Below are 46,545 nucleotides of genomic sequence, written 5' to 3'. Positions count from 1 at the left end.
CCCCGTCATCACCCTCGACGCCCGACGACGCGACAGCGCCAAAAGCGCCCTCATCACCCTCGTCGAACACGCCCTCCTCGCCCGCCTCCGCTGAGTGCGCGTCCGCTGAGACGAAGCGGCCCACGGACCTCGGGGTCCGTGGGCCGCTTCGTGGTCCGGTCCTGTTCGGTCCGGTGCTGTTCGTCGGTCCGGTGCTATTCGGTGGGCTCCAGCCCGGACCTGATCAGGCCGTAGGTGTAGGCGTCCTCCAGGGCCAGCCAGGAGGCCGCGACCACGTTGTCGGCCACCCCGACGGTGGACCAGCTGGAGGTGCCGTCGGTGGACTCGATCAGCACGCGGGTCTGCGAGCCGGTGCCGTGCTGGCCCTCCAGGATGCGGACCTTGTAGTCCACCAGCTCCAGCGTGGCCAGCTGCGGGTAGATCCCCTCCAGCGCGGCGCGCAGCGCCTTGTCCAGCGCGTCCACCGGACCGTTGCCCTCACCGGTGGCGATCTTCCGTTCGCCCTTGGCCCAGAGCTTCACCGTCGCCTCGTTGCCCGGCTTGCCGTCCGGGCCCTGCTCGCTGATGGTCCGCCAGGACTCCAGGGTGTAGAAGCGGTCGCGGCTGCCGCGCACCTCGTCCCGGAGCAGCAGCTCGAAGGAGGCGTCGGCGGACTCGTAGGTGTAGCCGAGGTTCTCCTGCTCCTTGACCTTGGCGACCACCCGGCCGGCCAGGTCGCGGTCGGTGGAGAGGTCGTAGCCGAGCTCCTTGCCCTTGAGCTCCACCGAGGCCCGGCCGGCCATGTCGGAGACCAGCATCCGCATGGTGTTGCCGACCGTCTGCGGGTCGATGTGCTGGTACAGGTCCGGGTCGACCTTGATCGCGGAGGCGTGCAGGCCGGCCTTGTGGGCGAAGGCCGAGAAGCCGACGTACGGCTGGTGGGTGGAGGGGGTCAGGTTGACCACCTCGGCGATGGCGTGCGAGATCCGGGTCATCTCGGCGAGGCTGCCGGGCGGCAGCACCCGGCGGTCGTACTTGATCTCCAGCGCCCCGACCACCGGGAACAGGTTGGCGTTGCCGACCCGCTCGCCGTAGCCGTTGGCGGTGCACTGGACGTGGGTGGCGCCGGCGTCCACCGCGGCCAGGGTGTTGGCGACGGCGCAGCCGGTGTCGTCCTGGGCGTGGATGCCGAGCCGGGCGCCGGTCCGCGCCAGCACGTCCGCGACGATGTCCCGGACGCCGGCCGGGAGCATCCCGCCGTTGGTGTCGCAGAGCACGACGACGTCGGCGCCGGCCTCGTGCGCGGCGCGGACCACCGCGAGGGCGTACTCGCGGTTGGCCTTGTACCCGTCGAAGAAGTGCTCGCAGTCGATGAAGACCCGGCGGCCCTGGGCGCGCAGGTGGGCGACGCTGTCCCGGACCATCTCCAGGTTCTCGTCCAGCGTGGTGCGCAGCGCCAGCTCGACGTGCCGGTCGTGGGCCTTGGCGACCAGGGTGACGACCGGCGCGCCCGAGGTGACCAGGGCGGCCAGCTGCGGGTCCTCGGCGGCCTTCCCGTCGGCCCGCCGGGTGGCGCCGAAGGCGACCAGCTGGGCGTGCTTGAGGTCCAGCTCGGCGGCGGCGCGGGCGAAGAACTCGGTGTCCCGGGGGTTGGCTCCGGGCCAGCCACCCTCGATGAAGCCGACTCCGAAGTCGTCCAGGTGCCGGGCAATGGTCAGCTTGTCGGCCACCGTGAGGTTGATGCCCTCGCGCTGCGCGCCGTCGCGCAGGGTGGTGTCGAAGACGTGGAAGCTGTCGTCGGTGCGGCTGCTGGCCTCGGTCATGGCCGTGGAATCTCCGTTCGGGGAGGTCGTACTGCTTGCCGGGATGGCTGCGTCCGATCGCCGCCGGCTCCTGCCGGCGGACCACGCTCCACTGTCCAGCATCCCGCGCGCACCCGGTGTCTCTCGGCCCCTTGTGGGGGCTCCGGCCGGTCCGGGGTAAACAAAAAGACCCCTCGCGGGTGCGAGAGGTCTGCGCGCGGGTCTGGACGCTGGTGGTCGCTCCGCATCGGGTGGTGCGGAAGCGGTCACTGCGGACCGGCGCGCCTGCTGCTAATAATCAGCGAAAGCGAGGACACCCTCGCAGTCTCGCACATCATCCACACTCCGGCCCGGCCGTCTCGCGATCCGAAACGGCGCAGGCCGGAGGCGGTGTCGGGTCAGACGATCTTGTGCAGCCAGCCGTGGGTGTCGGGGGCCTGGCCGCCCTGGACGGCGAGCAGGGCCTTGCGCAGCTCCATGGTGACCGGGCCGGGCTCACCGGTGCCCACGGTCCAGTCGGCGCGGGCGGACTTGACCGAGCCGACCGGGGTGATGACGGCGGCGGTGCCGCAGGCGAAGACCTCGGTGAGGGTGCCGTCGGCGTTGCCCTGCTTCCACTCGTCGGTGGAGATCTTCCGCTCCTCGACGGCGTAGCCGAGGTCGGCGGCGAGCTGGAGCAGCGAGTCGCGGGTGATGCCGGGCAGCAGCGCGCCGGACAGCTCCGGGGTGACGATCCGGGCGTCCCTGCCCTCGCCGAAGACGAAGTACAGGTTCATGCCGCCCATCTCCTCGATCCACCGGTGCTCGGCGGCGTCGAGCCAGACGACCTGGTCGCAGCCCTTCTCGGCGGCCTGCGCCTGGGCGATCAGCGAGGCGGCGTAGTTGCCGGCGCACTTGGCGGCGCCGGTGCCGCCGGGCGCGGCCCGGACGTACTCCTCGGAGAGCCAGACCGAGACCGGCTTGATGCCGCCGGGGAAGTAGGCGCCGGCCGGCGAGGCGATGATCATGAAGAGGTAGGAGTTGGCCGGACGGACACCCAGGCCGACCTCGGTGGCGAACATGAAGGGGCGCAGGTAGAGGCTCTGCTCCGGCTGGTTCGGGACCCAGCCCTGCTCCTGCTGGACCAGCAGCTCGACCGCCTCGACGAAGGTCTCGACCGGCAGCTCCGGCATCGCCAGCCGGCGGGCCGAGGCCTGGAAGCGGGCCGCGTTGGCCTCCGGGCGGAAGGTCGCGATCGAGCCGTCGGCCTGGCGGTACGCCTTGAGGCCCTCGAAGATCGACTGGCCGTAGTGGAGCGTCATGTTCGCCGGGTCGACCTCCAGCGGCGCGTACGGCGCCAGCTGGGCGTCGTGCCAGCCCAGACCCTCGGTCCAGCGGATGGTCACCATGTGGTCGGTGAAGACGCGCCCGAAGCCTGGACTGGCCAGCCGGGCCTCGCGCTCCGCGTCGGACAGCGGGTGGGCGGAGGGCTTGAGGTCGAACGTGATGGGCGCCTGGGTGGGCGTGCTCATGGCTGTGTGTCCTTCACCGTGGGGTTTGTCCGGGCCGCCTCCGTCGGGTGAACGTTTCGGCGAACGAACGCACGACGGCACGGCCCACTGTCGATACTCGCATCCAGAGGGCCGTGCCGAACAGCCACAGGCTCCTTGGGGAGCCGCAAGCTGCGGTTATGTGATCCGGCCCGTCAGCCGGAACACCTTCAGTCGGATCCGGCCCGCTAGCCGGAACACCTTCAGTCGGTTCCGGCCCGCTAGCCGGAACACCTTCAGTCGGTTCCGGCCCGCTAGCCGGATACTCGCCCGGCGAGCGCGTCGCCGACCTGGGACGTCGTACGGGTCCCGGTGCGCTCGGCCAGGTCCGCGGCGACCGCGGCCTCGACCCGGGCGGCCTCGGCGGCCAGGCCCAGGTGGTCCAGCAGCATGGCGACCGACAGGACGGTGGCGGTCGGGTCGGCCTTGCCCTGGCCCGCGATGTCCGGCGCCGAGCCGTGCACGGGCTCGAACATCGACGGGAAGTCCCCGCTGGGGTTGATGTTGCCGCTGGCGGCCAGGCCGATGCCACCGGTGACGGCGGCGGCCAGGTCGGTCAGGATGTCGCCGAACAGGTTGTCGGTGACGATGACGTCGAACCGCTCGGGCTGGGTGACGAAGAAGATGGTCGCCGCGTCGACGTGCAGGTAGTCGGTGGTGACCTCGGGGAACTCCCGGCCGACCTGCTCGAAGATCCGGGTCCAGAGGTGGCCGGCGTGCACCAGCACGTTGTTCTTGTGGACCAGGGTGAGCTTCTTGCGCGGGCGGGCCTGGGCCCGGCGGTACGCGTCGCGGACCACGCGCTCGATGCCGAACGCGGTGTTCAGGCTGACCTCGGTGGCCACCTCCTGCGCGGTACCGGTGCGCAGCGTGCCGCCGTTGCCGACGTACGGGCCCTCGGTGCCCTCGCGGACGACCACGAAGTCGATGTCCGGCTCGCCGGCCAGCGGCGACTTCACGCCCGGGAAGAGCCGGCCGGGGCGCAGGTTGATGTGGTGGTCGAAGGCGAAGCGCAGCTTGAGCAGCAGCCCGCGCTCCAGCACGCCCGACGGCACGCTCGGGTCGCCGATGGCGCCGAGCAGGATCGCGTCGTGGCCCTTCAGCTCCTCCAGCACGCTGTCCGGCAGCGTCTCACCGGTGCGGTGGTAGCGCCGGGCGCCGAGGTCGTACTCGGTGGTCTCCAGCTTCACGTCGGCGGGCAGCGCGGCGATCAGGACCTTGAGGCCTTCGGCCACCACTTCCTGGCCGATGCCATCACCGGGGACAACTGCGAGACGAATGGTGCGAGACATGCTCGGACCCTACTCCGGTGTCCCAGAAGCTGACATCCTGTGTCCACTATCCGGACGCGAGGCGGATCCGGGCAGCACGATGTCGACCGGGAACGGGTACTCGGTGACGAGCCGGTCATGGAAGATCCCGGTCGGGACGTAGGCGCGCGTGGCCGGGTCCCTTTCGTACGTGTAGACGACAGGTCGGCCTTCGTCACTCTCGACCCGCCAGAAGTACCGGATGCCGGCGGCGGCGTATTTGCGCGGCTTGATCTCCCGGTCGCGTGCCTGGAACTCCTCGGAGACCACCTCGACGGCGAGCAGAACGTCCTCGCCGAGGCAGAAGGTCTGCTTCAGCCCCGTGTCGGAGCGCTCGTCGACCACCAGCAGGTCCGGCTCGGGCCGGTTCCGCTTGTTCAGCTTGACCGTCATCTCGCGCCAGACCTCCCACCCGTCGGGGGCGGCGTCCTCAAGGGCCCGTTCCAGCGCGCGGAGCATCCGCATGTGGAACTTGGTCCGCGGACTCACGAAGATCAGGCTCCCGTCGAGCAGTTCGGTGTGCGGCGGGAGATCCGGCAGCCGGTCGAGGTCCTCGGCGGTGTACCCGCCGACCGGGGGGCGAAGCCAGTCGGGGTACGGCGCGACGCTCATGGTTCCTCCCATACGGGCACCCTGGCGGCTGCTCCCAGGCTACTCGGCAGGTCCTGTCCGCACGCCACTCCGACGAGGGAGCGCGTGAGCCTCAATTCGCGCGGGGGGCACGCTTATGCTCGCGGGGATCCGGTCCGGAGATCCTCGGAGAACGGGGCACAGCAGCGTGGTCGAAACCGGCGGACGCCGAGGGCGGGAGGCGCTGGCCTGCGGGGGCGCGGCGGGGCTGGCCATGGGCGGGTACGCGGTGGCGGCGGCGCTGCGCGGGGCGTGGCCGGCCGGGGCCGCCGAGGTGGCGGTGCCGTTCCACGCCCGGCTCTGGGACCTGGTCCACGGACGGGGCGCCGGGGACCTGCTGTTCAACTGGAACAGCGGGTACGGGGCACCGTTCCTGGCCGACTTCTTCGCCTACCTGATGAACCCGTTCTCCTGGCTCGCCGTCCTGCTGCCGCGCGACCAGGGGCCGCTCGCGGTCTTCCTGACCACCCTGCTCAGCATCGGCCTCGGCACCGCGCTGATGGCCCACGTCCTCGGCCGGCTGTACCCAGGACCGCGCCGGCTGCGGGCCCTGGCCGCCGTCGGGTACGGGCTCTGCGCCTGGGTGCTGGGCGTCGGCGGGGCGGCGCCGATGTGGCTCTGGGGCCTGGTCTCGCTGCCGCTGCTCTGCCTGGCCGGGGACTGGTGTCTGCACGAGCGCCGCTGGGCGGCCGGCACCCTCTGCGTCGCGCTCGCCTGGGTGGGCAACCTCTACACCGCCGCGATGGCCACGATCATGGCCGGCCTGGTGCTGACGGTCCGGCTGCTGGCCGTCCGGCGGCCGTTCAGGACCGTGGTCCGGGTGACCGGGCGGGCCGTGACCATGGCCGCCACCGGGGTGCTGCTGGCCGGGCCGGTGCTGTTCGTCGCCGTCCGGGCCGCGCAGGCCGCCCAGCCGGAGTCCCCGGCGCGGCCGGTCGGGCCGTCCGGGCTCGGCGGGCACCTGGCGCAGCTGCTGCCCGGCACCCGCACCGGCCGGCCGCTGCCGGACGTCGCGATCGGCCTGCTGGGCCTGCTGCTGGTGGCCGGGCTGCCGTTCAACCGGCGGGTGCGGGCCCGGACCAGGCTCGTCTGGTCCGGGCTGCTGGCGCTGGTGGTGCTCAGCTTCGTCTGGACGCCCACCGTGCTGGTCTGGCACGGCCTGGCGATCCCGGCCGGCGGCCCGTACCGGGTGGCGTTCGTGCTCAGCGGTCTGCTGGTGATGGCCGGCTGGGTCTCACTGGCGCACCGGCCCGACCTGCTCACGCTGCTCGGCGGCGCCGCGCTGGTGGCGCTGGTGGCCGGTCTCGCGGCGGACCGGAAGTCCGTCCCGGCGTCCACCTGGGTGCTGCTCGCCGTGGGCGGCGCCGTCCTGCTCGCCGCGCTGTGGACGCTGGAGCACCGGCACACCGACCGGCGGGCGGGCGCCGTCGCGACGGCGGCCCTGGCCTGCGCGGTGCTCGGCGGCGCGGTCTGGTCGGCGTACGCGGCGCTGGGCGCCACCGCGCCGGGCACCGCCGCCGGGGCGCCCGTCCGGGCCGGGTACGCGGCGCTGCGGCAGGCCGCCGACTGGCCCGCCGGCCGCGGCGACCCCGGCCCGCACGCCTTCACCCCGAACGACCCGCTGCTGCTGGACGGCCAGGGCGGCGGCTACTCCAGCGGCTACCTGCCGACCGTCACCGCGCTGCTGCTGCACGACCTCGGCGCCGGGTGGACGGCCGGCGGCCGGCGGACCGACAGCGTCACCGACCCGGTCGGGCGGGCCCTGTTCGCGGTGCGGACGTACCTCGCCGACGGGCCGCCGCCGGACGGTTTCACGGTCGGCCGGGCCGCCGCCCCGCCGCTGGTCACCGTGGTCCCGGCGGACGCGGCGGCGGACACCTCCTCGGTCTGGTCCCGGCAGGAGTCGCTGCTCGGCAGCCGGGTGTGGGACGCCCCCGAGCCCGCCCCGGACGGCGGCCCGGTGCCGGCCCTGCACGGCACCAGCGGCTGGTCCGTCCCCGCCACCCCGGCGGGCACGGAGGGCACCGTCTTCACGGCGGGCTGTACGCCGGGCGGTACGGCGTACTTCCACGGGGTCTGGTTCAACGGCACGGTGAGCGGTCTCGGCACCACCTACCGCAGCGAGGGCGAGCAGCCCGCCACGGCCGTCCCGGTCCATCCGCTGGGGCCGGTGCCCGCCGACGGCCGGGTCCGGGTGGTGCTGCGGGCGGACGCCGTCACCCAGGTCCCGGCCCGGCCGATCGGCTGCCTGCGGCCCGGCGCCCTGGAGGCGGCGCTGGCGCGGATCGCCACGACCGGCGCCACCCGGGTGGCGGTCGGCGGGCACACCGTCACGGCCGCCCTGCCGCCGGGCAGCACGGGCACCGCGCTGCTCTCCGTCCCGGCCACCGAGGGCTGGACCTGCGCGGCCGGCGGCGGGCCGTACGCGCCGCCCCGGCCGGTGCTGGGCATGATCGGCGTCCCGCTCGGCGGCGGCGCCGACCGGATCGGCTGCGTCTTCCGTCCGCCCGGCCTCACCGAGGGGCTGACGGTCGCCTCGGCCGCCGCGGCGGTCACGGCGCTGGCCGCCGTCTTCGGCCGGCTCCGCCACCGCCCCACCCGGCCGCCCCGCCGGGTCCGCCGGGCGGCCGCGGCACCGCGCTGACGCCCCCGGGCTCAGGGCAGGGTGACGATCTCGCCCCGCCGGCCGTCCCGGTTGAAGTGGTGGAGCAGCAGCAGACGGGACGCGTCGCTGTCGGCCCGGCGGACCTCCAGGGCGCCGCCCGGCGGCACGGCGGACGCCACCGCGGCCGGTCCGCCGAGGCCGGCCCGGACCTCGACGGCCGGGTGCAGCACGTCGACGGCGAGGGTCGGGCGGGTGCCGCTCAGGCCGATGGCGGAGAAGGCCTCCTCCGGGTGGGGCCGACCGCCGGCGGGGCCGGTCCAGAGGCCGTAGCGGATGGTGCTGTGGTCCGCCGTCAGGCCGGGCAGGGCGCTCAGCCGCACCGGCAGCACCAGCGCGTCGCTGTCCAGCAGCGCGGTGTCGCTGTCGCCCCAGCGGGCGTTGAGCGGCTGGACGTCCAGTTCGGCGCCGGTCCTGGCGTCGAGCGCGCGGGCCACCAGGACGTCGCTGCCGGGCAGCCGGTCGGCCTTGACGATGACATCGGTCTCACCGTCCCCGTCGGTGTCCAGCGAGGCCCGGACGGCGAAGACGCCGACGGGGGTGGCGGCGGGCGCCCAGAGCTGGGCGCCCAGGTAGAGGGTGCCCTCGGCGAGCGGGTCGCCGCCGGCGGCCGGGGCGTCCGAGGCGGCGCCGGCCGCCCGCAGGTTGGCGGCCCGGTCGCCGGGGCGTTCGACGCAGATGTCCTCCGGGGCGCCCGCCCCGCCGGTGCCGTCCTGCGGCACGATGCCCGCGCCCGGCCCGACGGCGGCACCGCTGTCCGGCGGGCAGTCCACCCAGCGGGGGGCCTCCCCGCCGAGCGCGAAGCCGCTGACCAGGCCGGGCTGCTCCCCCGGCGCCGCGGTGCCGCCGAGGAGGACCAGCGCGCCCGAGGGGGTGGGCAGCACCGGCGCCGCCGCGCTCAGCTCGGAGACGGGGTGCGGGGCGGCGAGGACGGGCACCCGCAGCCCGGGCAGGGCACGGTCCGAGACGGGGGTGAGCAGCACCCGGCCGGAGAGCTCGCCCCGGTAGCTGCGGGCCCGGCCGCCCTGCAGGGTGTCGATGGTCGGGTCGGGGGTGCGGCCGAGCCGCCCGGGCACGACCAGGGTGACCCGGACCCGCGCGGTGCCCCCGGCGACCACCGCCACCTGGGCGGGCGCCACGTCGAACCGGGCGCCGGGGAGTTCGGTGGCGGCCGCGTAGCCGGTGCGGTAGACCACGGTCGTGTCGGACAGGTTCCGGACCTCGATCTCGCGGGTGGCGGAGAACGGCCCGCCGACGTCCACCGGGCCGAAGGAGACGCCGACGCCGCCCTCCGCCGCGCCCTCTCCGGCGGCGTAGGCGACGGCGGGGGTGCGGACGGCGCGGTCCACCTGGGCCCGTCCGGCGCCGGTGCGTTCGGGCCCGTAGACCGGGCCGCCGTGGTCGTCGCCGAGCCAGGTGTCCCCGGCGGTGTTCATCAGCGCGGCCTTGACCTGCTCGGCCGTCCAGTCCGGGTGGGCGGCGCGGACCAGCGCGGCGAGGCCGGCCACGTGCGGGGTGGCCATCGAGGTGCCGTCCTCGCGCTGGCCGCCGCTGCCGCTGCCGACCAGCGCGGACCAGATGGTCTCGCCGGGGGCGGCGAGGTCCGGCTTGACCACGCCGGGCACGCCGATGCCGCGCGAGGTGAAGTCGGTGAGGGTGTCGGTGCGCCACGGCTGGTCCTGGGAGACCGTGCCGTGCAGCCGGCCGCCCGGCTCGGCCAGCCGGACGTCGACCGGGCCGGCGGCCGCGCCCTGCCGCAGCCGTTCGCCGTCCTCACGGGCGAGCAGCGCGACCGGGACGCGGTCGTTGCCGGAGATCTCGGCGAGGTGGTCGTCGTCGGCGGCGAGCAGCGCGCCGATCGCTCCGGCGTCGGCGGCGTGGTCGGCGCGCGGGGCGGAGCCGCAGGCCCGTTCGGACTCGCGGGTGTGCCAGACGAGGACGGCGATCTTCCCTGCCAGCCGCTGCCGGTCGGCCTCGCCGAAGGCCGTGCAGCCGTCCGGCTGGTCGACGGGCAGGGCGAGTCGGCCGCTGACGTCGGCGGTGGACCAGCCCTGGTAGCGGGCGCTCCAGTGGGCCGGGACGACGGCGGCGAGCGGCTCCGGGGCGAGCACGGTGATGCCGTCGGCGTCGCTGTGCGGATCGACGGAGGCGGCGACGGTGACGGCCCGGGCGGCGGTGCCCGGGCTGCCGCCGATGCCGTAGACGTCCCCTTCGTTGCCCGCGGCCGCGACCACCACGGTGCCCAGTTCGGCGAGGCGGTCGGCGGCGACGGCGTCGGCGTCGTCGGTGGCGCCGAACCGGCTGCCGAGCGAGAGGTTGACGACGTCGAGGCGGTCGCCGAGGTCGCCGTCGCCGTCCGGGTCGGCGGCGATGTCGAGCGCCTGGGCGAGCTGGTCGGTGGAGCCTTCGCAGCCGAAGACCCGGAGCGCGTACAGCTGCGCGCCGGGCGCGGCGCCGGGGCCGACCTTGAAGTCCGCCGGGTCCAGGCCGGGCCGGTACGGGCCGCGGTAGGGCTGCCCGTCGGCGGTGACACCGAGACCGGCGGCGGTACCGGCGACATGGGTGCCGTGGCCGTGCCGGAGGCAGTCGATCGGGTTGTCGTCCGGGTGCGGGACGGGCTGGTAGTGCGGGGAGGACGGGTCCGGGTCGTAGTCGTCGCCGACCAGGTCGTGGCCGCCGACCACCTTGGCGTTGGGGAAGAGCCCGGCGGGCGCGGTCGTGGCGCCGTCCACCGACCGGAACGCCTCCTCGGTGCCGGGGCCGCCGAAGTCCGCGTGGGTGTAGTCGATGCCGCTGTCGATGATGCCGATCCGCACGCCCTGGCCGGTGTTGCCGTCGACCGCGTCGCCGGACGGACCGGCCCAGAGCCGCGGGGCGCCGGTGAGCGGGACGGAGTACGCGTTGTCCCGCTGCTTGCGCGTGATCGGGTGGACGGCCCGCACGCCCGGCAGCGTGCGCAGGGCGGGCAGCCGGTCGGCGGGCACGGTGACGGCGAGGCCGGTGAGCAGGGTACGGGTGCGGTAGAGCTCGCGGGCGGTGGGCACCGCGCCGCGGACGGCCCCGGCCAGCCCGTCGAGCGCGCCGGAGGCGGCGGTCCGCCGCTCGGCGCCGGCCCGGGCGGCCTCGCGGCGGATCTCCTCCGGGGCGCGCTGGGCCCGCCGGGCGTCGGCGGCGGCGCGCCGCCAGGCGGGACCGGCGGCCTCGGTGGCGAGTTCGAGCAGCACCGAGACCGGCTGCCCGGACGGCGGGTGGGCGGCCGCGGCCGCGCCGGGCGGCGGCCCCTGGGCCTCCGCCTGCCCGGCCGCCGGGGCGGCGGCGGTGAGCACGACCGGCCCGGCCAGCAGCGCCAGGGCGAGGCCGATCCTGGTGAGCGGACGGTGGACGGGTGGCTGACGCACAGGACCCTCTCCCCCGGTAAGGGGGGCTGATCCGCACACCGTGTCGCTGACGCCCGCCGGTGCGGACGTCGATCACCCTTCCGGGGGCCCCAAATTAGGATGATCGCGCCGGGGAATGCGAGCAACTTCCCTCGAACGGCGGCCACTTGCACCCTACCGGGTGATGCGGCGTCAGCCCGTCCGAGGTAATCGGCCGATTATCACCGACTCCGCCGAAAGGCCCTGCCGGCGCCCGACCGGGGGATCCGGCAGGCGGCACCCGACCGGCGGATCCGGTCAGAGGTGCCCGGTCACGCCGCCGTTGTCGCGACGGTCCAGCGCGCGCTGGAGGGCGGCGGCGGCGAAGGGGTTGCGCTCGGCCGCACGGCGGCGGCGCGGGGCGCGGGCGGCCGTGGCGGCGGGGGCGGGAGTGGTGTGACGGTCTGCGGCGGGGGGCATACCGGGCTCCTTGATGCGATGCGCACAGGCGGGCGCAGAGGGTGGGGAGGGTGGTACGCGGAGCAGGGATCGCCTGCCCGTCGGGCGTACGGGCGCACACGGGCCGCGCACCCTGGCTACAGGGGCGGCACACCGTCTGGCCCTTTCACGGTACGGCCCCGACCGGGCCGTGTCTGCACGAATACTTGGATTTCCTAGTATCTGAGACGGGCGTCACCCGGAGCGCCCACGCCGCCGGACGCGGCAGGGCCCGGACCGCCGGGGAGGCGGTCCGGGCCCTGCGGGGCGACGGGAATCAGGCGCCCAGGTCGACCGAGCGGGCGAAGCGGGCCCCGATCTCGGCGGCGATCGCGGACAGCACCTCCTGCGGGATCTGGGTGTCCACCGTGATGGAGGCGAGCGCGCCGCTGCCGTCCCGGGCGACCTGCATGCCGGCGATGTTGATGCCGGCGTCGCCGAGGTGGCGGCCGAGGACGCCGACCACGCCGGGGCGGTCCTCGTACTTGAAGAACGCCATGTGGTCGGTGAGCGCCACATCGACGTCGAAGGCGTCCACGCCGACGATCTTCTGGGTCTGCTTCGGGCCGGCCAGGGTGCCGGAGATGGCGATCTCGGTGCCGTCGGCCAGGGTGCCCCGGACGGTGATCACATTGCGGTGCTCAAGGCTCTCGCTGGAGGTGGTCAGGCGTACCTCGACACCGCGCTCCTGGGCGAACAGGGGAGCGTTGACGTAGGACACCGTCTCCGCCACCACGTCCTCGAACACGCCCTTCAGGGCGGACAGTTCGAGCACCTTGACGTCGTGCTGGGTGATCTCGCCACGGACCTCGACGTCGAGGCGGACGGCCACCTCGCCGGCCAGCGCGGTGAAGATCCGGCCCAGCTTCTCGGCCAGCGGCAGACCCGGACGGACGTCCTCGGCGATCACGCCGCCCTGGACGTTGACCGCGTCCGGGACCAGCTCGCCGGCCAGCGCCAGACGGACGGACCTGGCGACCGCGATACCGGCCTTCTCCTGCGCCTCGTCGGTGGAGGCGCCCAGGTGCGGGGTGGCGACCACGTTGTCGAAGGCGAACAGCGGCGAGTCGGTGCACGGCTCCTTGGCGTAGACGTCCAGGCCGGCGCCGGCCACCCGGCCGTCGCGCAGGGCGTCGGCCAGCGCCGCCTCGTCCACGATGCCGCCGCGGGCGGCGTTGACGATGCGCACGGTCGGCTTGACCTTGTGCAGCGCCTCGTCGCCGATCAGGCCGATGGTCTCGGGGGTCTTCGGGAGGTGGACGGTGATGAAGTCCGAGATCTCCAGCAGCTCCTCCAGCGTGACGAGCTTGACGCCCATCTGCGCGGCGCGGGCGGCCTGGATGTAGGGGTCGTACGCGACGATCTTCATGCCGAACGCGGACATCCGCTGGGCGACCAGCACGCCGATCCGGCCGAGGCCGACGACACCGAGGACCTTCTCGCTCAGCTCGACGCCGGTGTACTTGTTGCGCTTCCACTCGCCCTGCTTGAGCGCGGCGTTGGCCGGCGCGATGTTGCGGGCGACCGAGATCAGCAGGCCGCAGGCCAGCTCGGCGGCGGTGACGATGTTGGAGGTCGGCGCGTTGACGACCATCACGCCGGCCTTGGTGGCGGCGGAGACGTCCACGTTGTCGAGGCCGACGCCGGCCCGGGCGACCACCTTCAGCTTGCGGGCGGCGGCCAGCGCCTCCGCGTCCACCTTGGTGGCGGAGCGGATCAGGATGGCGTCCACATCGGCGATCGCGGTCAGCAGTTCGGTGCGGTCGGCGCCGTTGCAGTGACGGATCTCGAAGTCGGGGCCGAGGGCGTCGACGGTGGCGGGCGACAGCTCTTCGGCGATCAGAACGACGGCAGATTTCACAGTGGTCGCAGTGCTCACGACAGTGTTGTCCTTAACTGTCCGGTTCTCCCCGGCACGTAGGTGGCGTGACCGTCGGGGGGAAGGTGGCATGCCGCGTAGGTAGACGCACGACGCTGTGGGCCTGACGCGCACTCGGAAGTGTATCGACGGGCTGGGTGCGAGGCTGCTCCCGTCCGGCGAAATCACCCGGACGAGAGCAGCCTACTTGTACAAGGGGGTTACAAAATGAGGCGTGGCCCCGGAAGGGCTCAGGCCTCTTCCTTGACCCAGCTCATCAGCTTGCGCAGCTTCTTGCCGGTGGTCTCCAGCAGGTGGTCCTCGTCGGCCTTCTTGTACTCGTTGTACTTGGGCAGACCGGCCTTGTACTCGGCGATCCAGGTGTTGGCGAAGGTGCCGTCCTGGATCTCGGCGAGGACCTTCCGCATCTCGGCCTTGGTGGCGTCGGTGATGATGCGGGGGCCGGTGACGTAGTCGCCCCACTCGGCGGTCTCGGAGACCGACCAGCGCATCTTCTCCAGCCCGCCCTCGTACATCAGGTCGACGATGAGCTTCAGCTCGTGCAGGCACTCGAAGTAGGCGATCTCCGGCTGGTAGCCGGCCTCGACCAGGGTCTCGAAACCGGCCTTCACCAGGGCGGCGGTGCCACCGCAGAGGACGGCCTGCTCACCGAACAGGTCGGTCTCGGTCTCCTCGGTGAAGGTGGTCTTGATGACGCCGGCCTTGGTGGCACCGATGCCCTTGGCGTAGGACAGCGCCAGGTCGAGGGCCTTGCCGGAGGCGTCCTGCTCGACCGCGACGATCGCGGGGACGCCGCGGCCCTCCTCGTACTGGCGGCGGACCAGGTGGCCCGGGCCCTTCGGGGCGACCATGCAGACGTCGACATCGGCCGGGGGCTTGATGAAGCCGTAGCGGATGTTCAGGCCGTGGCCGAAGAACAGCGCGTCGCCGGCCTTCAGGTTCGGCGCGATGGACTCGGCGTAGACGTCGGCCTGGATCGGGTCCGGCACCAGGATCATGATGACGTCGGCCTCGGCCGCCGCCTCGGCCGGGGTGACGACGCGCAGGCCGGCCTCCTCCGCCTTGGCGCGGGACTTGGAGTCCGCCTTCAGGCCGACCCGGACGTCCGCACCCGAGTCGCGCAGGGACAGCGCGTGGGCGTGGCCCTGGCTGCCGTAGCCGATGACCGCGACCTTGCGGCCCTGGATGATGGACAGGTCGGCGTCGTCTTCGTAGAACAGCTCGGCCACGGGGGCACATCTCCTTGCGTGATGGTCTTGCCGGGTACTGCGGTTCCTACCGTACGTGGACCCGGCGGGGGTGTGGGGCAGTGCTTCAGGGGGTGAGACAGCGCGTGGCGCGTCCCGGGGAGGGACGGCGGTGGGCGCTCAGGCGCTGCGGTCGAGAGCGCGCAGCGAACGGTCGGTGATCGAGCGGGCGCCCCGCCCGATGGCGACCAGGCCGGACTGGACCAGCTCCTTGATGCCGTACGGCTCCAGCATCCGGAGCATGGCCTCCAGCTTGTCCGAGCTGCCGGTGGCCTCGACGGTCACCGCGTCGGGGGACACGTCGACCGTCTTGGCGCGGAACAGCTGGACGATCTCGACGATCTGCGACCGGGTCTCGTTGTCGGCCCGGACCTTCACCAGGACCAGTTCCCGCTGGATCGCAGCGGACTGGTCGAGTTCGACGATCTTTATCACGTTCACGAGCTTGTTGAGCTGCTTGGTGACCTGTTCCAGCGGGAGGTCCTCGACGTTGACCACGATGGTCATCCGGGAGATGTCCGGGTGCTCGGTCGGGCCGACGGCGAGGGAGTCGATGTTGAAGCCCCGACGGGAGAACAGGGCGGCGATGCGGGCGAGCACGCCGGGCTTGTTCTCGACCAGGACGGAGAGGGTGTGCTTGGACATGTGTCTCTGTTTCCTAGGTCGTTAGGAGGGGCCCGGCGCAGCCGGTCGTGGGAGGGGTGGCGGTGGGCAACGGACGGGCCTCAGTCGAGGTCGTCGCCGAAGTCGGGCCGGACGCCCTTGGCGAACTGGATCTCGTCGTTGCTGGTGCCGGCCGCGACCATCGGCCAGACCATGGCGTCCTGGTGGACGATGAAGTCGATGACCACCGGGCGGTCGTTGATCTCCATCGCCTGCTTGATCACCGCGTCCAGGTCCTCCGGGCGCTCGCAGCGCAGGCCGACGCAGCCCATCGCCTCGGAGAGCAGCACGAAGTCGGGGATCCGGGTGCCCTGTGCCGGCGGCTCGATGCCGTCGTGCTCGGGGCCGGAGTGCAGCACGGTGTTGGAGTAGCGCTGGTTGTAGAAGAGGGTCTGCCACTGCCGGACCATGCCCAGCGAGCCGTTGTTGATGACCGCGACCTTGATCGGGATGTCGTTCAGCGCGCAGGTGACCAGCTCCTGGTTGGTCATCTGGAAGCAGCCGTCGCCGTCGATCGCCCAGACCGCGACGTCCGGACGGCCCGCCTTGGCGCCCATCGCGGCCGGCACGGCGTAGCCCATGGTGCCCGCGCCGCCCGAGTTCAGCCAGGTGGCCGGCTTCTCGAACTGGATGAACTGCGAGCTCCACATCTGGTGCTGGCCGACGCCCGCCGCGTAGATCGCGTCCGGGCCGACCAGCCGGCCGATCCGCTCGATCACCTGCTGCGGGGACAACTGCCCGCCCGGGGCCGCCTCGTAGCCCAGCGGGTAGGTCTTCTTCCACTCGTTGAGCTTGACCCACCAGTCCGTGTAGTCGCCCTTGTGGCCGGCGTCGAACTCGGCCTGGACGGCGACGATCAGATCGGCCAGCACCTCGCGGGCGTCGCCGACGATCGGCACGTCGGCCGGGCGGTTCTTGCCGATCTCGGCCGGGTCGATGTCGGCGTGGACGACCTTGGCGTACGGGGCGAAGCTGTCCAGCTTGCCGGTGACGCGGTCGTCGAAGCGGGCGCCGAGGGTGAACAGCAGGTCGGCCTTCTGCAGCGCGGTGACCGCCGGGACGGAGCCGTGCATGCCGGGCATGCCCAGGTGCTGCGGGTGGCTGTCGGGGAAGGCGCCGAGCGCCATCAGGGTGGTGACGACCGGTGCGCCGGTCAGCTCGGCGAGGATCCGCAGCTCGGCCGTGGCGTGCGCCTTGAGCACGCCGCCGCCGACGTACAGCACCGGGCGCTTGGCGCTCACCAGCATCTTCGCGGCCTCGCGGATCTGCTTGGCGTGCGGCTTGGTGACCGGGCGGTAGCCCGGCAGCGAGGTCTCGGGCGGCCAGCGGAAGGTGGTGGTGGCCTGCAGCGCGTCCTTGGCGATGTCGACCAGGACCGGGCCGGGGCGGCCGGTGGCGGCGATGTGGAACGCCTCGGCGATCACCCGGGGGATCTCGGCGGGGTCGGTGACCAGGAAGTTGTGCTTGGTGATCGGCATGGTGATGCCGCAGATGTCCGCCTCCTGGAAGGCGTCGGTGCCGATCGCCTTGGAGGAGACCTGGCCGGTGATCGCGACCATCGCCACCGAGTCCATGTAGGCGTCGGCGATCGGGGTCACCAGGTTGGTGGCGCCCGGGCCCGAGGTGGCCATGCAGACGCCCACCTTGCCGGTGGCCTGGGCGTACCCGGTGGCGGCGTGGCCGGCGCCCTGCTCGTGGCGGACCAGGATGTGGCGCACCTTGGCCGAGTCCATCAGCGGGTCGTACGCGGGAAGGATGGCCCCGCCCGGGATGCCGAAGACGGTGTCCGCGCCCACGGCCTCCAGCGAGCGGATGAGCGACTGGGCGCCGGTCATGGTCTCGACGACGTGCTGGGGAGCGGGAGCGTGGGCGGCCGGGGTGTCCCCGCGGCGGGGGGATGCGGCGTGCTCAGTCATCTGCCTGTCTCTTCTCGGTTCTTCGCCGGCCCGGGTGGTTGCGGGCCCCGCGGTGTCGAGGGTGGGGTCCCGGTTCCGGGCCGATCGCCGGCTCTGCCTCAATCGTCCGACTTTTCCCTTTTTATCGGGACTGCCGGGCGGCTGGGGCCAGGGGTCTTGCGGTGGTGGAACAGCGTCAGTGCAACAAAAAACCCCTCGTGCCCGGGCAGGCATGCGAGGGGTGGCGCGTCGGTCTGTCACAAGCAGGGCGTGTGAGCCCGCTCAGCCGACGCGCCCGCCAAGTACGAGAATTCGGGTGCGCATGGCAACGACCTTCCTCCCGAGCGGGGCCGACTGTCAAGCAGGTGGGATGACAGTCTCGCCATGCGGACCGTGCCCCGGACCGGCCGCGGTCTGGTGTTCGGGCAGGTCGGAGCCGCTGTGGTGATGTACGACACGCCCCGGACCGCCCTCCCCCCGGCCACTCGTACGGGTGTCCGTGATCAGGTACGCGCGCCGTGCCGAGAGCGAGCCGAGCGGTCTCGGCAGCGGGTAGACCCGGCGGGCCAGCGCCCGCCGCAGCCGGGCCTCCTCCAGCGGCGGGGTGAAGGCCGAACCCTGGCCCCGCCGGCAGCCCAGCTCCTGCAGCGCGGTCACCTGGCGGGGCAGGTCCACCCCCTCGGCGGCGGTCACCAGGCCGAGGTCGCGGCCGAGCCGCAGCGCGTGTCCGGCCAGCGTCCGGCCGAGCCCGGGCTCCGCCACCTCCTGGACGAGGGTGCGGTCCAGCTTGAGGCCGTCGAAGGGCAGCCGGGCCAGTGCCCCGAGCGAGCCGTCGCCGGTGCCGAAGCCGGCCAGCGCGGTGGAGACGCCGAGCCGGCGCAGGGCGGCGAGCCGGCGGCCGAGGTCGTCGGCCAGCGAGTCCGGGCCCATCCGGGCCACCTCGACCACCAGTTGGCCGGCCGGCAGCCCGCTGTCGCGCAGCGCCGCGGCCACCGCCTCGTACATGCCGGGCGAGCAGAGCCGCTCGGCGGAGAGCCGGACCGAGACCGGCACCGGGACGGGCGCCGAACGCACCCTGGCCGGCAGTCCGCGCCGCGCCGCCGCGGCCGCCACCGCCTCGTGGACCAGCCAGCGGGAGAACCGGCCGGCCGCTTCGCCGTGGTCGGCGGAGCGCAGGAACTCGGCGGGGGTGAGCAGCAGCCCCTGCGCCGAGCGCCAGCGGACCTGCGCCTCGACGGTGGTGACGGCGCCGCTGACCAGGTCGACCACCGGCTGGTGCAGCAGCGTGAACCCGCCCTCCCGGACGGCGATCCGCAGCCGCTCCTCCAGGTCGGTACGGCGCTCCAGGTCGGCGCGCATGGCCGGGTTGTAGAGCACCACCCGGCCCTTGCCCTCGGACTTGGCCCGGTACATCGCGAGGTCGGCGTTGCGCATCAGCTCGTCGGCGGCCGCCCTGGGGTCGACGGCCTGGCCGCGCTCGGGGGTGCCGAAGGCGATGCCGATGCTGGCGGCGACGCCGAGTTCGGCGCCGCCGATCCAGTACGGCTCGGAGAGCGCCGTCCGCAGCCGCTCGGCGAGTTCCTGCACCTGGAGCCGGCCGAGCGGGCCGCAGACCAGCGCGGCGAACTCGTCCCCGCCGAACCGGGCGACGGTGTCCCCGCAGCGCACCGCGCCCTGGAGCCGCCGGGCGGCCTGCACCAGCAGTTCGTCGCCGACCTGGTGGCCGGCGCTGTCGTTGACCGCCTTGAAGCCGTCCAGGTCGAGGAAGAGCACCGCGATCCCGGCGCCGCCCGAGCCCTGCGGGCCGCGGGCGCCGAGCGCGGCCCGCAGCCGCTGGGCGAAGAGCGCCCGGTTGGGCAGGTCGGTGAGCGGGTCGTGGAACGCGTTGTGCTGCAACTGGGCCTGCAGTATCACCCGTTCGGTGACGTCCCGGCTGTTGAGGATCAGGCCGTCGCGGTAGCGGTTGACGGTCGACTCGACGTGCAGCCACTCGCCGGCGCCCGCGCTGATCCGGCACTCCACCCGGGCGGACGGCTCGGCGGCGCCCGGGGAGCGGTGGGCCGCGAGCCGGACCCGGGCCAGGAAGCGGCGGACCTCCAGCAGCACCCGGTCCACGTCCTCCGGGTGGACCAGGTCGAGCAGGTTCCCGCCGACCAGCTCCCCCGGGTCCCGCCCGTAGACGCCGAGCGCGGCCGGGGAGACGTAGGAGAGCACACCGTTCGCGCCGGCGATCATGATGACGTCGCTGGAGCCCTGCACCAGGGAGCGGAAGTGCGCCTCCTTGTGGGCGAGTTCCTGCGCCAGCGAGAGGTTGTCCAGCAGCATCACGCCCTGCCGCAGGATCAGCGCCAGGCCGACGGTGCAGGCGGCCGCCGCCACCACCCGGTCCAACGGCCGCCCGCCGAGGGCGTTGTAGAGGATCCCGGCGGTGCAGACCGCGGCCGCCGCGTACGGGGTGAGCGCGCTGAACGTGGTGGCCACCCGGCGGCGCGGCAGGCCGCCCGCCGAGGGGTGCTCGCGCATCGGACGGCTCCAGCGCGGCGACCACGGCGCCCAGGCCAGCAGCAGGCTGCCGGCGAACCAGCCGGCGTCCAGCAGCTCGCCCGAGTGGTAGCTGTTGCGCAGCTCGGGCGAGGTGAACAGGGCGTCGCAGAGCACCGTGACGGCCAGGCCCACCATCGCGGTGTGCACCGCGGCCCGGTTGCCGTCGCGGCCGCCGAACCGCAGTCCGACCACCAGGCTGACCAGCAGGATGTCCAGCACCGGGTAGGCCAGGTTGAGGGCGAGGCGCAGCGGGGAGCCGTCCTCCCCGGCGGCGATCCGCCCGAGCGCCAGGCTCCAGCTGAGGGTGAACAGCGAGCCGGCCACCAGCCAGCCGTCCAGCAGCAGGCAGAGCCAGCCGGCGGCGTTGCGCGGACGCTGGGCGAGCACCAGCACGCCGGTGATGGCGAGCGGGGCGAACAGCAGGAAGGCGTACTCGGCGGGCGACTCCTGCGGCGGCCGGGTACGGTCCACCAGCTCGTACCAGCCCCAGGTGCCGTTGCCGAACGAGACCATGAGCGAGGAGAGTCCGAACAGCAGCCAGGCCGGGCGGGCGTGCCCGCCGACCGTGCAGCCGTACGCGAGACAGGACAGCGCGGCCGCGAGGGCCGCCGCCGCCAGCCCGAAGTCACCCATGAAGACCGCGAGTTGGCTGGATCCCCAGCCGAGGGACGCGCCCAGCGTGTAGGCCAGGCAGAGCACGGCGAGGACGACGCCGGGCAATCGCCGGCTGGACAGCAGCCGGCAGACCGGGCCGCGCCGGTCGGTCGCGGACATGTCGGCGTCCGGTGCGCCCGGCCGTCCGGCTCCGGGCAGCACCGCATCGGTGGAGCTCACTCGGCCTCTCCCCCTCCGGCCCGGGGCCTGGCGCCCCGGCCACGGGCCACCGGCCGCGCACCTGGTGGCCGTACGCGGTGACCTGGCGCCCCGTCAGGGCGGTGGCCCAGGGGGTGGACTGCCTTCCGGTCGCCGCACCGCACCGATGTTCCCGATCGGGACCCTACACCACTTCGGTCACTCAATGACACGCACACTCAACTTAGAGTAATGGCCGGGGGGTAGGGAAATGCACCCGATTCCGCCGGATCGGCCCGGTTGGCGGCGGCGCGCGGGAGGGGGCACACGCGGCGCGCACGGGAGCACGCGGCAGCGCCCGGCGATCATCGGGCCGGGCCAGGCCGGTGCCCCGACGGCGCCGGGCGGTGCGTGGATCAGCGGCCGGCCGGGACCGGCTCGTCCGGAAAGAGCCGCAACCGGTGCGCCAGCGCGGCGGCCTCGCCCCGGCCGGCCACCGCCAGCTTGCCGAGGATGTTGGAGACGTGCACGCTCGCGGTCTTCGGCGAGATGTACAGAACCTCGGCGATCTGCCGGTTGGTGCGGCCCTGCGCGAGCAATCGGAGCACGTCCCGCTCACGGGGGGTGAGGCCGAAGGAGTCACCGGGGAGCGGTGTCTTCGCCCGCCCCGCCGGGCACGTGGTGAGGGCCAGTCCGGCCCGGTCGGCCAGACCGGCGATCTCCGCCAGCAGGGGCCGGTCGGACCGGGCCCCGGCCAGCTCCCGTGCCTCGCGCAGGAGTTCGGCGGCGGCCTCACGGCGCCCGGCCAGCACCTCGGCCTCGCCGGCCCGCAGCAGCGCGAGCGCCAGCGGGTACGGCAGGCCGGTCGGCCGCAGCGCCTCGACGGCGGCCGCCCAGTGCGCCGGGGTGTCGGCCCCCTCGGCACGGGCCAGTTCGCCCTCCAGCAGCCTGGCCCAGCCGTGGTGCAGCGGCGCCTTGGGGACCAGCCCGGCCGCGGTGGCGGCGATCAGGGCCAGCACCCGCGCACGGTCCGGGCCGGCCTCCGGCAGGCCCCGGGTGTCCGCCTCCACCCCTGCCCCGTCCACCAGCAGCGGCAGGAGGTCCGACTCGTAGCCGCGCGGCAGTTCGCCCTCCAGCACGGCGAGAAGTTCGGCCCTGGCCTCCATCGGGCGCCCGCTCCGCGCGGCGATCCGCACCGCCAGCTGGCTGATCGGCACGGAGTGCTGGACCTGGCCGATCCGGTTGGCCGTCCTGGCCTGCGCCAGCATCTCCGCCGCCTCGGCCAGGTCGCCGCGGAGCATGGCGAGTTCACCGCGCATCCGGTCCAGGAACTCGGCATGGGTGCCGGTCGGGCTGGTCAGGTCGCCGTCGGCGAGCACCCGGGTGACCTCCTCGATCCGCCCGAGGTCCATCAGCGCCTCGGCGAGGTTGCCGGTCAGGATGGTGCCGATGTTGCGCACCAGCCCGTTGCCGTCCGCGTACTCCAGCCCCTCCCGGGCCACCGCCACCGCCTCCTCCGCCCGGCCCAGCCCGCGCAGCATGCTGGCCAGGTTGTTGAGGCCGCGCAGCAGCACGTCCGGCACACCGAGCGGCCGGGTGGCCTCCACCGCGGCGGTCAGCTCGGCGAGGGCGGTCTCCGGGTCGGCGCCGAGGTCGTTGCGCAGATAGCCGAGCGTCATCCTGGCGTGCTGCTCGACGGCGTGCGCGCCGACCTCACCGGCGATCAGGACGGCCCGCTCGGCGAGTTCGACCTGCTCGTGCCCGGGGTTCTTGAGCATCGCGGCGCCGGCGCCGAGCGCGAACACCTCGGCCTGCACGGCGGACGGCGGCAGGTGCTCGACCAGCCGGTGCGCGTGGGCGATCTCCTCCTCGTCGCCGGAGCGGCGCAGATGGCCGAGCATCCGGGCCCGGTTGATCCGGAACCAGGCCGCCCGGGCCGGGTTCTCCCGCTCGTCGACCATCTTGAGCGCCCGCCGGGCGAAGCTCAGCCCGCGTTCGCGGTCCCCGCTGCGGCGGGCCGCGACCACCGCCTCGGCCAGCACGTCGATCAACTGGAGCCGGTCGCAGCCCGGGTCGTGGGCGCCGGCCGCGCAGGCGCACGGCGGGTAGGTCTCGGCCCAGTCGTAGGGGCGCAGGGTGTGTGCCAGCACCTCCTCGGAGACGTGGTCCCACAGCTCCAGGGCACGCTCCAGCATGCCCAGCTGCTCGGCGAAGGCGTTGCGCCGGCGGGCCTCCCGGGCGGCGTCCAGGGCGGTCGGCAGGGCGCGGGCCGGATCGTGCGCGTGGTACCAGTAGTTGGCCAGCCGGGCCGGGCGGACGTCCGCGCCGACCAGCTGCGGCTGTTCCTCCAGGACGGTCGCGAAGCGGCGGTTGATCCGGTGCCGCTCGCCGGGCAGCAGGTCGTCCGAGACCGCCTCGCGGACCAGCGCGTGCCGGAAGCGGTAGCCGTCCCCGTCCGGGTCGGGGCGCAGGATGCTGGCGCCGACGGCGGTCCGCAGCGACTCGATCAGCGCCTCCTCGTCCTCCAGGACGGCGGCGAGCAGCGCGTGTTCGACCGTCGAGCCGCCCTCGGCGGCGATCCGCAGGACGCGCTGGGTCTCCTCGTCCAGCGCCTCGACCCGGACCAGCAGGATGTCCCGCAGCGAGTCGGTGAGCCCGGCCCGGCAGCCGTCGTGGAGGGCGGTGGCGAGCTCCTCGACGAAGAAGGGGTTGCCCTCGGAGCGGCGGTGGATGCGGTCGACGAGCTGCCGGTCGGGGACGGCGGTGCCGAGGATGCCGGCCAGCTGCGCGGCCACCTCCCCCGGCCCGAACCGCTCCAGCTCCAGACGCTGGACGGTGCGCAGCCGTTCGAGCTCGGCGAGGAAGGGCCGCAACGGGTGGCGGCGGTGCAGGTCGTCGGTGCGGTAGGTGGCGATCAGCAGGACCCGGACCCGGTGCAGGGTGCGGACCAGGTAGGCGAACAGCTCCCGGGTGGAGCGGTCGGACCAGTGCAGGTCCTCGACGGCGAGGACGAGGGTACGGTCCGTGCCGAGCCGTTCGAACAGCCTCGCGGTGTGCTCGAACAGCCGGGCCCGGCCGTACTCGTCGTTCGGTTCGCCGTCGGCCTCGCCGAACTCGGGCAGCAGGCGGGCGAGATGGCCCTCGCTGCCGGCCGCGGCGGCCTCCAGTTCGGGTCCGAGGCCGCGGTGCAGCCGGCGCAGCGCGGTGGCCAGCGGCGCGTACGGCAGGCCCTCGGCGCCGACCTCCAGGCAGCCGCCGACGGTGGTCACCACTCCCCCGGTGCCGCAGGCCCGCGCCAGGAACTCCTCCAGCAGCCGGGTCTTGCCCACGCCGGCCTCGCCGCCGATCAGCACCGCCTGCGGGTGCCCCGACCCGGCCCGTCGCAGCGCGTCCGTCAGTGCGGTGATCTCGGTGCCGCGGCCGACGAAGACGGGACTCACCGATATCTGCTGCATGGAGGCGAGCATGCCACAGGCCGCCTGACCGGGCCGAGCGGTTATCCCGCCCTCCGGACGCCCGGAAGGGGAGGCGCCGTCCTGCGGCACCTCCCCTTCCCGGCTCGCCTCGGCACCGCCCCGGTGCCGGTCCGTCAGCACTCGCGCAGGCGCGTGGCGCGCCGCTCGGCACGGGTGGCGACCGGCCGGCTCTGGGCCCGCCGGGCGTTCCGCGCCTCGCGGACCAGCCGCTGCCGGTCGGCGCGGGCGTGGAGCTCGCGCACCTGCTGCTGGATGAGCTCGTACTCGATCACGGTGGTTCCCCTCGTGGTTGCTTCTCGGTCCGATCGATCCGCTCGATCTGGAATGAGCCTCCTCCGCAAGGGGGGTGTGCCGCATCGGCAGCCTGCCGCATCTTCCGGCCCGCCCGGGCCTTAGCCGGACCGGCCGGGGAACGGCGAAGGCCCGGATCCACCCCGGTAAGGGGGCGGATCCGGGCCTCGGTGCTCAGCCGGCCGCGCTCGGCGGGCCTGGGCGGGCCTTAGCGCGGGCCTTAGGAGCCTCGGCCGCCGCTTAGGCAGCGCCCGGCCGCTCCAGACTGCGCCTACTGTCCTTCCACGGCAAGCCGCTCCAGACTGCGCCTACTGTCCTTCCACGGCAAGCCGCTCCAGGATCAGATCCTTGACGCGCGCCGCGTCGGCCTGGCCCCGGGTGGCCTTCATGACCGCGCCGACCAGGGCGCCGACCGCGGCGACCTTGCCGTCACGGATCTTGGCGGCGATCGCCTCGTTCTCGGCGATGGCCTGGTCGACGGCGGCACCGAGCGCGGAGTCGTCCGAGACGACGGCCAGGCCGCGCTTCGCCACGACCTCGTCCGGCTCGCCCTCGCCGGCCAGCACGGCCTCGATGACCTGGCGGGCCAGCTTGTCGTTCAGCTTGCCCTCGGCGACCAGCGCGGCGACCCGGGCGACCTGCGCCGGGGTGATCGGCTGCTCGCTCAGGTCGGTGCCGGTCTCGTTGGCGCGACGGGCCAGCTCGCCCATCCACCACTTGCGGGCCTGGTCGGCCGGGGCGCCCGCGGCGATGGTCTCCAGGATCGGCTCGACCGCACCGGCGTTCAGCACCGACTGCATGTCCTTGTCGGACAGGCCCCACTCGGCCTGCAGCCGGGCCCGGCGCACCCGCGGCAGCTCCGGCAGCCCGGCCCGCAGCTCCTCCACCCACGCGCGGGAGGGCGCGATCGGGACGAGGTCCGGCTCGGGGAAGTAGCGGTAGTCCTCGGCGTTGTCCTTGATCCGGCCGGAGGTGGTGCTGCCGTCCTCCTCGTGGAAGTGCCGGGTCTCCTGGATGATGGTGCCGCCGTCGATGAGCACGGTGGCGTGCCGCTGGATCTCGAACCGGGCGGCCCGCTCGACGCTGCGCAGCGAGTTGACGTTCTTGGTCTCCGAGCGGGTGCCGAAGGTCTCGGTGCCGTTGGGGCGGAGCGACAGGTTGACGTCGCAGCGCATCTGGCCCTTGTCCATCCGGGCCTCGGAGACGCCCAGCGCCTTGATCAGCTCGCGCAGTTCGGCGACGTACGCCTTGGCGACCTCGGGGGCCCGCTCGCCGGCGCCCTCGATCGGCTTGGTGACGATCTCGATCAGCGGGATGCCGGCCCGGTTGTAGTCCAGCAGCGAGTGCGTGGCGCCGTGGATCCGGCCGGTGGCGCCGCCCACGTGGCTGGACTTGCCGGTGTCCTCCTCCATGTGGGCGCGCTCGATCTCCACCCGGAAGGTCGAGCCGTCCTCCAGCTGCACGTCGAGGTAGCCGTTGAAGGCGATCGGCTCGTCGTACTGCGAGGTCTGGAAGTTCTTCGGCATGTCCGGGTAGAAGTAGTTCTTCCGCGCGAACCGGCACCACTCGGCGATCTCGCAGTTCAGCGCCAGACCGATCTTCACGGCCGACTCCACGCCGATCGCGTTGACCACCGGCAGCGAGCCCGGCAGGCCCAGACAGGTCGGGCAGACCTGGCTGTTCGGCTCGGCGCCCAGCTCGGTCGAGCAACCGCAGAACATCTTGGTCTTGGTGCCCAGCTCGACGTGGACCTCAAGGCCCATCACCGGGTCGTACGACGCGAGAGCGTCCTCGTAGGAGACCAGGTTCTTGACGCTCACAGCGTCCCCTTCGCTAAAAGTCTTTGGGAGGTACGGGCCCGGCCGCCGCTCGCGCGGGGCCGGGCCGGGGCGCTCAGCCCAGCAGCACGTCGTCGTCGCCCAGGCGGCGCAGTTCGCGCACCAGCAGGGCGGTGCCGGTGACCAGGGCCGCGGCGCCGACCAGGGCGTTGATCAGCTTCAGGGTGTCGTGCTCGCCGCGGGCCTTCTTGACGTCCTTGACGATCGACACCGCGCCGAAGGCGCTGGTACCGATGGACAGCCACAGACCCGGCTTCGAGTGCTTGAAGCCCTTCGCCTTCTCGATCTTGCTCACAGTGCCGGTGCCTCCTCCAGCAGGGTGTGCCCCCACTTGTCGTTGAGTGCGGCCTCGACGGCGCCGCCCACGCGGTACAGGCGGTCGTCCGCCATCGCGGGTGCGATGATCTGCAGGCCGACCGGGAGATTGTCCTCCGGGGCCAGTCCGCAGGGCAGCGACATGGCCGCGTTGCCCGCGAGGTTCGACGGAATCGTGCAGAGGTCGGCCAGGTACATCGCCATCGGGTCGTCGGCGCGCTCGCCGATCGGGAAGGCGGTGGTCGGGGTGGTCGGGGAGACCAGCACGTCCACGCCCGCGAAGGCGGCGTCGAAGTCGCGCGAGATGAGCGTGCGGACCTTCTGGGCCGAACCGTAGTAGGCGTCGTAGTAGCCCGAGGAGAGGGCGTAGGTGCCGAGGATGATGCGGCGCTTCACCTCGGGGCCGAAGCCGGCCTCACGGGTGAGGGCGGTGACGTCCTCGGCGGAGCGGGTGCCGTCGTCGCCGACCCGCAGGCCGTAGCGCATCGCGTCGAAGCGGGCCAGGTTGGACGAGGCCTCGCTGGGCGCGATCAGGTAGTACGCGGGCAGCGCGAGGGTGAAGGACGGGCAGGAGACCTCGACGACCTCGGCGCCCAGCTCGCGCAGCAGCTCCACGGACTCGTTGAAGCGCTGCATCACGCCGGCCTGGTAGCCCTCGCCGGCGAACTCCTTGACCACGCCGATCCGCATGCCGCGGATGTCGCGCCGCTTGGCGGCCTCGACCACGGCCGGGACCGGCGCGTCGATCGAGGTGGAGTCCAGCGGGTCGTGGCCGGCGATGGCCTCGTGCAGCAGCGCCGCGTCCAGCACGGTCCGGGCGCACGGGCCGCCCTGGTCCAGCGAGGACGAGAAGGCGACCAGGCCGTAGCGGGAGACCGAGCCGTAGGTGGGCTTGACGCCGACGGTGCCGGTGACGGCGCCGGGCTGGCGGATCGAGCCGCCGGTGTCGGTGCCGATCGCCAGCGGGGCCTCGTAGGCGGCCAGCGCGGCGGCCGAGCCGCCGCCGGAGCCGCCGGGGATGCGGCTGAGGTCCCACGGGTTGCCGGTCACGCCGTAGGCGGAGTTCTCGGTGGAGGAGCCCATCGCGAACTCGTCCATGTTGGTCTTGCCGAGAATCACCACGCCGGCGTCCTTGAGACGCGAGGTCAGGGTGGCGTCGTACGGCGGGATCCAGCCTTCGAGGATCTTGGAGCCGCAGGTGGTCGGGACACCCTTGGTGGTGAAGACGTCCTTCAGCGCGAGCGGGACGCCGGCCAGCGGGCCCAGCTCCTCGCCCCTGGCGCGCTTCTCGTCGACGGCGCGGGCGGCGCCGAGCGCGCCCTCGGTGTCGACGTGGAGGAAGGCGTTGACCTTCTGGTCGACGGCCTCGATGCGGTCCAGGTGGGCCTGGGCGACCTCGACGGCGGAGACCTCGCCCTTGGCGATGGCGGCGGCCGTGTCGGCGGCCGTCCACTTGGTGATGCCCATGGCAGCTGCTCCAGTGGCAGAGGGACCCTCCTCGCCGGAGGCGGGCGAGGAGGGATGGATCAGGTCAGTCATGGGTGGTTCAGTCCTCCCCGAGGATCTGCGGCACACGGAAACGCTGCTCCTCGGCGGCCGGGGCGCCGGCCAGCGCCTGGTCCGGGGTGAGCGACGGCCGCACCTCGTCCGCGCGCATGACGTTCGTCAGCGGCAGCGGGTGGGAGGTCGGCGGGACGTCCTGTCCGGCGACCTCGGAAACGCGGGCGACCGCGCCGATGATCACGTCGAGCTGCTCGGCGAAGTGGTCCAGCTCTTCGGCCTGCAACTCAAGACGCGACAGCCGAGCGAGGTGGGCGACCTCCTCGCGCGTGATGCCAGGCATGCAGCGATCCTCAGGGGTGAGTTCTGGTGAGGCCCGGCGATGCGGTCAGGCGGTGCCGGGCCCGGGCGGGGGCAGCCGGCTCGGCGGCCCCGTCCTCTTGGTCTTTGGCCCCCATCCTATGGGGCCCGACCCGGCCACCGGCCAACGAGTGAGCGCGCGGACCGGTCACAGCGGCCGCGGGCGGGACTACTGCGGCCTGGTCGGGGCCCAGTTGGGGACGCCTGGGGCCTGGATCTCCATCTGCGCGGCCTGCACCGCCTGGATCACCGGCGGCAGGACGGGCGGCAGCACGGGCGGCAGGACCGGCTGCATGCCCGGGGGCAGCTGCGTGGCCGCGGACATCCGCTCCACCGGCGGCGCGCCGGTCCGGTGCACCCGCAGCCAGGCGGTGGCCTGCTCGGCCGGCAGCGCCGCCGAGACCAGCCAGCCCTGGACGGCGTCCACCCCCATGAGGTGCAGCCGTTCCCAGGTCTCGTCGTCCTCGACGCCCTCGGCGACCACGGTCAGCCCGAGCGAGTGGGCCAGCTCCACCGAGCAGCGGACCACGGCCGCGTCGTGGTCGTCCGCGACCATCCGGGAGACGAAGGAGCGGTCGATCTTCAGCTCGCCGACCGGGAGGCTGCGCAGCCGCACCAGTGAGGAGTGGCCGGTGCCGAAGTCGTCCAGGGACATCCCGACGCCGTAGCCGCGCAGTTCGGCCAGGGTGTCGGCGGCCCGGCGCGAGTCGTCCAGCAGCAGCCGTTCGGTGATCTCCAGCTGGAGCGCGTGGGCGGGCACCTGGTGGCGGACCAGGTGCCCGGCGACCCGCTGGGCGAAGCCGGGGTTGAGCACGTCGCGCGGTGAGACGTTCACCGCCACCTGCACCTGGAGGCCCTGCTCGCGCCAGTGGGCGAGCTGGCCGACGGCCGCCTCCAGCACGTAGTCGGTCAGCCGGGGCATCAGACCGCTGGACTCGGCGAGCCCGACGAACTCGTCCGGCGAGACCTTGCCCTGGCCGGGGCGCTCCCAGCGCAGCAGCGCCTCCAGTCCGACCACCCGGCCGTCGAAGGCCACCTTCGGCTGGTAGTGCAGCTGCACCTCGCCGGTCTCCAGGGCCCGCCGCAGATCGCCGAGCAGGCCGATCCGGTAGGGCGTGTCGGCGTCCTGGGCCTCGTCGTACTGCTCGACGCAGCTGTGGCCGCGCTGGGCGTGGGCCATCGCCACATCGGCGCGGCGCAGCAGCGATTCGGCGTCCTGGGCGTGCTGCGGGTAGACGCAGACGCCCGCGCTGGCCTCCAGGACGAGCAGCAGCCCGTCCAGCCGGATCGGCGCCGCCAGCTCGGCGATCAGCGCCTTGGCGACCCGTTCCAGGGTGTTCGGGCAGCCGATGCCGGGCAGCAGGACGGCGAACTCGTCGCCGCCCATCCGGGCCACCAGCGGGCGGCCGCGCCGGTAGCGCGGGGGCAGCCCGGCGAAGACGTCGTCGATCGATCCCCTGGTCGCGCTGCCCGGCGGGCCGCCGGAGCGCAGCGCACGGTGCAGCCGGCGGGCGATGTGCACCAGCAGCCGGTCGCCGGCGGTATGGCCGAGGGTGTCGTTGAGCGACCGGAACCGGTCGAGGTCGAGCAGGATGAGACCGACGCTGTAGCCCTCGTCGTGCTCGGCGATGGCCTCCTGGGCTGCCAGCAGCAGGGCCTGTCGGTTGGGCAGGTCGGTCAGCGGGTCGGTGAGCTGGTCCCGGGCCCGGTCCCGGGCGATCCGCCAGGCCGCGACCAGGACGGCCAGGGGCACCGCGAACAGCGGTAACAGCTCGGGCTCGTACCGGTAGACCAGGACGGCCAGCGGGATGAGCGGTGCGGCGCCGGCCAGCAGTACGCCGAGCAGCAGGACCGCACCTGCCACCCCCTGCGGCGGGCGTGTGGGCGCACCGCCGGTCGTACGATCCATAAGCCTTGTCCTCCGTCGGGACCGCCCCGTCAGGCCGCCTTAACGGTGAAGCACCGTACCGGCGCCGGCAGCTGCCGGGCATGGAGCGACCCCGCGGAGAACCGGCTCAGCCGGTGCCCCCACCCCTGCTGACACTCTGTTGCGCTCAAGGGTATTCCCGGGCCCACCCGGTGGGCAGACTTTCGGACAACCGGAAAAGCGCCACCGCGCTCCGGTGCCGCACGGTGACACAATGCCCGCCTTCACCGTGCGGCACCTGATGACGGTGCATCAGGACGATAACAAGACAAATCCCGGGCTTCCGCGCGCGGGTCAGCCCTCGACGGGCTCCTCCGCCGCGGGCTCCTGTCCGGCGGCCTCCGCGCCGAGGTCCGCAGCGAGGTCGGCAGCGAGGTCGGCCGCGCCGCCGGCCGTGACGTCCGCCGCAGGCTCCGCCGCGGCCTTCGCGGCGCGCTTCTTCGCGGGCGCCTTCTTCACCGGCTCCTCGACCACGGGCTCCGGCGGCAGGCCCAGGTGGACCCGGGCCGCGGCGGAACCCTGCTCCAGCAGGACGGCGAAACCCGCGTCGTCGAGGACCGGCAGCCCGAGCTGGACCGCCTTGTCGTACTTGGACCCGGGATTGTCCCCGGCGACCACGAAGTGGGTCTTCTTCGAGACCGACCCGGTCACCTTCGCGCCGCGCGAGGTCAGTGCCTCCTTGGCGCCGTCCCGGGTGTGGCCGGTCAGCGTGCCGGTGACGACGACGGTCAGGCCCTCCAGCGGGCGCTCGGCCTCCTCCTCGGGGGCCTCCTCGGTGAAGCGGACGCCGGCCTCGCGCCACTTCTCCACGATCTCCCGGTGCCAGTCCACCTGGTACCACTCGATGATCGACCGCGCGGTGCCCGTGCCGACGCCGTCGGTCGCGGCCAGCCGCTCCTCGCCCGCCGCGAAGATCGCGTCCAGGTCGCGGAACTCCCGGGCCAGGTCCTGGGCCGCGACCGGGCCCACGTGCCGGATCGAGAGGCCGTTGAGGAAGCGCCAGAGCGGGCGGTCCTTGGCCTTCTCGATGTTGTCGAGCATCAGCCCGGTGTTCTTCTTCGGCGCCCCGGTGGTGGTGGCGAAGAAGAACACCTCCTTCTCCTCACCGGTCTCGTCGTCGAGCTTGGGCATGCCGGTCTTCTGGTCGCGCACCAGCACCTTGATCGGCAGCAGTTGCTCCACCGTCAGGCCGAAGATGTCGCCCTCGTTCCCCACCGGCGCCCCGACCGGCGCCAGCGGCTGGGTCAGCGCGGTGGCCGCGACGTAGCCCAGGCCCTCGATGTCCAGCGCCGAGCGCCCGCCGAGGAAGGCGATCCGCTCGCGGATCTGGGCCGGGCAGAACTGGGCGTTGGGGCAGCGCAGGTCGATGTCCCCCTCGGCCATCGGCCGCAGCTCCTCGCCGCACTCGGGGCAGTGCGAGGGCATCACGAACGGCACCTCGTCGCCGTCCCGCAGGTCGTAGACCGGGCCGAGAATCTCCGGGATGACGTCGCCGGCCTTGCGCAGCACCACGGTGTCGCCCAGCAGGACGTCCTTGGCCTTCACCACGTCCTGGTTGTGCAGCGTCGCGTACTGGACCATCGAGCCGGCCACCTTGACCGGCTCGGCCAGCACCGCGTACGGGGTGGCCCGGCCGGTGCGCCCGATGCCGATCTTGATCTCGGCCAGCTTGCCGGTGACCTCCTCCGGCGGGTACTTCCAGGCGATGGCCCAGCGCGGGGACTTGGAGGTGGAGCCGAGCCGGCCCTGCAGGGCGATCTCGTCCACCTTGACGACCACACCGTCGATCTCGTGCTCGACCGAGTGCCGCTGCTCGCCGAAGTGCTTGATGAAGGCGCGGACCTCCGCCAGCGTGCCGACCACCTTGTTGTGCCGGGCGGTGGGCAGGCCCCAGTCGTGCAGCAGCTGGTAGGCGTGCGACTGGTTGTCGATGTCGAAGCCGACCCGGGCGCCGATGCCGTGCACCACCATGTGCAGCGGGCGGGCGGCGGTGATCAGCGGGTCCTTCTGGCGGAGCGAGCCGGCGGCGGCGTTCCGCGGGTTCATGAAGAGCCGGATCATCGCCCGGGGGCGCTTGCCCTCCTTGGCGCGCTCCTCGTTCTCCAGCCGGCGGCGCTCGTTCTCCTCCGCGAAGGAGGCGTTGAGCGCCTCGAACGCGTCGGTCGGGAAGTACACCTCGCCGCGGATCTCCACCAGCTCGGGGATGTCGTCGCCCTTGAGCCGGTGCGGGATCTCCTTGATGGTGCGGACGTTGGCGGTGATGTCCTCGCCGACCCGGCCGTCGCCGCGGGTCGCCGCCTGCACCAACTGGCCGTTCTCGTAGGTGAGGTTGACGGCCAGGCCGTCGACCTTGAGCTCGCAGAGGTAGTGGTAGTCGATGCCGGCCAGCTCGGCGGCGACGCGTTCGGCCCAGGCGGCCAGCTCGTCGTCGTCCATCGCGTTGTCCAGGCTGAGCAGCCGCTCCCGGTGCTCGACCGGGGCGAACAGCACGGTGGGCGCGCCGCCGACCCGCTGGGTCGGGGAGTCCGGCGTCACCAGCGCCGGGTGCTCGGCCTCCAGCGCCTCCAACGCCCGCATCAGGGCGTCGAAGTCGGCGTCGCTGATGATCGGCGCGTCCTGCTCGTAGTAGCGGGCGCGGTGGTCCTCGATCTCGGCCGCCAGCTCGGCGTGCCGTCTGCGGACCTCCGCCGGGATCTCCTCCCAGCCCTCGACAGCCACCACCGCAAGCCCTCCTACGTTCTCATTCCGGGTTGTCCACCAGGCTCTGGGCCGCCCGCACGCTCAGTGACAGCGCCTTGCGCGCACCGGCCGGGGAGGCCCCGGCCAGTCCGCAGGTGGGTGTCACCAGCACGCGCCGGCCCAGCAGCTCCGGGGCGAACCCGAGCCTGCGCCACAACGTCCTGACACCCTGGACCATACCGGCCGGGTCGGACACTGCCGTTGATTGAGAAACGGGCAGGTCAACGGCGGGCACCAGACCCGCGAGGATCATCGTGCCGGCCTCGACCGCCTCGCCGAGATCGTCGTCCGCCCGGTCGGTGAGAAGCGTGAAGTCCAGCGAGATCCCGGCCACTCCGGCCCGGCGCAGCAGCGGGATCGGTACCCGCGGCGCGCAGCAGTGCACCACCACGGGGGCGTCGAGGCCCCGGATCACCTCGCGCAGCACCTCCTCGGCGACCTGGCGGTCGACCGAGCGCAGCCGCTGGAAGCCGCTGGCGGTCTTCACGTCGCCGGCCAGCACGGCGGGCAGCGAGGGCTCGTCGAGCTGGAGCACGACCTCCGCCCCCGGGATGCGCTTGCGGACGTCGGCGAGATGGCGGCGCAGGCCCTCGGTGAGCGAGCCGGCGATGTCGCGGCAGGCGCCGGGGTCGGCGAGCGCCTTCTCGCCGTGCCTGAGCTCGATCGCGGCGGCCAGCGTCCACGGCCCGACGGCCTGGACCTTGAGCGCGCCCTGGTAGCCCTGGGTGAACTCCTCCAGCGCGTCCAGGTCCTCGCCGAGCCAGGAGTGGGCGCGCCGGGTGTCGCGGCCGGGGCGGTCGGTGAACCGCCAGCCGCTCGGCTCGGTCTGCGCGAACAGCTCGACCAGCAGGCCGGCTCCGCGTCCGATCATGTCGGCGCCGGGGCCGCGGGCCGGCAGTTCGGGGAGGAACGGCAGCTGTTCCAGCGCCCCGGTGGAGGTCTTGGCGGCCTCCCGCGCGTCGGTGCCGGGCAGCGATCCGACGCCGGTGGCGGCGCCGCGCAGGTCGGGGAAGGAGTGTCCGTTGCTCACCCCGGAAGCGTACGAGATCCGGAGCGCCGACGGCCCCGGCACCGAGCGCTGGGCTCGGTACCGGGGCCGCTCAGGAGAAACGCCAGGCTCAGTACGCCTGGTGTCAGTACGCCTGGTAGCCGAACAGGTCGACCACGATGTGCGCCGGGGCGCCGCTGGAGTTGCGGATCGTGATCCTGCCGTCCTTTACCGGGACCACGACCTGGTTGGCGATGGTCTCGCCGGCCTCGAAGTTGACGTTCGAGGTGTCCGGCAGCGTGTCACCGTGCGGGTACACGGTGAGGAAGCCGGCCTGCTGGGGTTCGGTCACCGTGACGTTCAGGGTGACCGCGGCGACGTTCGGGATGTCGAACGGGATGTCCACGGTCTCGCCGGCGAGGACCGGTGCGGCCGGACGGTCACCCATCTCGTAGTAGGTGTGCTCACGGGTGTCCAGGACCCGGACCGGTCCGGCCTGCCGGTAGGAGACCTTGCCCTCGTCGCTGTAGTAGCCGGCGAGGTCGGCGACCACGTGCGTGGTGCCGCCGGAGGCGTTGTGGAAGGAGACCTTGCCGTCCTTGACCGGCACCGTCACCAGGTTGGCGATGGTGCGGCCGGCCACCCAGTTGAGGTTCGAGGTGTCCGGCAGCGTGTCGCCGTGCGGGTAGACGGTCAGGAAGCCGGCCTGCTGGGGCTCCGTCACCGTGACGTTCAGCGTCACCGCGGTGACACCACTCGCCGGGATGCCACCGACGCCCGCGACCTGGAGGTCCACCGTGCCGTCGGCCGGGACGGCCTGCTTCTGCGGCACACCGACCGCCTCGCGAGTGTCCAGCAGCCGGGTCGGGCCCTGCGCGTGGAACAGCGAGCCCTTGGCACTGTGGTAGCCGGCCAGGTCGGCGATCACCTGCACGGTGCCGCCGGAGGAGTTGCGGAAGGAGACCTTGCCGTCTTTGACCGGCACCGTCACCAGGTTCGGGATCGTGCTCCCCGCCGCCCAGTTGAGGTTCGAGGCGTTCGGCAGTTCGTCGCCGTGCGGGTAGACGGTCAGGAAGCCGGCCTGCTGGGTCTCCGTCACGGTCACGTTCATGGTCACGGCGGTGAGACCCTCGGCCGGGATGCCGGCCATGCCCGCGACCTGGAGGTCCACCGTGCCACCGGCCGGGACGGCCTGCTTCTGCGGCACACCGACCGCCTCGCGAGTGTCCAGCAGACGCGTCGGACCGGCCGGCGTGAACGCGGAGCCGATGTCCAGGTGCTCGTACGCGCCGCGGTCGCGGTAGCCCTTGCCCGTCCCGGTGTTGGGCACCGTCGGGTCGTCGACGGGCGCCCAGCCACCTCGGTCGGTCGCCAGTATGCCGGGGGCGGTCTCGTCGGCCGAGTCGATCGTGTGGTCGATCGGCGCGTTCGGCCCCTTCGGGACGTAGGTCGGGGCGACGAAGTCGTGGACGCCCTGGCCGCCGCTGCCCGCGGTGAAGCCGGCCTGGCTGGTGTAGGCGACACCGGCCCAGTTGTAGGCGGCGGCGCCACTGATCGGGTCGACGACGTTGTAGTCGACCTTGGTACCGGCCGTGGCGCTCTGGGCGACGGTGATCCCCGTGGCCCTGCCGGGCGTTCCGCACGCCTTGGTCCGGTAGTCCGCCGTGTTCACCACGTTGTTCTCGACGACCGCACCGCCCGAGGAGCCGTCCAGCACGATGCCGGCGAAGCAGGACGAGTAGACGGTGTTGCTCACCACGGTGGTGCTCGGGGCGTCCTTGACCAGGATGCCGGTCATGTCGTTGACGTTGTTGGCCCGGACCACGTTGGTGGTCAGGACCGTCCCGGTGGACCCGCCGTCGACCTGGAACACCGGGCCCGGCAGGTAGTCGAAGTCACCGCGACCGTAGACGACCCGGTCGGAGCCGTTGGTGATCCGGACGCCGCCGCCCCAGGCCGAGACGTTGGTGAAGGAGACGTCGTGTCCGCCGTCGACCACCACGGCCGGCCGTTGGTAGGCGCCGAGGCTCAGGTTCTCGAACCTGAGGTGATCGGCTCCCCGGACCACGAGGGCGCTGTCCGGGTGGTTCGGGGCTCCACCGGTGAGGTTGGCGGGGCCACCGGGCGAGTACTGATGGGCCGGGCCGCGGAAGGTGATCGGGGCATCGGCCGTACCGGAACGGGTCACGATCACCGCGGTGTCGTTGTAGGCGCCGGCGGCGATCTCGACCGTCTGCCCGGGCTGGACGACCGCGGCCGCCGCGGCCACGTGGCAGAACGGGGCGGCCTGGGTGCCGCTGCCGCCGTCGGTGCAGTTGGCACCGGCGGCGTTGTTGACGTAGAGCGTGCCGGCCGCAGCGGACGCGCCGACCGTTCCGACGGCCGGCAGGCCTATCGAGCCGATCAGCACCGCGCCCACAGCCAGTGCTGTGCGAGTTCTGGAAATTGGAGGCCCCCCTGGGCGAAAAGCCGGACGATCCGGCGGGACAGCCCTCAGGACGCCTGATCCGCCGGAGGGCGAACGGATGATTCCACAGGGGGTTCCGCGACGCCACCGATAAATGGGGGGCGGGAACAGGAAGTCGGACCGGCCGACTCCCTGCTCCCGGGCATGGTGCCCGGCCCTAGCGGCCCTAGCGGCCCGGGCGGACGGTGATCTCGGTGATCTCGGCGTCGCGCGGCAGGTCGATGGCGGTGAGCAGGGCCTTGACCACGGACTCGGGGGCGATCCAGCGGTCGCCGTCGTACTCCTTGCCCTCCTGCTGGTGCACCTTGACCTGCATCGCGGTGGCGACCCGGCCGGGGAAGACCGAGGTGACCCGGACGCCGTGCTCGTGCTCCTCCAGCCGCAGCGAGTCGGCGAGCGCGCGCAGCCCGTGCTTGCTGGCCGCGTACGCCCCCCACTCGGCACTGGCCCGCAGCCCCGCACCGGAGTTGACGAAGACCACATGGCCCTTGGCCAGCCGGACCGAGGGCAGCAGCAGCCGGGTCAGCTCGGCGGGGGCGACCAGGTTGACGGCGAGGGTGTCCTGCCAGGCCTTGACCGGCAGGTCGCCGATCTGGCCCAGCTCGACGACGCCGGCGATGTGCAGCAGGGAGTCCAGCCGGACCGGCAGCTCCTGGTGGCCGAGGGCCCAGGAGAGCTTGGCCGGGTCACCGAGGTCACCGACCAGCGTCCGGGCCCCGGGGAAGCGCTCCCGCAGTTCGGCGGCCCGGCGGGCGTCGCGGGTCAGCAGCCAGAGGTCGTCCCCGCGTTCGGCGAGGCGCTCGGCGACGACGGCGCCGATGCCGGAGCCCGCGCCGGTGATCAGATGGGTAGCCATGTCCCCGATCCTCTCAGGCGCCGGTCTTGAGCTGCTCGAAGACCTCGGCCGGGGTCCCGGCGAAGCCGATCAGGTCGCCGAGCGGCCGGGGCAGGAAGCCCTCGGCGTCCATCCGCTCCAGCTGGGTGCGCAGGCCCGCGTAGAAGCCCTCGGTGTCCAGGACGACGACCGGCTTGTCGTGCAGCGCGTGCTTCTTGAGCTCCAGCACCTCGGTGACCTCGTCCAGCGTGCCGAGGCCGCCGACCAGGACGACGACCGCGTCCGCGCGCGTCAGCAGCTGGGCCTTGCGCTCGGCGAGGTCGCGGGTCATCACCAGCTCGTCGGCGCCCTGGTAGACCTTGTCGGCCAGCAGGTCGACCGAGACCCCGACCAGCCGGCCCCCGGCGGCCTTCACCCCGTCGGCGAGCAGCCCCATCAGGCCGGTGTGGGAGCCGCCCCAGACCAGCGTGTGGCCCCCCTCCCCGAGCAGCCGGGCGAACTCGGCGGCGGGGTCGGTGTAACGGTCGTCCAGGGAGTACGCGGAGCAGAAAACACAGATATTCATAGTGCGTCCGGTCTATCACGAGCCTGGTGCTCGGCTCAGCCGCTTATCCGGACGGCCTGGCGGCTCGCTCATCGGACAGTGTGTTCACCGATCAAGTGACGACCGTCGTGTGTGCGGACGCTCGGTGCGGCGTCTTCCCGGAGCGCGTCCAGCATCCGCACCGCGTACACCTCGGCCATGCGACCGGACACTTCGGCCGGCGTGAGCCAGTCGACCTCGATCGACTCGTCCGAGAGCTGTTCGCTCCCGCCCTCGGGGCGGCAACGAAAGACCAGGGCGACGATCCCCCGGTTCATATTCTTGTAGACGCCGGTCAGCCGCTCCACACCGACCTTGATCCCGGTCTCCTCGTAGATCTCGCGCCGCACGCCGTCCTCGATGGCCTCCGTCAGCTCCAGAACGCCGCCCGGAGGCTCCCAGGTCCCGTTGTCGGCCCGGCGAATCGCCAGCACCCGGCCGTCCCTTCGCACCACCGCCCCGGCAACGGACACCGAGTGGAGCTGCGTTGACTGGGACTTCCCGGCGCTGTTACTCATGTGCAGGAGAATAGGAGCCCTGAAGGACTATGGCGAGTGATGACGTGGCCTCGTCGGCCAAGGCGAAGTACCTGCAGATCGCGGACGACCTCGCCGCGCAGATCAAGTCAGGGGGCCTCGCGCCCGGGGCGGCCGTGCCCAGTGAAGCCGGGCTCATGCAACGGTACGGAGTCGCGTCCGGCACGGTCCGCAAGGCCGTCGCCGAACTCCGGACGGCCCAGCTGATCGAGACGCATCACGGTCGCGGCTCCTTCGTCCGCTCGCGTCCGCCGGTTCAGCGCCAGTCCTCGGACCGGTTCCGCCGCGCCCACCGCAATGCCGGCAAGGCCGCCTACCTCGCCGAGGCGGAGGCGACCGGCGGCGTCCCGTCCGTGACGGTGCTGTTCGTCGGCCCCGCAGAGGCACCCTTGGAGATCGCCGAGCGGCTGAGCCTCCCTGCGGGGACCCAAGTGCTGACACGCAAGCGCCGGTACTTCCGTGACGGTGTGCCGACCGAAGAAGCCATGTCGTACCTGCCGTGGGACGTGGTCAAGGACATCCCGGAAGTCTTCGCCGAGAACCCCGGCGGCGGCGGCATCTACGCCCGCCTCGAAGAACACGGCCATGTTCTCGCCGAGTTCACCGAGTCCGTACGGGCCCGGCTGGCGACCAAGCCCGAGACCGCGGCACTGGCGCTGAGCCCCGGTTCGCCGGTAATCCATCTCGTTCGGAACGCGATCACCACGGACGGCCGCGTGGTAGAGGTGTGCGACACCATTATGGCCGCTGACCAGTTTGTTCTGGACTATCGCTTCGCGGCCCGCGACTGACGCACGATCAACTCCTCCAGCCCGCCACAGGATTCTTCTTGTGGCGGGTTGACTCATGTACAGGAGTAGGGCACTCTTCTACTCGTCACTCCTGCACATAAGTACAGGATGGTGCACCATCTAGAGGAGATAGCCGTCATGGCCACATTTCCCACGTCGTGCGCGCCGCTGGAGGCTCGCGCGCCTCTCGACACCGGATTGACGCCGGTTCTGACGACAGATGAAGTGCTGCTGCCCTACCGGCCCGAGTCCGCGAGCCAGGCCCGAAAGCTGGTCCGGCGCAAGCTGACGGAGTTGGGGCTGTCCCACCTCATCGACTCGGCCGAGTTGGTCGCCAGCGAACTGGTCACCAACGCGGCGAAGACGGGCTGCGGTCTCCACATAACGGTCACCATCCAGCGAGTCGCAGACGCAACCGTGCGGATCTCGGTCCGCGACGGCTCGCGATCCCTACCGGTGCTGATCCGCGCTTCCGACGACGACGAAGGCCACCGTGGCCTCAGCCTCGTCCACCAGCTGACGGCCGGCCGGTGGGGAGTCACCGTCGAACCGTTCGGAAAAGTCGTCCACGCCGACATCACGCAGTGAGTGGATCACCTGCGGCACAGCACTCCGGCGACCTCGCAGCCGCCTCGGACAACCACAGCCAGGCCCCCGAGCCCGGCGAGACGCGGGCCTCTCGACTTCGGGACCGTCTACGCCGTGTCGGCGGCGGCGAGGGGCAGCACGCGGGCAAGAAGGACCCGGGTGCGGCCAAGCCGTCCGCCGACGGGGCGCGGCCGACGCCCGAGCCGAAGCACAAGAAGGACGACGGCAAGAAGTGACGAACCCCGCGCACCAACCGGAGCAGGCCGCCGTACGCGGCCTGCTCCGGGCCATCGGAGAAGAACTCGGCGGCCCTGTCCCCTCCGAGTGGAAGGCCGCGATCAAGGCGGTTCCACGTCACCGGTTCCTGCCGGAGAGAATCTGGCTGGAGACCGGTACAGGAACCTACAGACCGTGCGACCTCCAGGCCGACCCGAACCGCTGGTTCGGGTCGGCCTACTCCAACGTTCCTGTTGTCACCCAGATCAACGACGGCAGGGAGCCTGACGACCCGGCCGACCTCTGGCCGTCCTCCTCGGCCTCGGCGCCCTCGATCGTGGTCAGGATGCTGCGCGACCTCGAGTTGCGGCCTGGGATGAACGTCCTGGAGATCGGCACCGGCACCGGCTGGAACGCGGCACTCCTGGTCCACCGCCTCGGTGCCGGATACGTGGCCTCGGTCGAGGTGGACCCAGAGGTCGCCATGCAGGCCTGGGCCTCGCTGAACGCGGCGGGCCTGAATGTGGAGCTGGTCTGCGGGGACGGCGCACAAGGCTGGAGTGTGCGACAACCGTACGACCGGATCATCTCGACCTGCTCGGTCCGGAGGGTGCCGCAGGCATGGATCGAGCAGACCGAGCCAGGCAGCATCATCCTCACCCCGTGGGACAACCCCATGCTCTGCTGGGGACTGCTCAAGCTCACCGTCGGACGTGACCGAACGCACGGGCGCTTCAGCCCGCACTCGGCGTTCATGCTGATGCGGAACCAGCGCCAGGATCTGCGGATCTTCCGCGACGTCGTCCACGATGACCATCAGCCTGACGAGTCCCACACCACCCTGGCTCCATCACAGGTGACCGGAGACCACTGGGAGGCCCGCTTCGCCCTCGGCCTCAAGCTCGGCGATGTCTGGACCGCGTGGGACCACGAACCCGACATCGACGGGGTCGCCACCCGTCTGTGGGTGGCGACCCCGGATACCCGATCGTGGGCGGCGGTGGACCACGACGGCGGGCAGAGCAACCGATTCACCGTCTGGCAGCACGGCCCGCGCCGGCTCTGGGACGAAATCGAGGCAGCCTACCGATGGTGGGAACAGCACGGCCGGCCGCAGCCCGAGCGCTTCGGGCTGACGATCATCGGAGCCGAGCAATGGGTCTGGCTTGACCAACCGACCGGGCTGATCCGGACGCTGCCATAGAGCGGGCGGGCCGGGCGGAGCCCGCCGGCCCGCCCGAAGCATTGCCTTACGCGCGGACGGCCGGGCGTTCGGTGGTGGCGATGGTGGCGGAGCCGACCACCCGGGTGCCGTCGTACAGCACCACGGCCTGGCCGGGGGCGATGCCGCGCACCGCGCTGTCCAGCCGGACCCGCAGCTCCCCGTCCACCACGGCGGCGGTGACCGGCACTTCCTCGCCGTGGGCGCGCAGCTGGGCGGTGTACCGGCCCTCGGCCGCCGCCTCGGTGCCGCACCAGCGCGGGCGGATCGCGGTCAGCGCCGTCACGTCCAGGCCCTCCAGCGGGCCGACCGTGACGGTGTTGTTCACCGGGGAGATGTCCAGGACGTAGCGCGGCTTGCCGTCGGCGGCCGGGCGGCCGATCCGCAGGCCCTTGCGCTGGCCGATGGTGAAGCCGTAGGCGCCGTCGTGCTCGCCGAGCTTGGTGCCGTCCGCGTCGAGGATGTCGCCGGTGGCGGTGCCGAGGTGCCTGGCCAGGAAGCCCTGGGTGTCGCCGTCGGCGATGAAGCAGATGTCGTGGCTGTCCGGCTTCTTGGCGACGGCCAGGCCCCGGCGCTCGGCCTCGGCCCGGATGACGTCCTTGGTGGTGTCGCCGAGCGGGAAGAGCGAGTGGGCGAGCTGGTCGGCGTCGAGCACACCGAGCACGTACGACTGGTCCTTGGCGGCGTCGACCGCGCGGTGCAGCTCGCGGCGGCCGTCCGGGAGGTCGACGATCCGGGCGTAGTGGCCGGTGCAGACCGCGTCGAAGCCGAGCGCGATCGCCTTGTCCAGCAGCGCGGCGAACTTGATCTTCTCGTTGCAGCGCAGGCAGGGGTTGGGCGTGCGGCCGGCCGCGTACTCGGCGACGAAGTCGTCGATCACGTCCTCGCGGAAGCGCTCGGCGAGGTCCCAGACGTAGAACGGGATGCCGATCACGTCGGCGGCCCGGCGGGCGTCCCGGGAGTCCTCGATGGTGCAGCAGCCGCGGGCACCGGTGCGGAACGACTGCGGGTTGGACGAGAGGGCCAGGTGCACGCCCGTCACCTCGTGCCCCGCTTCGGCGGCGCGGGCCGCGGCGACGGCGGAGTCGACCCCGCCGGACATCGCCGCGAGCACGCGCAGGCGGCCAGTGGACGGAACGGTCGGAGCACCCGGGAAATCAGTCATGATGCCAACAAGGGTACGTGCTCACCGCGAACGCGCGGCCGGGTTTCCTACCGCCGGGCGGCGGCCGCGAGACCGGCGTTGCGGGCGCGCTGGACGGCGGGCGCGATGGCGGCGGCCAGCGCGGTGACGTCCTCCCGGACGGAGGTGTGGCCGAGCGAGAACCGCAGCGAGGAGCGGGCCAGCACCGGGTCGACACCCAGCGCCAGCAGCACGTGGCTGGGCTGCGGCACCCCGGCCGAGCAGGCCGAGCCGGTGGAGCACTCGATGCCCTGGGCGTCGAGCAGCATCAGCAGTGCGTCGCCCTCGCAGCCGGGGAAGGAGAAGTGCGCGTTGGCGGGCAGCCGGCCCCCGGCCGTCGGGTCACCGTTGAGCACCGCGTCCGGGACGGCGGCCAGCACGGCGGCGACCAGTTCGTCCCGCAGCGCGCCGAGCGCCTCCTGGTGCTCCGCCCGGCGTTCGACCGCGATCGCCGCGGCGGCCGCGAAGCCGGCGGCGGCGGGCGCGTCCAGGGTGCCGGAGCGGACGTCGCGCTCCTGGCCGCCGCCGTGCAGCAGCGGGACGGGCGCCGCCCCGCGGGACAGCAGCAGCGCGCCGATGCCGAACGGGCCGCCGATCTTGTGGCTGGTGACGGTGAGCGCGGTGAGCCCCGACTCCGCGAAGGAGACCGGGACCTGGCCGAGCGCCTGCACCGCGTCGGCGTGCGTCGGGATGCCGTACTCGGCTGCCACGGCGGCGAGTTCGGCGATCGGCTGGACGGTGCCGACCTCGTTGTTGGCCCACATCACGGTGACCAGCGCGACCGAGGAAGGGTCCCGCTCGATCGCCGAGCGCAGCGCCTCCGGGCGCACCCGGCCGACGGCGTCGACCGGCAGGTACTCGACCTCGGCGCCCTCGTGCTCGGAGAGCCAGTGCACCGCGTCCAGTACGGCGTGGTGCTCGACCGGGCTGCAGAGCACCCTGGTCCGGGCCGGGTCGGCGCCGCGCCGGGCCCAGTACAGCCCCTTGACCGCGAGGTTGTCGGACTCGGTGCCGCCGCCGGTCAGCACGATCTCGCTGGGGCGGGCGCCCAGCGAGTCGGCGAGCGACTCGCGGGCCTCCTCGACCACCCGGCGGGCCCGGCGGCCGGACGCGTGCAGGGCTGAGGCGTTGCCGACGACCCCCAGGTGCGCCGTCATCGCGGCGATCGCCTCGGGCAGCATCGGCGTGGTCGCCGCGTGGTCCAGGTATGGCATAACCATCCGATTGTAGAGGGCCGCCGAGGGGCGGTCAGGCCATTGCCCCGACTGTGCCGCACCGTTGGCCGAACGGGACCCAAAGCCCGTGGGGTGGTTGGCCTGTCGCTCGGGGAAGCGGTTAGCCTGACGGCCACTGCAATCGGCCGGACGGGACTGGGGGCGGAATGTCGCAGTCGGTCGACCGCGCGCTCACCATCCTCGGCTCCCTCGGCGACGGCCCGGTCACCCTCGAACAGGCCGCGACCGGCATCGGGGTGCACAAGTCCACCGCGCTGCGGCTGCTGCGCACGCTGGAGGAGCACGGCTTCGTCCACCGCCAGTCCGATCTGCGCTACCGGCTCGGCGGCCGGCTGCTCTCGCTCGCGCACCGGGCGCTGGAGGAGATCGACGTCCGGCAGGTCGCCGCGCCGCATCTCGCGGCCCTCAACGAGCGTTGCGGCTTCACGGTCCAGCTGGCCGTGCTGCAGGACGGCGAGGTGCTGTACCTGGACGAGCTGGCCGGCCGCTGGGACGGCGCCGCGGCCCGGCCGTCCCGGATCGGCCGGCGCGCCCCGGCGGCCGGGACGGCGATCGGCCGGGTGCTGCTGGCCGGCCTGCCGGAGGACGGCGCCCGGGAGGACGGCCTGCCCGCCGAGCTGGCCGCCGTGCGCCGCCAGGGCTGGGCCGCGGAGTCGGCCGAGCACCGGGAGGCGGTGACCTGCGTGGCCGCCCCGGTGGCCGGCAGCGGCGGGCAGGCGGTCGCGGCCTGTGCGGTCAGCGCCCCGGCGGACCGGGTGCCGGCCGCCGAGCTGGCCCGGCTGCTGCCGGAGCTGCTCTGCACCGCCGAGGCGATCTCGCTCGCGTACGGCGGCTCGCCTACTCCTCGCTGGTGCGAGAACCGTTGCGGTGCCAGGCCCGGGGGGCGCGCCAGCCGAACCTGAGGGCGCACATCCGCAGCACGAACGCGGTCAGCGCGGCCGTCGTGCCGGTCACCGCGGTCAGGCGGTCGAGGCCGATCAGCGCCGCCACCAGCGCCGCGCCGACCAGGGCCGGGACGGCGTAGATCTCCCGGTCCCAGCGGAGCAGCGAGGGGATCTCGCCCGCCAGCACGTCCCGCATCACGCCGCCGCCGGCCGCCGTCACCATGCCGAGCGCCACCGCGGCCACCGCACCGAGCCCGTAGTCGTGCGCCTTGGCGGTGCCGGTGACGCAGAACAGCCCGAGGCCGAGCGCGTCCAGGGTCTGCACCGCCCGGTTGATCCGTTCGACCTCCGGGTGCAGGAAGAAGACCACCAGGCCGGCCACCAGCGGCGTCGAGAAGTAGCCGAGGTTGGAGAACGCGGCCACCGGTGTGGCCCCGATCACCAGGTCGCGCATCACACCGCCGCCCAGCGCGGTGACCTCCGCCAGCACACAGATCCCGAAGATGTCCATGTTCTTGCGCACGGCGAGCAGCCCCCCGGAGAGGGCGAAGACGAAGATGCCGACGAGGTCCAGCGTCTGCTGCACGTCGGAGGGGAAGATCTGCGAACTCACCGTCCCATGTGTACCCGATGCGCCGGGCGGGCCCGGGCAATGGTCACGGGCAATGGTCACAGTCGGGCCACGAAGCGCCTCCCGGGGCGCCGTCGGCACCACTCGAACGTTCCCGGTCATCGCGGCTTCCGCTAGCCTCCGCCTGTGAAGCTGATCGAACGTGTATCCAGGCGACGCGCCGGGAGCCCCGCCCCCGCCTCGTCGAGACTCGGCTGGCTCGACGCGCTGCGCGGCATCGCCGCGCTCTCCGTCGCCGTCTACCACCTCGCGCTGCCGTTCTACTGGATCCCGCACGGCACCAAGGTGCCGTACTACCTGGACCCGGGCATCTTCGGCGTGATGCTGTTCTTCCTGGTGAGCGGTTACATCATCCCGGCCTCACTGGAGCGGCGCGGCGACGTGCGGGCGTTCTGGGCCGGGCGCTTCTTCCGGATCTACCCCGTGGTGATCCTGACCGTGGTCGGCTGCCTGCTGATCCTCCCGCGCAACTACACCGTCGTGCAGGGCTGGGCCTTCGAGCACCCCCTGCTGTCGCTCGCCGGCAACGGGATGATGCTGCAGGACATGATGGGCGTGCCCAACGTCGTCGGGGTGATGTGGACGCTCACCTACGAGATGCTCTTCTACTACTTCGTGACGGCCCTGTTCGTCCTGGGCTGGCACCGGCGGAGCGCCCCGATCGCGATCGGCTTCGCGGCCTTCGCGCTGGTCCTCGGCTCCTGGCTGGCGCTGGGCACCATCTCGACCGATCTCGCCGCCACCCGCCATCTGGTGACGGCCGGCGGGCTCGTCGTCGTCATGGCGATGGTCTGCATCTTCACCGCCCGGCCGGAACTGGTCCGCTGGGGCGGGGTGCTGCTCGGCGGTCTGGGCCTGGTGCTGATCCTGCTGAACAGCCGGTCCACCGCGTTCGAGACCATGCTGATCTTCGCGACGATGTTCGCCGGCACCGTGCTGTACCGGCTCGAGCACGGCCAGATCGAGCGGCTCCCGGCCATCCTCTGCTGCCTCTTCGTGGCCGCGTCAGGTTTCCTGGTCGGCTACCTGTACAACCGCGGCCCGGCACTGTGGCGCACCTGGAGCGGCTCCTGGATGTCGTTCTCCTACGCGTACGTGGCCGCCTGGGCGGTCTTCGTGGTCGGCATGCTGCTGCGCAAGCGGCGCTTCCCGCG

33 protein-coding genes and 2 pseudogenes (1 of these 35 only partly in view) are annotated in these 46,545 nt (G+C 72.9%); 8 read left to right on the top strand and 27 right to left on the bottom strand.

What is annotated here, in order from left to right; all coding sequences use genetic code 11:
• A pseudogene (locus ACIP82_RS20010) lies at positions 1–94 on the top strand (ATP-binding protein); the annotation flags it as partial.
• Positions 95–194: 100 nt separating this feature from the next.
• On the opposite strand, the gene cimA reads toward ACIP82_RS20010, so the two are convergent.
• The 4 genes from cimA to ACIP82_RS19990 all read right to left on the bottom strand — a co-directional run bounded on the left by cimA (position 195) and on the right by ACIP82_RS19990 (position 5,232).
• Positions 195–1,802, bottom strand: a complete 1,608-nt coding sequence (gene cimA, locus ACIP82_RS20005) for a citramalate synthase (RefSeq protein ID WP_400654768.1) — start codon at positions 1,800–1,802, stop codon at positions 195–197.
• A gap of 377 nt (positions 1,803–2,179) precedes the next feature.
• Positions 2,180–3,292, bottom strand: coding sequence for a branched-chain amino acid aminotransferase (locus tag ACIP82_RS20000; protein ID WP_363610801.1), 1,113 nt, complete (start codon positions 3,290–3,292; stop codon positions 2,180–2,182).
• 272 nt (positions 3,293–3,564) lie between these two features.
• Positions 3,565–4,602: a 3-isopropylmalate dehydrogenase gene (locus ACIP82_RS19995; protein WP_363610799.1), complete on the bottom strand. Its 1,038-nt coding sequence runs from the start codon at positions 4,600–4,602 to the stop codon at positions 3,565–3,567.
• 9 nt (positions 4,603–4,611) lie between these two features.
• Complete coding sequence (locus tag ACIP82_RS19990) at positions 4,612–5,232, bottom strand: Uma2 family endonuclease (protein WP_363610797.1); 621 nt, start codon at positions 5,230–5,232, stop codon at positions 4,612–4,614.
• A gap of 166 nt (positions 5,233–5,398) precedes the next feature.
• Between ACIP82_RS19990 and ACIP82_RS19985 the strand changes: the two genes are divergently transcribed.
• Positions 5,399–7,894, top strand: a complete 2,496-nt coding sequence (locus ACIP82_RS19985; RefSeq protein WP_400654764.1) for a YfhO family protein — start codon at positions 5,399–5,401, stop codon at positions 7,892–7,894.
• Between the two features lie 11 nt (positions 7,895–7,905).
• Here ACIP82_RS19985 and ACIP82_RS19980 read toward each other — a convergent pair whose 3' ends face one another.
• The 20 genes and pseudogenes from ACIP82_RS19980 to ACIP82_RS19885 form a co-directional block, all read right to left on the bottom strand.
• A complete protein-coding gene (locus ACIP82_RS19980; protein ID WP_400654762.1) occupies positions 7,906–11,310 on the bottom strand; it encodes a S8 family serine peptidase in 3,405 nt (1,134 codons plus the stop codon).
• 276 nt (positions 11,311–11,586) lie between these two features.
• A complete protein-coding gene (locus ACIP82_RS19975; RefSeq protein ID WP_363610791.1) occupies positions 11,587–11,748 on the bottom strand; it encodes a hypothetical protein in 162 nt (53 codons plus the stop codon).
• A gap of 295 nt (positions 11,749–12,043) precedes the next feature.
• Positions 12,044–13,645, bottom strand: a complete 1,602-nt coding sequence (gene serA / locus ACIP82_RS19970; protein ID WP_363610789.1) for a phosphoglycerate dehydrogenase — start codon at positions 13,643–13,645, stop codon at positions 12,044–12,046.
• A 230-nt stretch (positions 13,646–13,875) separates the two neighbouring features.
• Entirely contained in the window at positions 13,876–14,874 is a 999-nt protein-coding gene (gene ilvC / locus ACIP82_RS19965) for a ketol-acid reductoisomerase (RefSeq protein WP_363610787.1), read from the bottom strand.
• A gap of 138 nt (positions 14,875–15,012) precedes the next feature.
• The gene (ilvN, locus tag ACIP82_RS19960; protein ID WP_363610785.1) at positions 15,013–15,537 is read right to left on the bottom strand and encodes an acetolactate synthase small subunit; all 525 of its coding nucleotides are present in this window, start codon (positions 15,535–15,537) and stop codon (positions 15,013–15,015) included.
• 80 nt (positions 15,538–15,617) lie between these two features.
• The gene (locus ACIP82_RS19955; RefSeq protein WP_363610783.1) at positions 15,618–17,471 is read right to left on the bottom strand and encodes an acetolactate synthase large subunit; all 1,854 of its coding nucleotides are present in this window, start codon (positions 17,469–17,471) and stop codon (positions 15,618–15,620) included.
• 336 nt (positions 17,472–17,807) lie between these two features.
• Complete coding sequence (locus ACIP82_RS19950) at positions 17,808–20,768, bottom strand: putative bifunctional diguanylate cyclase/phosphodiesterase (RefSeq protein ID WP_400654791.1); 2,961 nt, start codon at positions 20,766–20,768, stop codon at positions 17,808–17,810.
• Positions 20,769–21,202: 434 nt separating this feature from the next.
• Positions 21,203–24,241: an AAA family ATPase gene (locus ACIP82_RS19945; protein ID WP_400654758.1), complete on the bottom strand. Its 3,039-nt coding sequence runs from the start codon at positions 24,239–24,241 to the stop codon at positions 21,203–21,205.
• Between the two features lie 134 nt (positions 24,242–24,375).
• The gene (locus ACIP82_RS19940) at positions 24,376–24,534 is read right to left on the bottom strand and encodes a hypothetical protein (RefSeq protein WP_400654756.1); all 159 of its coding nucleotides are present in this window, start codon (positions 24,532–24,534) and stop codon (positions 24,376–24,378) included.
• Positions 24,535–24,861: 327 nt separating this feature from the next.
• On the bottom strand, positions 24,862–26,373 hold the full coding sequence (gene gatB / locus ACIP82_RS19935) for an Asp-tRNA(Asn)/Glu-tRNA(Gln) amidotransferase subunit GatB (protein ID WP_363610777.1): 1,512 nt from the start codon (positions 26,371–26,373) through the stop codon (positions 24,862–24,864).
• A gap of 73 nt (positions 26,374–26,446) precedes the next feature.
• Positions 26,447–26,686 (bottom strand): hypothetical protein, encoded by a 240-nt coding sequence (locus ACIP82_RS19930; protein ID WP_363610775.1) that lies wholly within the window; start codon positions 26,684–26,686, stop codon positions 26,447–26,449.
• Positions 26,683–28,173 carry an Asp-tRNA(Asn)/Glu-tRNA(Gln) amidotransferase subunit GatA gene (gene gatA / locus ACIP82_RS19925; RefSeq protein WP_363610773.1) on the bottom strand — a complete coding sequence of 497 codons (1,491 nt, stop codon included), beginning with the start codon at positions 28,171–28,173 and terminating at the stop codon, positions 26,683–26,685. The genes ACIP82_RS19930 and gatA overlap by 4 nt, the downstream gene beginning before the upstream one ends.
• A 79-nt stretch (positions 28,174–28,252) precedes the next feature.
• On the bottom strand, positions 28,253–28,549 hold the full coding sequence (gatC, locus tag ACIP82_RS19920; protein ID WP_030302932.1) for an Asp-tRNA(Asn)/Glu-tRNA(Gln) amidotransferase subunit GatC: 297 nt from the start codon (positions 28,547–28,549) through the stop codon (positions 28,253–28,255).
• 116 nt (positions 28,550–28,665) lie between these two features.
• A pseudogene (locus ACIP82_RS19915) lies at positions 28,666–30,412 on the bottom strand (putative bifunctional diguanylate cyclase/phosphodiesterase); the annotation flags it as partial.
• 375 nt (positions 30,413–30,787) lie between these two features.
• Entirely contained in the window at positions 30,788–33,211 is a 2,424-nt protein-coding gene (ligA, locus tag ACIP82_RS19910; RefSeq protein ID WP_400654788.1) for an NAD-dependent DNA ligase LigA, read from the bottom strand.
• A gap of 22 nt (positions 33,212–33,233) precedes the next feature.
• Positions 33,234–34,262, bottom strand: a complete 1,029-nt coding sequence (locus ACIP82_RS19905; protein ID WP_400654753.1) for a methionine synthase — start codon at positions 34,260–34,262, stop codon at positions 33,234–33,236.
• 103 nt (positions 34,263–34,365) lie between these two features.
• Positions 34,366–36,639: a right-handed parallel beta-helix repeat-containing protein gene (locus tag ACIP82_RS19900; protein ID WP_363610765.1), complete on the bottom strand. Its 2,274-nt coding sequence runs from the start codon at positions 36,637–36,639 to the stop codon at positions 34,366–34,368.
• Between the two features lie 214 nt (positions 36,640–36,853).
• A complete protein-coding gene (locus tag ACIP82_RS19895; protein ID WP_400654750.1) occupies positions 36,854–37,543 on the bottom strand; it encodes an SDR family oxidoreductase in 690 nt (229 codons plus the stop codon).
• Between the two features lie 13 nt (positions 37,544–37,556).
• Positions 37,557–38,087, bottom strand: a complete 531-nt coding sequence (locus ACIP82_RS19890) for a TIGR00730 family Rossman fold protein (protein ID WP_363610761.1) — start codon at positions 38,085–38,087, stop codon at positions 37,557–37,559.
• 68 nt (positions 38,088–38,155) lie between these two features.
• Positions 38,156–38,635, bottom strand: coding sequence for an NUDIX domain-containing protein (locus ACIP82_RS19885; protein ID WP_363610806.1), 480 nt, complete (start codon positions 38,633–38,635; stop codon positions 38,156–38,158).
• Between the two features lie 17 nt (positions 38,636–38,652).
• Here ACIP82_RS19885 and ACIP82_RS19880 point away from each other — a divergent pair, with 17 nt between their 5' ends.
• The 4 genes from ACIP82_RS19880 to ACIP82_RS19865 all read left to right on the top strand — a co-directional run bounded on the left by ACIP82_RS19880 (position 38,653) and on the right by ACIP82_RS19865 (position 41,440).
• Positions 38,653–39,432: a GntR family transcriptional regulator gene (locus tag ACIP82_RS19880; protein WP_400654747.1), complete on the top strand. Its 780-nt coding sequence runs from the start codon at positions 38,653–38,655 to the stop codon at positions 39,430–39,432.
• 138 nt (positions 39,433–39,570) lie between these two features.
• Positions 39,571–40,020, top strand: coding sequence for an ATP-binding protein (locus ACIP82_RS19875; protein ID WP_363610757.1), 450 nt, complete (start codon positions 39,571–39,573; stop codon positions 40,018–40,020).
• On the top strand, positions 40,017–40,256 hold the full coding sequence (locus tag ACIP82_RS19870; RefSeq protein ID WP_400654745.1) for a hypothetical protein: 240 nt from the start codon (positions 40,017–40,019) through the stop codon (positions 40,254–40,256). The genes ACIP82_RS19875 and ACIP82_RS19870 overlap by 4 nt, the downstream gene beginning before the upstream one ends.
• Positions 40,253–41,440: a methyltransferase domain-containing protein gene (locus tag ACIP82_RS19865; protein ID WP_400654743.1), complete on the top strand. Its 1,188-nt coding sequence runs from the start codon at positions 40,253–40,255 to the stop codon at positions 41,438–41,440. The genes ACIP82_RS19870 and ACIP82_RS19865 overlap by 4 nt, the downstream gene beginning before the upstream one ends.
• 46 nt (positions 41,441–41,486) lie before the next feature.
• On the opposite strand, the gene mnmA is transcribed toward ACIP82_RS19865, so the two are convergent.
• Together mnmA and ACIP82_RS19855 are read right to left on the bottom strand one after the other, a co-directional pair.
• Positions 41,487–42,623, bottom strand: coding sequence for a tRNA 2-thiouridine(34) synthase MnmA (gene mnmA / locus ACIP82_RS19860; protein ID WP_363610753.1), 1,137 nt, complete (start codon positions 42,621–42,623; stop codon positions 41,487–41,489).
• A gap of 47 nt (positions 42,624–42,670) precedes the next feature.
• Positions 42,671–43,855 carry a cysteine desulfurase family protein gene (locus ACIP82_RS19855; protein WP_363610751.1) on the bottom strand — a complete coding sequence of 395 codons (1,185 nt, stop codon included), beginning with the start codon at positions 43,853–43,855 and terminating at the stop codon, positions 42,671–42,673.
• Positions 43,856–44,022: 167 nt separating this feature from the next.
• Here ACIP82_RS19855 and ACIP82_RS19850 point away from each other — a divergent pair, with 167 nt between their 5' ends.
• The gene (locus tag ACIP82_RS19850; RefSeq protein WP_363610749.1) at positions 44,023–44,778 is read left to right on the top strand and encodes an IclR family transcriptional regulator; all 756 of its coding nucleotides are present in this window, start codon (positions 44,023–44,025) and stop codon (positions 44,776–44,778) included.
• Here ACIP82_RS19850 and ACIP82_RS19845 read toward each other — a convergent pair.
• Positions 44,714–45,373, bottom strand: coding sequence for a trimeric intracellular cation channel family protein (locus tag ACIP82_RS19845; RefSeq protein WP_363610747.1), 660 nt, complete (start codon positions 45,371–45,373; stop codon positions 44,714–44,716). The genes ACIP82_RS19850 and ACIP82_RS19845 overlap by 65 nt on opposite strands.
• A 144-nt stretch (positions 45,374–45,517) precedes the next feature.
• Here ACIP82_RS19845 and ACIP82_RS19840 point away from each other — a divergent pair, with 144 nt between their 5' ends.
• Positions 45,518–46,545, top strand: partial view of an acyltransferase gene (locus tag ACIP82_RS19840; RefSeq protein ID WP_363610745.1) — the 5' portion only. The gene runs 340 nt beyond the window's last position; the window shows 1,028 of its 1,368 coding nt (coding positions 1–1,028); the start codon lies at positions 45,518–45,520; its stop codon lies beyond the right edge, outside the window.

The sequence above is a fragment of the Kitasatospora sp. NPDC088548 genome (assembly GCF_044753005.1).
Taxonomy (GTDB): domain Bacteria; phylum Actinomycetota; class Actinomycetes; order Streptomycetales; family Streptomycetaceae; genus Kitasatospora.
This window is presented reverse-complemented; position numbering and strand designations above follow the sequence as displayed.

Coding starts and splice junctions, on each gene's coding strand:
- cimA (WP_400654768.1), bottom strand. CDS start 1,802: ATGACCGAGGCCAGCAGCCGCACCGACGACAGCTTCCACGTCTTCGAC.
- ACIP82_RS20000 (WP_363610801.1), bottom strand. CDS start 3,292: ATGAGCACGCCCACCCAGGCGCCCATCACGTTCGACCTCAAGCCCTCC.
- ACIP82_RS19995 (WP_363610799.1), bottom strand. CDS start 4,602: ATGTCTCGCACCATTCGTCTCGCAGTTGTCCCCGGTGATGGCATCGGC.
- ACIP82_RS19990 (WP_363610797.1), bottom strand. CDS start 5,232: ATGAGCGTCGCGCCGTACCCCGACTGGCTTCGCCCCCCGGTCGGCGGG.
- ACIP82_RS19975 (WP_363610791.1), bottom strand. CDS start 11,748: ATGCCCCCCGCCGCAGACCGTCACACCACTCCCGCCCCCGCCGCCACG.
- ilvN (WP_363610785.1), bottom strand. CDS start 15,537: ATGTCCAAGCACACCCTCTCCGTCCTGGTCGAGAACAAGCCCGGCGTG.
- ACIP82_RS19955 (WP_363610783.1), bottom strand. CDS start 17,471: ATGACTGAGCACGCCGCATCCCCCCGCCGCGGGGACACCCCGGCCGCC.
- ACIP82_RS19950 (WP_400654791.1), bottom strand. CDS start 20,768: ATGTCCGCGACCGACCGGCGCGGCCCGGTCTGCCGGCTGCTGTCCAGC.
- ACIP82_RS19945 (WP_400654758.1), bottom strand. CDS start 24,241: ATGCAGCAGATATCGGTGAGTCCCGTCTTCGTCGGCCGCGGCACCGAG.
- gatA (WP_363610773.1), bottom strand. CDS start 28,173: ATGGGCATCACCAAGTGGACGGCCGCCGACACGGCCGCCGCCATCGCC.
- gatC (WP_030302932.1), bottom strand. CDS start 28,549: ATGCCTGGCATCACGCGCGAGGAGGTCGCCCACCTCGCTCGGCTGTCG.
- ACIP82_RS19895 (WP_400654750.1), bottom strand. CDS start 37,543: ATGGCTACCCATCTGATCACCGGCGCGGGCTCCGGCATCGGCGCCGTC.
- ACIP82_RS19890 (WP_363610761.1), bottom strand. CDS start 38,087: ATGAATATCTGTGTTTTCTGCTCCGCGTACTCCCTGGACGACCGTTAC.
- ACIP82_RS19880 (WP_400654747.1), top strand. CDS start 38,653: ATGGCGAGTGATGACGTGGCCTCGTCGGCCAAGGCGAAGTACCTGCAG.
- ACIP82_RS19875 (WP_363610757.1), top strand. CDS start 39,571: ATGGCCACATTTCCCACGTCGTGCGCGCCGCTGGAGGCTCGCGCGCCT.
- mnmA (WP_363610753.1), bottom strand. CDS start 42,623: ATGACTGATTTCCCGGGTGCTCCGACCGTTCCGTCCACTGGCCGCCTG.
- ACIP82_RS19855 (WP_363610751.1), bottom strand. CDS start 43,855: ATGCCATACCTGGACCACGCGGCGACCACGCCGATGCTGCCCGAGGCG.
- ACIP82_RS19850 (WP_363610749.1), top strand. CDS start 44,023: ATGTCGCAGTCGGTCGACCGCGCGCTCACCATCCTCGGCTCCCTCGGC.